This window comes from Arthrobacter sp. GAS37 (genome assembly GCF_044908325.1).
Taxonomy (GTDB): Bacteria; Actinomycetota; Actinomycetes; order Actinomycetales; family Micrococcaceae; genus Arthrobacter; species Arthrobacter ramosus.
The window spans coordinates 1-55,098 of record NZ_JBIYDB010000025.1 but is presented as its reverse complement, the minus strand read 5'-3'; the positions used below and the strand labels follow the sequence as shown (position 1 = coordinate 55,098).

The following is a 55,098-nucleotide window of genomic DNA, read 5'->3' as shown; positions in this document are numbered from 1 at the left end:
TTCCATTTGGAAGGGAGTCTGTCGCAATTTTTCCGCATCAGCGGCGGCGACTCGAACTACTTTACACACCCACAAGACCCCACGCAAATCACCCCTCAGGCGACCAAGAACCGCGGTAATCCGGGACAAAACAGCCGGTTGCGCGCAAAATGAAGCCACCGGCGTCGTAATTCGACACTGTGTGCTGCACCACTTAATCGCAAAGCCGAAGACCCTCCGCATCAAAACCCGGAAACGGGCGCCTTAAACGCAAGAAGGGCCGGCAACCAAACGGTTGCCGGCCCTCCTAGTGCTTCTGGATTACCAGGAAGACTTGGTGATGCCCGGGAGCTCACCACGGTGAGCCATGTCGCGGAAGCGAACACGGGAGATACCGAACTTCTGGAAGGTACCGCGCGGGCGGCCGTCGATGATGTCGCGGTTACGCAGACGGATCGGGGAGGCGTTGCGGGGCAGCTTCTGCAGGCCGAGGCGAGCTTCTTCGCGTGCTTCGTCAGTCGCGTTGATGTCAACCAGGGTCTTCTTCAGTTCGAGACGCTTGGCAGCGTAACGCTCAACGATGACCTTGCGCTGCTCGTTGCGAGCAATCTTGGACTTCTTAGCCATGTTTAGCGCTCCTCTCGGAATTCGACGTGCTGGCGGATCTTGGGGTCGTACTTCTTCAGGACCAGACGGTCCGGGTCGTTACGACGGTTCTTGCGGGTTACGTAGGTGTAACCGGTTCCCGCAGTCGACTTCAGCTTGATGATCGGACGTACGTCCTTGTCTTTTGCCACTAGAGCTTCACCCCACGAGCCAGAACTTCGGCGACGACTGCGTCGATGCCGCGAACGTCGATGGTCTTGATGCCCTTGGCCGACAGGGTCAGCGTGACATTACGGCGCAGGGACGGAACCCAGTAGCGCTTCTTCTGGATGTTGGGGTCGAACCGACGCTTGTTGCGACGGTGCGAGTGCGAAATGCTGTGTCCAAAGCCCGGCTCGGCTCCGGTCACCTGGCAGTTTGCTGCCATGACGACTCTCCTAAAAAATAAAATGAAACGGCCAGCAGAGTTCCTGCTTCCCGTGCAATAGGCGACGTCCGCAACCAGTCCACACCGTTTTCGGTAGCTCCCGCAGGCTGGATCCCTCGACTGAAACCAGCCAATGATCACTGCTGCGGCGAAGGTAGTGGGTCCGGACAACAGGCCGGAATACTGGGCGAATACTGGAATGCACGCAACTTGAGCCCCTAACTACCGGCCCGCGGATATCCCGTTGTTACCAACAGTCACCGCCAACCGGAGCAATTGCACACGCTCCGCGCCACCTAGCGCCTAATAAGTCTAGGGGTTGGGGGAAATTAAGACCAATCGGGTGTATAAGAACCAACTCGCCCAACTCATAAGAGGGGGCTAGGCCCTTCACAGGAGAACGAAAGGTTGAGAGTTCAATCTTGAGTCATGAAGTCACAACTCCTCGCCTCCCCAGGCCAACGTGTGGGTACGTCCCCGGGTCAGCCTCCAGTGCCCGCGCGGCGCAATCCCACCAGGGGAAGGTTCGCTGCACAGCACCGCCGACGCATGTTCCGGACGGACATGCTCACGGTTGCGCTGTGGGCTTCCCTCGCAGCGGCGCTGGCTTTGTGGCTCGCCGACGGCGGGATGTCGTCCGTCGGGAACCTCACCCAGGCGGTCACCGCCGTCGGGATCCTGGCCGGGCTTGCCGGCATGGATCTGGTCTTCCTGATGCTTCTCCTCGCGGCACGCCTGCCGTTCGTGGACGGAGCGGTCGGGCATGACAGGGCGTTGGAGTTCCACCGGAAGCTAGGCAAACCGGCGCTCTACCTGTTGCTGGCACACGGACTTCTCCTGGCAACCGGCTACGGCATGGCCGAAGGACTGAACCCCGTGAGCGAGGCCGTCGCGCTCTGGACCTTGGTACCCGATATGTGGCTGGCGTTCGTATCCATGGCTCTGTTCATTGCCGTGGTGGTCACCTCGCTTGTGGCTGTTCGGCGCCGCTTTCCCTACGAATTCTGGTACTTCGTCCACCTGCTCACGTATTTGGCCGTAGCAGTAGCCCTTCCGCACCAGTTCAGTGTGGGCGGCTTGTTCGCCGAAGGCACTTGGCAGCGCTGGTACTGGTTGTTGCTCTACATCGGAACAGGCTCGGCGCTGGCTTGGTTCCGTATTGCCCGGCCGGTGATAGCAACCTACCGCCATCAGCTGACCGTGCGGCGGGTGGTGCCCCTTGCGCCCGGCGTCTTCAGCATCGAAATGAGCGGCCTGCGATTGAACGAATTGTCGGGAAACGGCGGCCGGTTCTTCGTGTGGCGCTTCGTCGCTCCCGGCATGTGGTGGCAGGCACATCCGTTCAGCCTGTCCGCGGAACCACAGGTGGGGAAATCATCGCGGCAGCCCACCTTGCGGATCACCGTCCGGAATCTGGGGGCCGGATCGGCCCGCCTCGCCTCCCTCAAACCGGGAACGAAAGTAGCCATCGAAGGTCCGTACGGGGTCTTCAGCACAGCAGCCCGAAGCCGGGAACACGTCGTGATGATCGGGGCTGGAATCGGGATCACCCCCCTCCGGGCGCTCCTGGAATCGACGCCGTTCGCGCCCGGCCAGGCGACCGTGCTGTTGCGCGGCAGCAGCACGGAAGAGCTGTTCCTAGGCGACGAGATCCTGGAATTGTGCCGGAAGCGGGGCGCCACGCTCTTCCATCTGACCGGCCCACGCTCCGCGAATACTCAAAGCGCCTGGCTGCCCGCTTCTGCCGGCACCTCGCGGCTGCGGGACTTCGTACCGGACATCACCGACGCGGATGTCTACATTTGCGGCCCGTCAGCTTGGGCCCGCCAAGTGCTGGCTGAGGCAAAAGCGTCCGGCGTGCGGGAGGAACAACTCCACTACGAAAGGTTTGACTGGTGAGACTCAGGGCAGGAATTTCAGCAGCGCTAGCCTCGGCGGCCATCCTCCTGGTCGGTTGGCAGGCGGGCGCGCAGGTGACGGAATCGAACGCATCGGCGGTCACGACCTCCGCAGCCGGAAACACAGCCGGAACCGCCGGCGGGACGGCCTCAGGTACGGGCTCGACGGCGAATGGAACCACCGGGAGCAGCGCTTCCGGATCGTCCTCGGGAACCGGAGCCGGCTCGAGTTCCAGCACGGGCTCCAGTTCCAGTTCCACCCTGGGAGCTTCGGCCAAGGCGGGCGGCACCTACGCAGGAACCGCAGTGGAGACCCGCTTCGGAACAGTGCAGGTCCAGGTGACCATCAAGGCCGGAGTGATCACGGATGTCACAGCCCTGCATCTGACTGACCAAGAGCAACGATCCGTCCAGATCAGCGCCAGGGCAGCACCCCTTCTACGATCCGAGGTGCTGAGCGCCCAGTCGGCGAACGTGCAGACCATCGGCGGGGCCACCTTTACCAGCGAGGCCTATTTGACATCGCTCCAGGCGGCTCTCGATGCAGCCCATTTCTAAGCCCAACGGGCCCGGACAGGGCAGTGCGGAGCCCCGCCTTCGTTCCCGGACGTTCACCAGCATGGGCACTGTGGTGAGCCTCGCCATCCCAGCTGCTCCAGGGACCGCTCCCCAAGCTGCGGTGGAAGAACTCGAGGCGGCCACCGCCGTCGTCGAGCAGTTGTTCAACAGGCTGGACCGGACGTTTAGTCTCTACCGTCCCGACTCGGAGGCGATCGCGATGGCGCGGGGCGAGCTGACCCTGATGAATGCCTCGGCGGACATGCGCCGGCTGTATGTCGAGGCGGCAGAATGGCGCACCCTCACGGAAGGTGCGTTCACGGCGGAGCGGCCCGACGGTGTCGTGGACTTGGCGGGGATCGTCAAGGCACATGCCATACGGGAAGCCGGAACGTCACTGCTCGCGCTGGGCTTGAAGGATTGGTGCCTCAATGCGGGCGGGGACGTCCTCGTGGACGGTTCGCCGACGCCGGGCGGTACGCGGCCGTGGCTGGCGGGGATCGTTGATCCGAAGGACCGGACGACGCTCCTGACCGCGTTTCCGCTGGTCGGGCACAGCTTTGGCAACAGGGGAAAGCACGCGCTGGCGACCTCCGGGACCGGCGAACGCGGCCACCACATTTGGTCTGCGGGCCTCCCAGCCGCCCGGGATGAAGGGTTCCGCCAGGTTTCGGTGGCAGCGGCCGACATCATCACGGCTGATGTCCTGGCCACCGCCATCATGGCCGGCGGCGCCCGGACCCTCGAGCTGGCGACCTCCCACTGGGATGTGGACGTACTCGCTGTGAAGAACGACGGCGGACTGCTCGCCACGCAGGGCTTCCGGAACCTCGCTCCTCGGAACAGTTAGGGCCGGGTGAGCTGGGGGTACTTCGGGCTGACGTTGTCACCTGAAGACTTGCCCGTAACGCGGCGGACGACCCACGGGGCGGCGTGTTCACGGGCCCAACGCGCGTTGGCCCACAAAGCTTCCACCCGCGCAAGCTGCGGTTGTGTGACGGGCGGCGGGACCTCAAGGGAACCTTCGTGCTCCAGGACGGCCAGGACCCGGTTGGCCATGTTGATATGACCAGCAGTGGACATGTGCATCCGGTCCTGCGCCCACATGTGCCAGTCGTGGTATTCGCTGAAGCGCCAATAGTCCACCAGCAGCGCACCGTGGTTTTCGGCGATTTCCCGCAGCAATTCGTTGTAGATCGCGGTGCGTCCGCGCATGGTCCCGAAAACCTTGGAGCTGCGGGCGTCGAAACCCGTAAAGAGAAGCAACGTGGCTCCGGTGGCACTTAGTTTCTCAATGCCGGCTTCGTATTCCGCCATGAGCCTGTCGATATCGACTTTGGGGCGGAAGATGTCATTCGCTCCCGCGTACAGGGTTACCAGCGTCGGTTGAAGCGCGACGGCGGCATCGACCTGCTCTGCCATGACTTGACGGAGCTTCTTGCCGCGGATGGCCAGATTGGCGTAACCGAAGTTGTCGTTGCTTTGAGCCAGTTGATGGGCAACGAGATCCGCCCATCCCCTCACTCCGTTGGGGCGCGAGGGGTCGGCGTCGCCAAGTCCTTCGGTGAACGAGTCACCCAATGCCACATACCGGGCAGAAAAATCCATGGCGTCAGTCTTTCATCAGTGCGGGGCGGCCGTCACGCGCGGCGCCGACTACGCAGCGGCACGGCTGTCGCCGCGGCCGTGCTCGTAGCCGGCCGCGGCTTAGCGTTCGCGCAGGATCCAGTGATCGTCGTCCAACCGGGCCACGATCTTCTCGCCGATCCGCGCGAGGTCCGCAACGTCGTCGTCGGTCATGGCGTCCAACATCAAGGCTCGAACGGCATCCACATGCCCCGGGGCGAGGGACACGATGGTGTCCATGCCGGCCTCCGTCAGGTGCGCCACAGTGACACGGGCATCGCCCGGATGGGCCTCGCGCTCCACCCAGCCGCGTCTCTGCAGCTTGGTGACGACGTGCGACAGCCTCGACAAGGAAGCGCTGGTGCGGGCGGCAAGCTCACTCATCGGCAGGAACCGCCCCTCCGCTTCGGACAACATGGCGAGCACGTTGTAGTCGAACAGCGACAATTTGCCGGCCGCTTGCAGTTGGGTGTCCAGAGCTGCTGGCAGCAGTGTGTTGATACTGAGGAGGGCCAGCCAGGCACGGCGTTCGTCGGCGTTGAGCCAGCGCGGTTCGGTCATGGGTTCATCTTAGAAGGAAATCAATGCTTGACACTTCAACTTAAGGTCATTATTATTTTAGTTGAAGCTTCAAGTAAATGAATGTGAATCAAACATGAGCACTCAAGCAAAGGAAACAACAATGACTGACATCACCATCATCGGCACCGGCAACATGGCGTCCGGCATTGCGGCCCGCGCGGCCGTGGCAGGCAAGAGCATCCAGGTCCTCAGCCGCGACGCAGGCTCCGCAGCTGCGCTTGCGGCGACGGTCAACGGAACCTCAGGCATCACGGGATCCCCGGTGGAAGGCAGCGTCGTGGTGCTGGCCACTCCGTTCGAAGCCTCCAAAACAGTCCTTTCTTCCTATGGCTCAGCGCTCAACGCCAAGACGATCGTGGACATCTCCAACCCCGTGAACTTCGAGACCTTCGATTCCCTCACCGTCCCCGCCGGATCCTCGGCAGCCGAAGAACTCCAGGCCCTGGTCCCGGGCGCGTCGGTGGTCAAGGCGTTCAACACCGTCTTCGCTGCCACGCTCGGTGACGGCGAAGTGGACGGCCAGACCCTCGACGTGCTGGTGGCGGGCGACGATGCCGAGGCGACTGCCGCCGTCGTCGACTTCGTCAAAGGCGCCGGGCTGCGCCCGGTGAACGTCGGGCCGCTGCGCCGCTCGCGTGAGCTCGAAGCCTTCCAACTGCTCGTCATGACGCTGCAGATCAGCGAAGCCCACCCCGACTACAACTGGAACTCCGCAGTCAAGCTCCTGCCGTAACGCTTGCGGTTTCGGAGGGCGGCCCGTTTGGCCGCCCTCCGCGTTGTAGGCTGGGCGGCATGTTCGTCGTTTCGCTGACATACAAAGTTCCCGACGAGATCGTCGATTTCCACCGCCCTGCACACATGGATTGGGTCAAAGAAGCGTTCGACGCCGGCACTTTCGTTGCGTCCGGACGTCGCGTTCCAGCCATCGGGGGCGTGCTGTTGTCCAACGTCGATCGTGCAACACTGGACGCTTCCCTGGCCACGGATCCGTTCTACGTCAACGGAGTGGCCGACTTCGAGATCATCGAATTCACGGTCACCACGGCATCCACGGGTTTCGAAAACCTGCTGGACTAGCCTCATTGCGGGTCCTGGGCGTCACGCAGAGCACATTTTTGGCGCCTAGCCTCGGCGAGAACCCCGGAAATTCGGCTGCTTCGATGCCTGTCCATCCCAAAAAGTTGTCAGGCGTGACGCTGCCTCAGGTTCTCAAAGCCGGGCCGGTTCGGCGGACGTTCCGAGACGCTCCGGCAAGACCACCGGCATAAGGGCCGGCCAGCGTGCGCTCAAGTGATCGCCGCTCGAAACTCCCCTGAAACGACGCGAAAGCCAAGGTGCCACATCGCGCCTGAGCCACGCGGCGTCGTCGGCCATGATCTCGGCGCGGCTCCGCGGTTGCAGGGCTCCAAGCACCGGTGAGCCCAGCGAGTGCGCGGCGCCCAACACCTCCAAGACCTTCTTCGCCATGTATTCGTGTCCGATGCCGGACATGTGCAGCCGGTCCGGAGCCCACATCCGGCGGTCCTGGTACTTTTCGAAGCACCAATGGTCCACCAGAAGTGTTCCGTAGGCTGCGGAAATGCGGCGGATGTGCTTGTTGAAAACGGCCGTGCGCAGCTTGAGCGGCTCCAACACCGCCGAGAGCGGCACGTTGTACTCAGTGAACAGCAGGACTTGGGCACCAGTTTGCACGATCCGGGCAACGGCGTCCTCGAATCCACGGACCAGTGTGCGCATGTCCAGTCGTGCGCCGAGGAGATCGTTGCCTCCGGCGTGGAAACTGACCAGAGTGGGAGCCATCGCGAGCGCCGGCTCAAGTTGTCCAACCACGATCTGCCTGAGCCGACGGCCGCGGAGGGCCAGATTGGCGTACTGCGTCCGCGGCCGATGCCTGGCCCGTTCCTCGGCCACACGGTCGGCCCAGCCGCGGCAATCGTTGGGAAGGCGAAGGTCGGTGTCGCCGACGCCTTCGGTGAAGGAATCTCCGACCGCGACGAATCGCAGCGGTGTATGCATGCCCATGGTCATGTCCCCCCGTTTTTTTGAGCTTGTCCTTGTGCCTTGCTTCCAGTACCGGCGGCGCCCGACCCGGCGGCTTGGCGTTCCGCGACTTTTCGCAGCCCGGCCTTCCGCGGCACCTTCACGAGCTCCGGCCATCGGGGGCCAAGGCTGTCCCCGAGCGTGACGCCGCGAAGCTTCCGGCCGAACAAAGGCAGGACCCAGTCGTTCACCCAGCGGCGCTGGCGACGTTCCCAGTCGCGCAGCCTGAGCCGCTGCGGCGGTTCCCAGTCCTTGGGCGAGAACTTGTGCGGTACGCCGAGGTGATCCAGGACCTGCGACGCCATGTATTTGTGTCCGGCTTTGGACATATGGAGGCGGTCCGAGGCCCACATCCGGCGGTCGTGGTAGGCGTCTAGACACCAATAGTCCACGAGCACGGCCCCGTATTTGGCGGCCAGTTCGCGGACGCGTTCGTTGTAAAGGGCGTTCCGCTTCTTGAAGGGTTCCAGCACGGCCGAGACCTTGACGTCATACCCCGTGAACAAGACCAACGTGGCTCCCGTCGCTGCGAGGCGGGCCACGAGCCTTTCGTACTCGGCCATGAGGAGGTCCATGTCCGTGCCGAAATCCAGGATGTCGTTTCCGCCGGCGTAGAGGGTGATGAGCGTGGGTTCCATGGCCAGGGCCCGGTCCAATTGTTCCTCGACGATATGGCGGAGCCGTTTGCTCCGCACGGCAAGATTGGCATACTCCCAGCCAGGTTCGGCCTTGGCCAGTTTCTCGGCGACGCGGTCGGCCCAGCCCCGGACGCCGTTCGGTAGGGCCTCGTTCCGGTCCCCCACGCCCTCGGTGAAGGAATCGCCCAAGGCAACAAACCGCCGTCGTCCGTTCTGGTCAGCATGAAGCACGTTCCCAGCCACCACGCCAGCCTAGCCCCACCCGGTTGCCCGCCGGCAAAGCCCAGGTTAATTCGACGCCCGCTCACTTATGGGGCATTTTGGCCAAACGCCCGCTCACATATGGTGCCTTTCGGCCAAACGCCCGCTCAGATGATCTGAACGGGCGTTCCGACTTTTAGCGAGCTTCGGTGCTGCAGGGACTTCAACGCACGGGATTTTTGGACACCGAGGACGCCGTTTGCAAAGATGACAGAGCCGGTTGATTCACCGAACCGCGCCAGGGCCGCGAAAGCGGCGAAGATCGAGAGGATGAGCATGCGCACTGCACACGTTGGCGCTGCCATGGTCGGCGAGGTGGCCGTGTTGGCCTACTTTGCATCCCCCTCTGCGTCGGCCATCCCGCTCGGCGGCCAGGGGAACTAACCCCACCGCCCCGCACGAGAAGCACACGAAGGGTTCCTTTGCTGTGCCCCTGATCGCCGGACGCCAGCGTCCTTCCTCTTCGGAGCCCAAACGATCTGAAAGAACTTCGCCGTGCAGAAAATCACCGCTCAACAAATCCGTTCCTCATTCATCAATGCGAGCCGCTCGGAGGCCGTCAAACTCAACCTCCCGAAGGACTTCCATTCCCTCGACTGGGACAACCTCGAATTCCTAGGCTGGCGCGACGAAAAGATGCCGATGCGAGGCTACCTCGTCCTCCCGAACGATGGTTCGCTCACTGGCATCCTGCTGCGTGCGCCCGAGGGAGGCTCCGGCAAGAAGCGCTCGGTCCTTTGCGAGCTGTGCCGCGACGTGTTTTCCAAGGACGATGTCTATCTTTGGGTTGCCAAGCGCGCGGGCCAATCGGGTCGCGACGGCAACACCGTGGGGACGTTGATCTGCGCAGAATTCGGCTGCTGCGCCAACGTCCGCAAGGAGCCCCCGGCGAATGAGATCAATCCGGACCCGGCCGCCGTCGTCGTTCGCCAAATCGCCGGACTGCAATCCCGGACCGCCCAGTTCCTGGGGCGGGTCCAAGGAAAGTAGCCGCCCGCGGCGGCAAACGCTCGCTCACTTTTAGTGAGCGGGCGTCCGCCGAAAGTGCCACATAAGTGAGCTAGCGTCGGGGCTAGCGGAGCACGATGTCCACGGGGTTGGCTTCGGAACGCCATTCGCCAGGCACGCCCGGGGCGCCGATGACTGGAGCCGTGAGCACGCCGGAGCGGTTGGTCCGTTTGTCGCGCAGGATTTCCGTGACCGAACCAAGGTGCCTGGAGAGGTCGATGACGTTTTCGGGCGCGGCCAGCAACAACTGGAAGCCAAACTCGTGCAGGGCCTTGATGCCTGCACCGGCGAACTCCTCCGAGGCCAGGACGAACGCCTCGTCCATCATCACCGTTCCGTAGGTCGTGAACCCCTGCTCGGCGATACCCAACTGGTAGCTCAGGGCCGCTGCCATGATGAACGCGGTGAATCGCTGCCGCTCGCCACCGGACATCGAGCCGGTGTCAGCGTGCATGTACACCTCGGTCTTCTTGCCACCCCTCGGGCCTTGGACGGAGCGGTGCTCCTTGCACAGGATGAACAGATGTCCGCGGACATCCAGCACCTCGGCTCGCCACCGCCGGTCCTCGGGGGTCTGCGAACCGAGCCGCTTGACCAGGGTTTCGAGCGACTTGTAGCGGTTGGTGAGTTCGACGTCGTCGTCCGGCTCGGGCGAGGCCCCGGCACCCGAAGCTGCGCCAGCCGCGCGGGAAGGCCTCGAGTGACGCGTCTTCAACGCGTTGTGGATCGCGTCCTTGAACTGCTTCGCGGTGGCGGGCAGCGTCTGCTTGATGTCGAGTTCCAGGAAACTGCCCTCATGGAAATTGACCTCGGACAGGATGCCGTTGAGAGGCAGGATGCGGCTCGTGATGGCTCTGCGTTCCTCGTCGAGCAGGTGGAGCAGCGTGCTGAACGATTCGTGCGTGCGCTGGTTGAAGAACTGCCGGAATTCGGCTTCCTGGGCGGGCAACCCTTCGCTGACGATTTGGTGATAGCGGGACTCGAACTCCCCCGCGGCGCCGATGGAGGTGCCGTGGTCCGCGGAAATGGCGGTACCCCATTCGCGCACGAACCCTTCGAACAAGCGCGTCAGCCGCTCGGCCAGCGCCTGCCCGCGCGACTCGGTGGCGTGCAATTCCGCGAGGAGCGTGCTCCGGACTTCGGCAGCCAGGGTGTCGAGTTCGTGGAGCTCGCTCACCTCGCCGGATGCGCTGAAGTACGGTTCGAGGGCAGTGACAGTAGCGCCCGACGGCGGCGCCTGGTCAAGGCGGTTGCGCGCAGCATCCAGGAGGGCGTCAGCCGTGGTCATCTGGTGGTCGAGCGTCTTGTACTCGCTCTGTAACACCGCCGCCGACCCTGTGGAGGACTGGTGCTTTTCCCGCACGGCCTCGATGTTTGCGCGCAAAGGTTCCAAGTCGGCCTGCGCTGCCAAGGCATCCTTGAGCCGCTGTTCGATCTTCGCGAGCTCCTCGGCCGCCACCGCTGCAGAGACCTGTTCCCAGCCACGTTCGTCGTTGGCGATGCGGCGCAATGCTTCGAGCTGGCGCGTCATGCCTTGGTGCGAATCCTCGCGGCTTTGGGCGAGTTCGGCGGCCTTCAGAAGCTCGTTTTCGAGCTCGCCCACCTTCGCGGCCACGAGCTCCAGCTTGGAAGCATTGTCGAAACCGAGAACGTAGTCCTGCCGGCTCGTGAAGCGGTCGTCCTTCTCGACCGTGTGCCTGTTGCGCTTGACCACTCCGCCCAGGCTCAGGCCCTTGTCCAGCTGGGCGAGCTCGTCGAGGTCTTCCACGCACGGGTAGGCGAAATCGACGGCGATCCGCTCGCGGATCCACTCAGCTGCGTCGGCGTTCACCCCCAGCGTGAGGATGTTCAGCTTCGTCAGCAGGTCGCCGTCAGACACGTCCTCCACAGCCAAAGCCCCGCCCGCAAGCGGTTTGGAGACATCCACTGCCCGCAGCGCGCCGCGCACCGTGTTGTCGTTCAGGTAGCGCGTGACGGCGGCAAAGTGCTCGCCCGGAACCAACAGCGTCGTGGCGAGATTCCGCAGGGCACGCTCGGCCGCGGGCCGCCACTGTTCCTCCCCCTCGGCGAGGTCAATCAGCTCCCCTCCAAAGGGCATGCGGTCCTCGGGTACGCCCGTGGCTGCGGCGATCGCGGCGCGGTTTTCAATGCTCGACGGCGGCAGGAGCGACTTGCGCGTCTTCAGCGAGACCAGCTCCTGCTGGGCTGCGGCGAGCTCACGTTTCTTGGTGGCGTGGCCGTCGAACGCTTCGAACCGGAGTTCCCTCAGCGCTTCAGAATCGTCCTTGAGTGCGGCGGAGCGGCTCGCGGCCTGCTCGTGGGCCTGCTCCCAACCCTCAGCCGTCCACTCAAGGTCGAGTCCGGCGTCGGCCAATGCTTGGCGGGCCGCTTCCTCGACCTGCAGGCGGAGCTTGAGACCGACCCGGGCATTTTCGAGCGACTGCTCGATCGCCGAAATCGCATTGCCGCCCTGGTTGTTGTAATCAGATTCGAGCTGGCGAAGCTCCTTGGCGAGCCCATCCCGCACGCCTCGCTCAGCGCTGAGTTCCTTGGCTTTCGCCTGGGCAAGGTCCTTGAAACGGGCCAAGGTCTTGGCATGGACCGTAACCGAGAGCTGCTGCTTGTAGGCGTCGAATTCCTCGCCGCTAAGCTCCCGGAGCCGGTTGGCCTCCAGCAGCGACTGGGCATACTCCTTGTTCATCTCCGGAACGGGAGCGAGCTGATCGCGCTGCTGGCGGACGTCCTCCAGCCGCTGCCTGATGGACATGAGGTTGCTGAATTCCTCGACGACGTCGTCGGCGGCAATGAGCGTCGCGGGCGCGTCGAGCACCTGGTCGCGGAAGAACGTGTTGACGCTGCCGCCGAGTCCCTTACCGGCCTGGATAACACGCAAAAGCGGGAGTGCCTGGTCCGAGTTGATGCCGAGAAGCCGACGAAAACGCTCCGCAAAGGCCTTGTGGACATCGAAGATCTGGGCGTCCGGGAAGATGGTCTCCAGCGCGCCCTTGGTGAAGCGCTTCTCCGCGATGCCCTCGATCGCTCCGAGATCCAAGGGCTTGTTGTCAATCACGTAGAACCGGCCGACGCTGGACTCCGTGCCGTTCTTAGGCAGGTCAAAAAGGGCCGAGATAGTGATCTTGGTGCCGGCCGCGTTGTCGAACGTCAGCGCGACGGCGGACCATGTGGCACCGGGGCGCTGGAAGGCACTCGCCGACCCCTCGCCCACGGCCTTGTCGCCCACTTTTCCACGCATGTACGTGAACGTGGTCCTCTTGTCCTCCACAGCCCCGCCAGCCCGCTGTGCCGCAGCCTCGTTGGAGCGCGGACGGGCATCGAAGACGCGGAGCATGGCATCGAACAACGTCGACTTGCCGACACCCGAATTGCCTGTAAGCAGCGTGCCGTTGCGGTCCACGTGCATCGTGTGGGCGCCATGGAACGTGCCCCAATTGACCACCTGGACCAAGGCAAGGCGCATCTGGCCCGGGTTCGTGAGTTCGCCGATCGGAAGCATGGTTGCGATGGTCACTTGGCTGCCTCCATTGTTTCGCTCTCGGTTGAGTCAGCTGTGGTTGCCTTTGCCTCCGCGGTGGATGCCGGCCCCGCCCCTTCGCCGCGCGGCTGATCTTCGATCAGCTCAGCGCGCGGCTCCGACAGGCCCGATGCCACTCCCGGGCCGGCATCCACCGCTGCGGCGTGTTCGTCACCATTTGTGTCGTCCACATCGGAGTCAGCGTCGTCGTTGGAGTTGGGGTCGTCGTCCGTGTCTGTTAGTTCGATGAGGGGTTCCGTGCCTGATTCGTCGGCTGCTACTGCGATCAGTGCTTCGATTTGGGCTGGGATGTCGCCGATGTTTTCGAAGGGGAGGGCTAGGGGGAGCGCTCTGGAGATCGCGAAGGTGTCTTCGATGCCCGTGGCCAGGAGGAGCTGGCGGGCAAGGAGCTTCGTGACTGTGCGGTTCACGACGTCGGTGTCGCGGAGGGCGTCTTGTTGGCCGGATGGCTGGTAGTGCGCCACGAGTTCGGCGATTTCTTCGCGAGTGATCACCGGGTCGGTCTGGGCCGTGACGTGGCGGTCGAGGAGGAGCCTCAAGCGCAGAAGCACGATGGTTTCCACCCGGCTCAACGCACGTTGCTGGCGAAGGATGCTCGAGCGGGCGCTGCCTCCAACGGCTTCTGGATCAACGGGTCGGAGCACCGCGATCTTGCGTTCGTGGTCCAGTTGCAGGTTCAGGAAAAGCTCCGAAAGCCGGCTGCGGAGAATCACTTGGTTGTCCAGAAGGGTGGTCCAGAGCTTTTCGTCGCGGCCGCCGTCGACATATGGGCCCTTGAGCAGCCGCACGAGGGCCTGACGGACCTTCATGGGCAGGACGCCGGTGTCGCCCGGGAACAGCGCCGCGCCGTCGACGAACGTGTCGCGGGGCGTGACTCGGAACGGATCCTGATGGACATGTCCATCCTCCGCCGCCGATTCCGCCGTCGATTCCGCCGTCCAGGAATGCGCACGCCCATCCTGCGAAGCCTCGGACTGGACATGCTGCGTTATGTCCACTCCTTGCTCCGAAGAGGGGGCATGCTCGGTGGGGTGGGCGTCAGTCATCGGAATCCTTAGTCAGCGTCACGAGCGGCAGGTACGCGGTGCGTGTGCTGCCATCGATTTGTTCGAAGTCGATGTTTTCCCAGGCGGCCCGGTCGAACGCCGCGCCACCGTGCAGCGCTTCGGACAGGAAGGCCCGGACAGTGTTGATGTGCCGTTCTTCCTCCGGGAGGTTCGCCCAGGCCCCCGCCAGCGTGGAGGCGCCCGCCATTGCCGAGCGGACGACGTCGGGCCTTGCCTTCGCGGAGCGCAGCGAACGCACGCGGTCCGAATCGCTGAAGGCGATAGGGTCGGCGAGCTTTGGAGGAGCCGCGAACTCATCCGGATCGAAGAGCTTGACCATGGCGAGTGATTCGAATCCCGCATTGAACAACACCGGGCCGCGGACCAGGCCGGGACGGTCGCGTTCGTAGGGCATGGAGCGGATAGCCTGTTCGGCTTCGCGCAGGACCTGCCGGAGCCGGACGGACTGGCGGATGTCGTCGCTCTGGATGTAGTTGTTGAGACTTTCGGACAGCCGGCCGTAGATGCGCTGGATCTGGCTGTGCTGGGTACGCAATTCCGCCACGAGGTTCTTCAGGGTTTCCCGGTCCTCATGGCTGAGGTCGTCCGCGAATTGGCGGCTCAGCACATCACCGATCGCCGAACGGAAACGCAACTGTTGCTGCGGGTCCTCAAGGAACGCCGTGAAGGAACGGAACGTGCGGCCTTCTGGGCTCTGGCGCAGGCGTTTGTCCGCCTCCAGGACCTGCGCCATGGTGGCGCCCTTGCTGAGGGATTCCTCGATGATCTGGTTGCGGAGCTCGCCTACCAGTTCTTCGATGCGGTCGCGCATCTTCTTGTAGTCGGCAGGCAGGCTCGCCGCAAGGTCCAGGATATTCCCGGCTGCTTCCACGGCTTCCTCGTCGTCCAAGAGACCGTCGAAGTCGCCCGAGCTGATGTCCTCGATCAACTGCTGGCGCTCCTGGATCTCCTCTTCAAGGGATTCCAAACGGGCGCTTTGATCCGGGTTCGTCTCGTTGGCGAGCTTTTCGACATCGCCCAGCAACGTTCCGAGCCGGGAACCGTTGAGGGTGGAGCGTTCGCTGGAAAGGCTGTCCAGGAAAGCCAGGACGCGCGCGGCGGCCTCAGTGATTTCGTAGACGATCTGGCCGGACTGGCTGCGTCGGGTCAGGAACTGCTTACGGGTCCATTCGTCGGCAAATGCCTTGCCGCTCCCCTGGCCGCCCAGCCCGGGATCCTGCCTGCGGAGCTGCTCAAGGAAAGCGTCGACGTCGGCATGGAACTCTTCGAGCGGAAGCTGCGGCCTTGTCCGGGTGAAGGATGCCTGGAGCACCGCGATAACCCAGGGAGCCGAGCGCGTGAGGGCCCACGCGGGGCCTTTGGTCAGGAGTTCGAGGTCTCTGAGCCGTGCACTAATGGCGTCGGCTGAGGACATTGCTGAGCGGGACACTTACTCTCCTTCAGCTGTCGCGGAACGTTCTGGCAGCGGAAATCCCGAAAACTGCCCCGTACAAGGTTAACGCAGGGTGCGCCGCAACCCTTCCGTGATCTACCTGCCGGTATGGTTTCGATCGCGTATCAACAGGGGCGACGCCGGTGTTGTTGCTGGCTGAACCATTGATGCCGCCCCTAGTGTCGACACCAACGACGTCGACACACCGACGTCGGCTTTGGCAGCGTTGCGGAGGGGACCCAATGCAGTTCGACTTGACGACCTTAGACAGCAGCACTTATGTCTTCGCGGGAACACTAATCCTTGGCCTGGTTCTGGCAGCCTTCATCGCGGTGGCGGCCATGGCCGCCCTTGCGTTGCTCGGAGCCGGGAGCCTTGCCTGGTACACCGTGAAGAACGTGCTGGGCGGGCTGGTCCACGGCATCAATTTTGCGTGGGACCAGCTGGTCCACCAGGCCGGAAAAGTGGAGCTGCCGGTGGAATTCCCATCGCAAACCGCCCCTAGCACAGGTACCTACCCGCGGGTAGCATTGAGGGACAGCTGAAGGGTCCCCCACCCGAGGCGGATCCTGGGCTCGAACCGGCACAACCGGCAAGAGGAGTCCTCCCATGACCTCCGCCACTGATAACAAGAGCAGCGGCGTCACGGCCGCAGAAGCCCGCGCCGTCGCCGAGGCCGCCCGCGACACCGAATGGAACCGTCCGAGTTTCGCCAAGGGACTGTATTTGGGAGACTTCGATCTGGGGCTGATCCATCCCTGGCCCCAGGCGAAAGCCGAAGACGTCGAGCGCGGCGAAGAGTTCATGGCGAAGCTGACGGAGTTCTGCGGCACCATGTCCGGCCGAGCCATCGAACGCAATGCCAAGATCCCGGACGAATACCTCGCAGGCCTCACCGAATTAGGCGTTTTCGGTATGAAGATTCCGCGCGAGTACGGCGGTTTGGGCCTGTCGCTGGTCTATTACGGCAGGGCGTTGGCACTATTGGGGTCAGTCCACCCGAGCCTTGGCGCGCTGCTTTCGGCCCACCAGTCCATCGGCGTCCCCGAGCCGGTCAAAGTCTTCGGCACCCCCGAACAAAAGCAGGAGTACTTGCCGCGTTGCGCGGCCGGCGCCATCACGGCCTTCCTGCTGACAGAGCCCGACGTCGGCAGCGACCCCGCCCGGATGGGCTGCACCGCAGTGCCAAGCGACGACGGCGAGTCTTACCTTTTGGACGGCGTCAAACTTTGGACCACCAACGGCGTGATCGCCGAACTGGTAGTGGTCATGGCGGTTGTTCCTGCCCGCACCGCCCCCGACGGCAGGGCACTCAAGGGCGGAATCACGGCGTTCGTCGTGGAAATGGACTCCCCCGGCATCACCGTGGAGAACCGCAACGCCTTCATGGGTCTGCGCGGCATCGAGAACGGCGTGACGCGGTTCCACCAAGTCCGCGTACCGGCAGCCAACCGGCTGGGCCGCGAAGGCCAGGGACTCAAGATCGCGCTCACCACGCTCAACACGGGCCGGCTTTCCATCCCCGGGCTGTGCGTGGCGGCGGGCAAGTGGTCATTGAAGATCGCCCGCGAATGGTCCAACGCCCGCACCCAATGGGGCCGGCCGGTCGGAAAACATGAGGCTGTCGGCAAGAAGATCGCCTTCATCGCCGCCACCACTTTTGCCCTTGAAGCTGTTTTTGAACTGTCTGCCGAGATGGCCGATGCCGGCCAGAAAGATGTGCGGATCGAGGCTGCGCTGGCCAAGCTTTGGTCCACTGAACTCAGCTACACGGTGGCTGATGAGTTGGTGCAGATCCGAGGTGGCCGTGGCTTTGAGACGGCGGATTCCTTGGAGGCCCGCGGGGAGCGCGCAGTGGCCGCCGAGCAGTTGCTGAGGGACATGCGCATCAACCGGATCTTCGAAGGCTCGTCCGAGATCATGCGCCTGCTCATCGCCCGGGAAGCCGTCGATGCCCACCTTTCTGCCGCGGGCGAGCTCGCCTCCGCGGACGCAACCCTGCAGCAGAAGGCGCGTGCCGCCGTCGGCGCCTCAGGTTTCTACGCCAAATGGCTCCCTAAGCTTGTGGCCGGCGCCGGCATGGACCCCCGGTCCTACGGTGAGTTCGGGCGCCTCGCGAAGCAACTGAGGTATGTGGAGCGGGCTTCACGCCGGCTCGCCCGGCAGACGTTCTACGGGATGGGCCGCTGGCAGGCAAGGCTTGAATACAAACAAGCGTTCCTCGGCAGGATCGTGGATATCGGGGCCGAGTTGTTTGCCATGGCAGCGTGCTGCTCGCGGGCCGAGATGCTGCTTCAGACCGCACCGGAGCAAGGCGGTGCGGCGTACGAACTCGCCGAGGCCTACTGCGAGCAGGCCAGGATTCGCGTGGACGGATACTTCGATCAGTTGTGGCGGAACACCGACGACGTCGATCATGAGTTGTCATCGAACGTCCTCGCGGGGGACTACGCCTGGCTTGAGGCCGGAATCCTTGACCAATCCGAAGGAACGGGTCCGTGGATCGCCGACGCCACCCCGGGCGCGTCGTCAAAGGAGAACCTGCACCGGAAGTACCGCTGAGGCCCACTGCAGATCGAAACAGCGAGGACAGGGCTAGCCGACGTCACCGTCGAGGTAGTACCAGCGCCGGTCGACTCGCAGGAAGCGGCTGTTTTCGCGCTGGACTCCGCGTTCGCCCTCGGAACGGTAGTGTGCCGCGAACTCGACCGTCCCTTCGGCGTCCAAGGGGCCGCCTCGGTGCGTCGCCAGGATGTCCAGCCGGCGCCATTCAATGTCCGGGTCCAGGTCCAGCGCGGCAGGCCTGGTGTCAGGGTGCCACGTGCGCAGAAGATAATCGCCGTCAAGGACCACAAAGGCCGAGTAGCGCGAACGCATGAGCTGTTCCGCCGTGGGCGCGTCGGCGTCTCCGCGGTGGAAGCGCCCACAGCACTCGGTGTACTGCTCTCCGGACAAACAAGGGCAAGCGCCTATGCTGAGGCGGGCCGGATCGAGTGGCATTGAAGCCCTATCTGGAAGAGAAGGTGAGAGCTAGGCAACAAATTCTGTCACAGCAGATAACAGCTTCGAAACAACCTCGGCGAGCCGGAGTTTGGCGGATGATTCATTCACATTTCGCCCTTAGGCTAGATGACATGCCCGCAGACCTTCGGTTGCGGCGCCCACCTCACAACTCTGGCTCGGGGAGGCTACGTGGAGGATCCAACAACACTCGGCCTCAATCTGACCTTTTTTGGAACGCTCGGGCTGGCTTTGCTGATGTTCCTTGGTTTGGCCTTCCTGATGGTTGTCACCTTGGTGCTGGCCGGGGTCGCGAAGCTGGTTTGGATCATCCTGCTCGCGATGGTGGGGATCTTCCCGAAGCGCGATGCTGTACCGGTTGTGCACTTGCCCCCGAGGCCTCGACGTGCTCCCGCCCCGCCGTCGGATTCCAAGGAATCGACGACGGCGGAAGACGGCTTGCTGGGCACGGGGCCATTCGTGCCCGGGAACCAGCGTCCTGGAACCGTTGGGACCACAAGGTTGCTGTGGTCGGCGTCGTGGTCTGCCGTCCGGAACTTCCCGTGGAGGTCGCTCGTGAATCCTCGGGCCTGGCCTAAACCCGCCGAGGTCAAGGCCGGAATCGCAGCCACGGCCACCGCCGTAGCCACAACCCAGGCCAAGGAACATCCCTTTGTGGTTGCGGTAAAGCAGGATCCTCCGGTCCTGAACAGCCAGTGGGCTGCCGCCGTCGCCGAGGCTGACGCCCGGGCCGCAGCGCGCGAGGCTGAACGGGCGCAGAAAGCGTCAGGCGATGAAGAAGCGCCTGCTTCTGACAAGGAAACCACCGAAGGGAACGCCGCGGAGTCGCCCGGGACTGCCGCGCCGGTCCGCGAACACCGGGGAGACCCCCATGGCGGCAAGCCTGTATCGTCCGGCCGTGTGACGGCCTCTGTCGGGGCCCGCCCCCGGGCATAGGGTCCAAGTTCAGGCAACCAGTTGCCTGAACCCGGCACCGTGGTAGATGAGGGGCTCGGCGTCGTGGTTGATCTCCACGGACTTCACTTCGAGGACGACGATCGCGTGGTCGCCTGCGGGCGTTTCGGACACCACTTCGCATTCAAGCACGAGCGCCGCGCCGTCGATCGACACCGCACCTGCGTCGCTCGTTGAGGTCGCAAGGCCGGCGAATCGGTCCTGCGTCCGCGAGGAGAGCTGCAGGCACACGGCTTCCTGGCCTTGGGCCAAGATGGAAACACCCAGACGAGGGGCGCGCCGGAGCTTGGGCCACGTCGTGGACGAATTCTGCACCGCAAACATGACCAGCGGGGGTTCGAGCGAGACTCCCACCGTGAAGCTCGATGCCACCAAGGCCTCCGGCGCGAAGCCGACCATGGCACTGAAGGCCGCCACGCCTGAGGGAAATTGCGCGAACGCCTGCTTGACCGACGCGGCTCCATCCACCGTTACCTGGGTCATGGCCGGTTCCTTTCTCTGTAGTTTCGTGCCTGCCTTTCTACTAATTCACTGGACGCCGATAACGGCAATATTTGTGTATTCGCGTGTCGATTCAAGTCAATTCTTAATTCGTCATGCGCTGTTTTCATTACCCCGCAATACGAAAAGCGAAGAATTTGTACGCTTTTCGAGTACCTCGGCCACGACATGTGTAGCGTCGTGTCAATCCATTGCACAGCCTTGATTCTTCACGGAGGAAGCCGGAGATGAGCCTCAGCGAGCTTCGAACCCTGGGACGCACAGGCGCCCTGATCAGCCCCCTTACCCTGGGAACCCTTAACCTGGGGACGGGCTCGGCGCCCACCGGCGCCGAAGAAAGCATCCGCATTGTCCATGCGGCCCTCGACGCCGGCATCACGAGCGTCGATACCGCAGACATCTATTCGCAGGGCGAGGCAGAGGCTATTGTGGGCCGGGCCCTCCATGGCAGGCGGGATGACGTTTTCCTTTCCACCAAGTTCCACGGACAAATGGGGCCGAATCCCGCGCATGCGGGGAATTCGCGGCGCTGGATCATGAAAGCCGTGGAAGGGAGCCTGCACCGCTTGCAGACGGACAGGATCGACCTTTACCAAGCGCACCGTCCGGACTACAACACGGACGTCCTGGAAACCATCACGGCCCTCAACGACCTCATCCGGCAGGGCAAGATCCTCTACTACGGAACGTCGGTGTTCACGCCGTCCCAGCTTGTGGAGGCACAGTGGATCGCCACCACGAACCACCTCATACCGCCAGTGGTGGATCAGGTGCCCTATTCCTTGCTGGTCCGCGCGAATGAGCGCGACGTCTTCGCGATCACGCAGCAGTACAACCTTGGCGTGCTCAGTTATGGACCGCTCGACGGCGGCTGGCTCTCCGGGAGCTACCGCTTAGGAGTTCCTCAGCCGGCAAGCTCCCGCGCGTCGGCCGTTCCCGGGCGCTTCGACGTCTCGGCACCTTTCAACAGGAACAAACTCCTGGCAGCCGATGCCTTGGCCCGCGTCGCCGAACGGCACGGGCTCGCCCTCATCCAGCTTGCTGTCGGTTTCGCCCTGAATCATCCGGCCGTCAGCAGTGTGGTTATCGGTCCACGCACGGAGGACCATCTGGTCGATTACCTCAAGGCCGCGGATGTTGTCCTCAACGAAGCCGTCCTGAATGCCATTGACGACATCGTGGCGCCCGGCACCAACTTCCTGGAGCGGGACGCAGGGACCGTCGTCCCGCACCTTGAATACGCGGAACTTCGACGCCGGTAATCGGCTTTGCGGGGAACGGCCCAGGCCGCGCGCCGACTATACTCGTTCGCAATCATGACTAGCCTTCCGACTTCCGCCCAAACATCGAAAAGCGGCAATGTGCGCATTGACGCCTGGCTCTGGGCCATCCGTGCTTACAAGACCCGTTCCGCAGCCACAACCGCTTGCAGGGCGGGACATGTGCGAATCAACGGGAACCCGGTCAAGGCCTCGCAGTCCGTGATTATCGGCGACACCATCCGTGTACGGCAGCCCGGCTTCGAGCGCATCCTTGAGGTCCGGAGGCTCATTGCAAAAAGGGTAGGGGCTGAAGCAGCATCCCACTGCTTTACCGACCATACTCCGGAGCGCCCCGCCGCGCCCGCCCTCGGGCTGCCGCAGCGCGATCGCGGTGCAGGACGGCCTACCAAAAAGGACCGGCGCGATATGCAGAAGCTGAAGGGACAGTAGCCCACGGACAGTCGGGTCGGGAAGCCCGCCGCAAGGCCCGGCGTCGGGCAGTTTTGCCTCTCGGCTCTGCAGGAGCGTGAGCGACGCGTAAAGTGACAAGAGACGCCGATTCTGGACGCCGCGCTGCCGAAGGAGAGAACGTGACCATTGACTGGGACGAAAAAAGGGCTTTGCTACAGGAGCCCAACATTGCTGCGGTGACGCAGCTGTGCGACGAACTGATGGCCAAAAGGCCCGGTTCTACCGTGCCTTACATCGATCCGGTGCATGACGAAGATGAGTGCCGGATCGTCACCCTCCAGACCAGCCCGGGGCGGGCTCCCACCTCGGGTTTCGTATCGCACCTCAACGACGACGACGCCGCCCGACGTGCGCAGCTGATCTATGACTCAGCCGACTTGGACGTCCGCTACGTGATGCCGTGGAACTGCTACCCGTGGGTCCGCGACCCGGAACTGCCGCCGGCACTGAGTGCACAGGAGAAGACCGACGGTCTCCGCCCGTTCCGCCAGTTCCTCAAGATCAACAAGCGGGTTTCCGCCGTCGTTGCTCACGGCGCGGAGGCCGCAGCTTTCCTGGCACTCTTTGAGAAGACCTACCACTCGCCGCTCCGGCAGCACGGGATCAAGGTCTACAAGGCCAGCGCGCTCGGTGGACGGGCATTTGCCCTGTCCGAGGCGAAGCAACAGGAACTCCTGGCCAAAAACATCGAAACCTACCGGGACGCGATGCAGCGGGCAGGCATCCAGCACCTATAACTAAGCTCTTACGCCGCCGTGACGGCGCGAAGGACCGCCCGTGCGGTGTCTTCCCATCGCGGCAACACCCTGCTGGCTGCCTCGGCTGCTGCCCGCCATCCCTCCCGCAGGGCAGGGTCGCCAAGCCATCTCCGCAGGAGATTCTCCAGCGATCCGATTCCTGCGGTGAGATCGATCGCTTCACCGGCACCGTGGGCGCCGAGCGCTTCGACGGCGCCGGTTCCCTTGCGGACGACTACCGGTATGCCGTGAGCCAGGGACTCCTGGACCACCATGCCGAAGGACTCCGAGTGTGAGATCAACAGACTGAGATCAGCACGGAGCCACTGCTCCTCCAAGGCCGGGCCGGAAAGCTCAGCTGTTGTTTCCGCCCGCTTTTCAAGTCCATTCCGGAGGATGCGCTCCCGCACGGCGGCGGCGTAGGAGGGGTTTGCTTTTGTGGAGCCCACAAGCGCCGCGGTCCACGCCAAGTCCTTGATCCTGGCCAGCGCGTCGACAAAGAAGATCTGGTCCTTATTGGGGAGTAGGGCGCCCACCATAATGAAATGCGGTGCCGCCGCAGCCCCTCGTGGACTTGGGCGGGCTCTCGACGGGAGATCTACACCGGGGGTCCCCAGATGCACGTTGCTCAGGCCCAATCTTCTGGCCGCTTCAGCAGTACGGGAACCAGTGCAGAGAAGACCTGTTGCTGCGCGGAGCGCGCTCGTTTCCACTGGATCCTCACCGGAAGGGGGCACGTGGAGCAGCACCCAGACGCGGTGCCCGGCACCGGTTGCTGTCTCGATTTCCGTGGGCGCGCCCGAGGCAATCAGGCCGTCGACAATATAGATGGGCGGGTCGCCTCCGGCAAGTGCATCGGCAAAGCGACTCCGGTCTCCGGCAGTTCCGGAAGGCCAGTCGCCGTCGAGCTTACAGATCGAGACCTCTGCGCCCTGCGCGCGGAGGGCTTCCGCCAGCCTCGCGTTGTAGATATTTCCCCCGGAACGATGGCGCACATTTGCGGGCAAAATCATGCGGATCTCGACCAAGTGCTACTCCTCCATCACGCCGGTCGTTTGGCCTCACGGTACTCAGACCATGGTGTTGACCATATAACCCGTCCAGCTGGCGTGGAAGGCAGCCGCTCGACGAGGCGCACCGCAAGCCCCTGTTGAAGCGGTGGTACAGGATCCACGTCCCCAGGCTCACAGCCAGCGCGGTTGCCCTGACCTCCGGAGACCCCTTAAAAGCTTGTCCGCGCGTTCGCTTTGCGCCACATATCTTTGATTTTTGTTCATTGTGTGTCAAGTGCTGGTTCATTGGCTGCCAGATGGGCGCTGACAAGATTCAGGGGGCAAACATCCACAGCTAGGGAAGGTACGAACATGGTTACGGTGAACCGGAGGCAATTGCTCGGGGGCGTTGCGGCTGCCGCCGCATCAATGGCGCTGCCAGCATCGATCGGAAGAGCCCTGGCGGCTGAACCGGCAGTACGAAGCGGCACGATCGACGACGTCGAACATGTGGTCATCCTCATGCAGGAGAACCGGTCCTTCGATCACTACTTTGGCACCATGAGGGGGGTGCGTGGTTTCGGCGATCCACGCCCGTGGCGCCTTCCCAACGGCAACGACGTTTGGCATCAACCCCCTGCAACCGTTCAAACCGCTCGCTACCACGCACGCGGGTTACCTGCGGACGCAAAATACGTCCTGCCGTTCTACATCGACTCAGCCAGGACGTCCGAAAACATTGCCGGCACCGACCATGGCTGGAGCAGCGGCCACTTGGCTTGGAACGAGGGCCGCTGGGACCAGTGGGTAAACCAAAAACAAGACGTACTGACGATGGGCTATCTGTCCGAGAAAGAAAACAGCTTCCATCGCGCCCTCGCGGATTCATTCACCGTTTGCGATGCGTATTTTGCTTCCGTCCACGCCGATACCGCGCCGAACCGCATCGTACTGTGGACGGGCACAATCGACCCGCAAAACCGGCTCGGCTCGGCCAAGAACGGGCCCGGCATCGAGGAACGCAACGTCACCAACGGCTATACCTGGACCACGTACGCGGAGCGGCTTCAGCAGAAGGGCATCAGCTGGCGCGTCTACCAGGGCGGAACGGGTGTACCGGGACAACCAACGGACAACTACACCGACAATTCCCTTGAATTCTTCGCCAACTTCCAGAAAGCCCAGGGGGCCAGCGGGCCGCTCGTAGACAACGGCGCATCGACACACACCCTTGCCGAACTGAAACAACACGTGCTCAACGGCACACTGCCCTCCGTATCGTGGATAGTTTCGCCCTATAAGTACAGCGAGCATCCCTCGGCTTCGCCCACGGACGGCGCGTACTACATCGACACGGTCCTGGACGCGCTTACCGCCGACCCTAAAGTCTGGGCAAAGACGGCGCTGATCCTGAATTATGACGAGAACGATGGCTTCTTCGACCACGTAGTGCCTCCCATGCCACCATTGAAGAACCGCCCGGGCACCGACGGCCTCGTATCGGCGTCGCTGTCGGCTAGCTTGGCCGATGAATTCCTCGATCTGGACCTGCACCCGGGCGAAGCCCACCCCTTGGTGCCCGGCGCCGACCCCCACGGAAAACAACCCATTGGCCTCGGGCCCAGGGTTCCACTTGTGGTCATCTCACCTTGGAGCAAGGGCGGATGGGTGTGCTCGGAAGTATTCGACCACACCTCAGTCATCCGATTCCTGGAAAAGCGATTCCGCGTGCCAGAGCCGAACATCAGCGACTGGCGCCGTTCCGTCTGCGGAGACCTCACATCGGCGTTTGACTTCTCCAGGGCGCAGGCCGACTTCACGGCAATGAATCCGCCTGCTCCCATCCAAGGGCAGGGCCTGCCATTCTCGGTCCAGAATCCGCAGTCAATGCCGCAGCAAGCACCTGGAGTCCGGCCGGCGCGCCCGCTTCCGTATCTGTTCGGCGTCGAGTTCGTACGCTCCGGTAGCTCGGAACTCAGCCTGGAATTCGCAAATCAGGGAGAAGCCGGCGCCCACTTCTTGGTCCGGAACGGACGCACTCCGCAGGATGCGCCGCGCCGTTACCAGATTGCTGCGAAAGACACTGTCCGCGATTCATGGTCCGGCGACTCTGCCTACGACCTGGGGGTGTGGGGCGCTAACGGGTACCTTGCCGAATTCAAGGGCACTCTCACGGACCCGGACGAGCTCCAAGTCAAGGTGCAAGAGGACGTCGCTGGCACCCCGGTGCAGCTCGTGCTCAGCAATTCCGGAACGCGTCCCCGGAAAATCCGCATTTCCAATGCCTACGACCAAGGCAAAGCGCTCAAAGTGACGGTCCCGCCCAGGAAGACCGTTACCAGGGACATCGAACTGGAGTCCAGCCACGGCTGGTACGACGTAAGCGTTGCCGATGAAGACGCCCCGCAGTACCTGCGACGGTTCGCGGGCCACCATGAAAACGGGAAACCCAGCTACAGCGACCCCGCCGCAGCCGGCGCACTCAACCACCAGTAAAGACCCGTTGGCATCAGCCCTTCGGGTCCGCGGATGTAAGCGAGCCGGTGGACGTCCTGGTAGTCCAGGACGTCCACCGACCGTGCCGTACCCATTTAAAGCCCACCACGGCGCATCACGGACGAACATCGCCTGGTGTGCAAGTTCGTCGAAACTGACGATGGCATCGAGGTGCTTATCGCCGCTTGCAGGTACCACTACGGCAATTGAGGGAAATGCTGGCGGTTCCGGATCCGCGATTCGCCGAACTCAACTCCGACCCGGCCAATCTCCCACGGTCCGCGACCCCTGTTCTTTGGCCTGCCCACAGCCACATGGGGTACCCAGCGAGGGGAGCGGAATCCAAGGGCAGGGGAGCTGAGGATGAAGTCGTCGATGTTGTCGACAAGCAGTTGATCCAGTAGTTCGTGAAGGGCGTGCACGAGGAAGACCTGATAGTCACGCACCGAGGCGGGTACATCCACTTCCAGTCCGCAGACTCCGCCGCTGCCTAGGACGATCAGCCGTTCGGCGCTGCCGGAGAAAGCCTCCAGCACGGGCAGAGCCTCGAGCCACGCGACGATCCTGAGCAGGGCCGACTCGGCGCTGGTATTGCCTTTGGTCCAATCGGCCACGTCCCGGCAAAAGTCATCCAGGACGCCTAGGTGCAACAGGGTCATGTGCAGTCCCCGCGGCCTGCGCAGCGCCACCGCGTAGCGCGCCAACTCCTCATAGTCCGACGGCCCTGCACCGATGCCGAGGACCGGCACCTCGACCGTGATGGGCGGTGCTGTCTGTGTCGTTGAATCCCATCCCCCGCGCGGACGGTTGGCCATGGATGCAATTATGCTCCGGCAGGAGTTCGTTGGCCTCACAAATGCCGGTTCGACCGGCTGCCTATTCAGCATTTAAGTCGAGGGCTCACCCAGCAAGCCGGAGAATCTTGACACCACCCTGTGACCCGTGCCATATTCATAGCGTGAACCTGTCAGACAGCCGGACAGCCGGACAGGCCGCCACTGGACAGCCAGCCGTCAGCCAGAAAGCTGCGGCTGACCAGCGCACCGCCACAAGCGGCGCCGTCCCCCGGCCGGCCCAAGTGCCCGGGCCATCGAGCCCTCGGCCCCTCGCCCGCTTCAGTGCCGCGGAAGCCGTGTTCAGCTCGATCCGCCAGGACATCGAAGACGGAACCGTGGAAGTCGGGGCCAAACTCAGCTCTGAAGCCACCTTGGCCACGCAGTACGGGGTGAGCCGCTCGGTTATCCGTGAGGCTCTCCGCTCCTGCACTGCGCTCGGGCTGACGGTCACCAAGACCGGAAAAGGCACGTTCGTCGTCGCGGACCGGGTGGCCAATGACCTCACACTCGGTCAGTACTCGGCACGGGACCTCAATGAGGCACGCCCGCATATCGAAGTCCCGGCAGCCGGCCTGGCGGCAAAACGCCGCAGCCCGGAAGAACTCGAACACCTCAAGGAAATCGTGAGTTCAATGGCAGCCGAGACCGACCCTGAGACCTGGGTCAGCCTCGACGCCAGTTTCCATTCTGCCATTGCCCGCGCAAGCGGCAACAAGGTCTTCGAAAGCGTTGTCGCAGACATCCGCGAAGCCCTGGCCCATCAATCAGAAACCTTGAACATGGTGGCCGACCGTCAGCATGTTTCAGACGATGAACACCTCCGCATCGTCGAAGCCATCGAAGCCGGTGACGCTCCCGCCGCCGAAGCCGCCATGGCCGACCATCTCAGCGCCGTCAGCGTTGCGTTGGACACCATCCTCAGCAAATGATCCACCAACTGAAGGAAGTCATGCCCACCCCGCATGCAACGCGCCCCGCTATGCCGCTAACCCCCCCGGCAGCAACCATTCCAACGACCCCGCGCCACGTCCCCCTCGCGGAACAGACCCGCGACGGCTTGGTCGAGAGCATCCACTACGGCTCCCTCATCGCCGTCGGGCCGGACGGCGAAACACTCCTCGAAGCGGGGGAGCCCGACGCCGCGTTCTACCCACGGTCCTCCCTCAAACCGCTGCAGGCGGTCGCCATGGTCCGGGCGGGGCTCAAGCTTCCGGAGAACCTCCTCGCCCTCACCGCGGCAAGCCACTCCGGCGCCGCGATGCACCTCGACGGCGCCGCACGGATCCTCGAAATGCATGGCCTGGACAAAAGCGCGTTGGAAAACAGCACCGACCTCCCCTACGGCACCGCCGAGCGCGAAGCATGGCTCCGCGCCGGCGGCCAGCCCACCCAGCTCGCCCAGAACTGTTCCGGCAAGCACGCGTCCATGGCCGCCACGTGCGTAATCAACGGCTGGCCCGTCCAGGGCTACCTGCATCCCGAGCATCCCCTCCAGGTGCTCGTGAAGGACACCATCACCGAACTCACGGGCGAAGAAGCAGCGGCCATCAGCACGGACGGTTGCGGCACCCCGCTCTTTGCCCACAGCCTGCACGGCATGGCCCGGGCCTATGGCCGTATGGCCGCGGCGGACAACACGGAAGCAGAAGGCCAGGTAGCCCACGCCATGCGCGCCTTCCCCGAGATGGTGGCCGGCGAGGGTCGCGACGTCGCAGCCATCATGCGTACGGTTCCCGGGCTGCTGGCCAAGGACGGCTTCGAAGGCCTCCAGCTCATCGGCCTGCGCAATGGCACCGGCATCGCCATCAAGATCTCCGACGGCGGCGACCGCGCACGCATGCCCGTCACCGTCCGCGTCCTTGAGGAACTAGGGCTCGACGGCGGCCAGCTCGCCACGCTCGCCAGTGCGCCCGTGTTGGGCGGCGGCCACCCAGTTGGCGTGCTGCGTGCCGCGAACTTCCTCGCATCCAACTGACGAAGTCAAACAAGCACAAAGACCAAAGGACAGCAATGACATCTGCCGTGCACTCCACGACAATTCCAGGGTTCCGCTCGGAACACGATCTCCTCGGCGACCGCGACGTCCCTGCTGATGCCTACTGGGGCGTGCACACGCTGCGTGCCATCGAGAACTTCCCCATCACGGGCCACCCGCTGGCCAGCAACGCCAACCTCGTCAAGGGCCTCGCCGCAGTCAAGCTCGCCGCCGCCCGCACCAACCGCGAGCTCGGCCTCCTGGACGACGAACGGGCGGACGCGATCGAGCAGGCCTGCCAGGACATCTTGGACGGTAAGCTCCACGAGGAGTTCATGGTGGATGTCATCCAGGGCGGTGCCGGCACCAGCTCCAACATGAACGCCAACGAGGTCATTGCCAACCGTGCCCTTGAAATCCTTGGCCACCCCAAGGGCGACTACGCCAGGCTGCACCCGAACGACCACGTCAACTTGAGCCAGTCCACGAACGACGTGTACCCCACCGCCGTCAACCTGGCCACCATTTTCTCGGTCCAGGGCCTTCTTTCGGCTCTTCAGGAACTTCAGGTCGAGTTCGCGGAAAAGGGCGAAGAATTCCGCACCGTGGTCAAGATGGGCCGCACGCAGTTGCAGGACGCCGTCCCCATGACCCTCGGTCAGGAATTCGGCGGTTACGCCGTGACTGTGGGCGAGGACCGGGCTCGACTGGCCGAGTCCCAGCTACTCATCCACGAGATCAACCTTGGCGCCACTGCCATCGGAACCGGCCTGAACGCCCCCGTTGGATACGCCGCAGCAGCCTGCAGGCACCTGGCTGAGATCACCGGCCTGCCCCTGGTCACGTCGGTCGACCTCATCGAGGCCACCCAGGATGTGGGCGCGTTCGTCCACCTCTCGGGCGTGCTCAAGCGCGTCGCCGTCAAGCTTTCCAAGATTTGCAACGATCTCCGCTTGCTGTCCTCCGGACCGCGTGCGGGACTGGGCGAGATCAACCTCCCGGCTGTGCAGTCGGGATCGTCCATCATGCCAGGCAAGATCAATCCGGTGATCCCGGAAGTGGTCAGCCAAGTGGCCTATGAAGTCATCGGCAACGATGTCACTGTCACCATGGCAGCCGAAGCGGGACAGCTCCAGCTGAACGCCTTCGAGCCGATTATCGTCCACAGCCTCCACAAGAGCATCTCCCACCTGGAAGCCGCGTGCCGCACACTCACGTCGCGCTGCATCCGGGGCATTACCGCGAACACCGAACGCCTGCGCCTCACGGTAGAGCAGTCGATCGGACTCGTCACGGCACTCAATCCGCACATCGGCTACGCCTCCGCCACTGCCATCGCCCAAGAGGCCCTGGCAAGCGGCAAAGGTGTCGCTGAGCTCGTTCTCGAACACGGCTTGCTGACCTCGGAGCAGCTCGATGAGCTCCTCCGTCCCGAACGCCTGGCCAACCTCAGCAACTAGGCTGAGCCGCGCAAAACGTCCGACGACGGCGGCGCTCACTCGCCGCCGTCGGGCCTGAAACGCGCGAAAAGACAGGCCGGACGGCGAGATCCGGACCCCCAAACAGGACACCCCTTAAGGATTCCCATGACCAATGCACCCATCACGGACCACACGGTCCCGCCACAGGCGCACGCCACTGAAAAGCTCCTCCACGCCGAGGACAAGGGCTATCACAAAAGCCTGAAGCCGCGTCAGATCCAGATGATCGCGATCGGCGGTGCCATCGGCACCGGCCTGTTCCTGGGTGCCGGCGGCCGCCTCAACGCTGCGGGCCCCTCCCTCGTTATCGCATACGCGGTCTGCGGCTTCTTTGCCTTCCTGATCCTGCGCGCCCTCGGCGAACTCGTGCTGCACCGCCCGTCGTCGGGCTCCTTCGTCTCCTACGCCCGCGAGTTCTTCGGCGAGAAGGCTGCGTTTGTCTCCGGCTGGTTCTACTGGATCAACTGGGCCACCACCACCATCGTGGACATCACCGCCGCGGCCCTTTACATGAACTTCTTCGGCAAATACGTCCCCTGGATGGGCGTTGTTCCGCAGTGGGCATGGGCCTTGATCGCCCTGGTGGTAGTCCTGAGCCTGAACCTGGTTTCCGTCAAGGTGTTCGGCGAAATGGAGTTCTACTTCGCGCTCATCAAGGTGGCCGCGCTGGCGGCCTTCCTCGTGGTCGGCACCTTCTTCGTCATCTTCGGCACGCCGGTACCGGGCCAGGAGGTCGGATTCAGCCTCCTCACGGACCACGGCGGCATCTTCCCCAACGGCCTGCTGCCGATGATCATCCTCATGCAGGGTGTGCTGTTCGCCTACGCCTCGATCGAGCTCGTGGGCACGGCGGCCGGTGAGACCGAAAACCCCGAGAAGATCATGCCCAAGGCCATCAACTCCGTGGTCTTCCGCATCGCTGTCTTCTATGTCGGCTCCGTCATCCTGCTGGCCCTGCTGCTGCCGTACACCTCGTACGAGAAGGGCGTCAGCCCGTTCGTGACGTTCTTCGGCCACATCGGCATCCAGGGCGTGGACGTGATCATGAACCTCGTGGTCCTCACGGCGGCGTTGTCGTCCCTGAACGCCGGGCTGTACTCCACGGGCCGAATCCTGCGCTCCATGTCCGTGGCCGGTTCGGCTCCGAAGTTCGCCCAGCGCATGAACAAGGCCGGTGTCCCTTACGGCGGCATCGCGATCACCGCCGGCGTCTCCTTGCTCGGTGTTCCGCTGAACTACCTCGTCCCGGCGCAGGCGTTCGAAATCGTGCTCAACGTCGCTTCCGTGGGCATCGTCGTAACCTGGGCAACCATTGTCCTGTGCCAGATGCAGCTCAAGCGCTGGGCGGACAAGGGTTGGCTGAAGCGTCCGTCCTTCCGGATGTTCGGCGCCCCTTACACCGGTTACCTTTCGCTGCTGTTCCTGGCGGGCGTGCTGGTGATGGTGTTCATCGATTCCCCGCTGACCATGTTGGTCACGGCAATTGCCTGCGCCCTCATGGTGGTCGGCTGGTACCTGTGCCGCAAGCAGATCCACGAACTCGCCGCGGCGCGCGACGGCTTCACAGGCAGCTCTCCCGTGATCGCGAACCTGCCGGTTGCCGGTTCAGAGAGCAAGATCTAGCCCTTTCAGCGCTCGCCCAAAAACTAAGTGCCCGACGGCGGCACCTGAGGTTCCGTTCGCGCGGAACCCGGGTGCCGCCGTCGTGCGTTGGGCCCCCCAACTGACTCGCATTTGTTGTCGTTTTGAGGCTCCTAAACGACAACAAATGCGAGTTAGTTGGGTGCCAGACATCGGATCATTCGCCGCTAGGATGTAGCCATGGCTGTCACAGATGAAGCGATCAGCAAGATCAAGGACATGCTGATCCGCGGCGAACTCAAGGCCGGGGACCGCCTCCCGCCGGAGAAGGAACTGAGCGAGCGGCTCGGCCTCTCGCGAAGCTCCCTGCGCGAGGCTGTCAAAGCCCTCGAACTCATCCGGGTTCTGGACGTCCGGCGTGGGGACGGCACTTACGTCACCAGCCTTGACGCCAAGTTGCTCAACGAGGCCGTGGCGTTCGTCGTTGATCTTCATCAGGACCGTTCCATCCTGGAACTCTTTGAGGTCCGACGAATCCTTGAGCCCGCCACCGCGTTCATCGCCACGGGCAAGATCACTCCCAGGGCACTCACGGCCCTGCGCGCCACGATGGACGGAATCGACGAGAACACCGACGTCGAAGAACTCGTGGCGCACGACCTCGAATTCCACGGCATCATCACCCAGGCCGCCGGAAACGACTACCTCGCCGGCCTGCTCGAGGCGCTCTCCAGCAGCACCGTCCGGGCCCGCATTTGGCGGGGGCTGACACAGGAAAAAGCCGTGGCGCATACCCTCGCCGAGCATAAGGCCATCGCGGACGCCTTGGAACGCGGCGACGCCGAGCTGGTCCGGGCGCTCGTGACGGTCCATATCAGCGGCGTCGAAAGCTGGTTGCGCCAGGCGCTCTAGCTCGCGCCGAAGAGCTCGGCGGGGATCCCGGCATGGGCATCCGCATAGTCCTGCTCGGCACCCGGTTTGAGCCGGGTGTGCAGGGCAATGGTTTCCGGCACGCTACACCCCGGGCTTCAGGAAGAGTTCGACGACGGGCACCGCCACGTCCGGTCGCTGGACAGGCACCTTCAGTGTCAGGGTACCTGCCGGTTGTCCTCCAGGGGTGGTGTTGATTGCCTCCCGGTCCGGTGAGATCTCAAGCATGGCGACTTCGGAGGCATCGTTGAGCAGCTGGGCGTATTCCACCTTGCCGGCTAGTTCGGGGAGGTGGACGTATTCGAACGGCCAAGCAAACAAATGCACGTAAAGGCGGTCACCGCGGCGCGTGTACCGGGCATCGGCTGGCGGGGTCCAGGCCGCAGGGCCTGCTCCGTAGATGGCCCGCGAATGCAGCTTCATCCAGTCGCCGATGCCGCGGAGGGACTCCACCGCCCGGGGATCGAAATTTCCGCGGCCAGTGGGGCCGACGTTGAGGAGCAGGTTTCCGTCCTTGGACACTCCATCCACAAGCATGCGCACCAGCAGATCCACAGACTTGTAGTCCAGGTTGTCCCGGTCATAGCCCCAGCTGCCGTTCAGGGTCTGGCATGCCTCCCAACGCACCTCGACGCCGTCCACCACCATGGGCCCGGAAGGCTGGTACTGCTCGGGCGTGGCAAAGTCGCCCGGAATGTCCAGGCGGTCGTTGACGATGATGCCCGGCTGGAGTTCCCGGACCATCTTCAAGAGTTCCACCGAACCCCACGCCTCTCGGCCTTTGCCGCCCCAGATGTCCTTGTGGTCCTCGCTGGTGTAGGAGAAATCGAAGAAGAGGTAGTCGATCTGGCCGTAGTTGCTGAGCAGCTCGCGCACCTGGCCATGGAGGTATTCGCGATAGCGGGCCATGTCGCGGCCCTCGTTGAGCTTTCCGGCGTCGGGGTTGTCCCGTTCGGGGTGGAACCCGTCGATGATGAAATCCGGATGGTGCCAGTCAATGAGTGAATGGTAGAAACCCACCTTCAGTCCGAATTCCCGCAGTGCCTCGACGTATTGGGTCACGAGGTCCTGGCCGGACGGCGTCTTGGTGGATTTGTAGTCGGTGAGTGCGGAATCCCAAAGGCAGAAGCCCTCGTGGTGCTTGGTGGTCAGCACCACGTACTTCATGCCGGCATCCTTCGCAGCACGGGCCCATTCCCGCGGATCGTAGAGATCCGGGTTGAAGTGCTGGAAGTACTTCTCATATTCCTCAGCAGGAATGCGTTCGCGGTTCATGACCCACTCATGCCGGGCCGGCAGGGCGTACAGGCCCCAGTGGACGAACATGCCGAACCGGGACTCCGTAAACCAAGGTGCTTGCATTATCAACGGGATTCCTTCCTTGTATCCGCGGCCCACATCGGGCCGTCGGGAAAGCTGTAGTCGATCAGCGAGCCGCCGACCATTTCACCGCCGGCCCCGGGTGCGGACGGAGGCCAGTAGCAGCCGTCGTGGACATCCACCTTGCTTGGCAGCAGGTCGTTTGCCTGGACGAGCGTAAACATCCGATGTCTGCATTGTCAATGGGTCACATTTCCGTATTATGGAGAGCAACAGCAGACTAGAGCTCGGATGTTAGAGCCAGAGCACGGAGGAATACATGAACATGAAATTCGCCCGGCTGGGCACTGCCGGAAATGAAAAGCCGGTAGTCATCGCCCAAGACGCCAACGGCACCGAAAAATACTTCAGCCTTGACCCGCTGACGAAGGACATCAACGGAGAGTTCCTCGCCACGGACGGCATCGCACGCACCCGGGAAGCCCTTGCGGCCGGGAATCTGCCCGAGATTTCGGCCGAGGGACTCCGGATCGGTTCGCCCATCGCCCGGCCTGGCAACGTCGTCTGCATCGGCCTCAACTACACGGCCCACGCGGCCGAATCCGGCGCCACGCCACCGGAATCACCCGTAGTGTTCCTGAAGCCAAGCAACACCGTCAGTGGCCCTTTCGACGCCGCGCCCATCCCGCCGTCGTCGGAAAAGTACGACTGGGAGGTGGAACTCGGAATCGTCATCGGTCGCGAAGCGTCATACCTTTCCAGCACGGAGGAGGCCGCGGACTGCATCGCGGGCTACGTCGTCGCCAACGACCTCTCCGAACGCGACTACCAACTGCCCGGAGCCGCGGGCCAGTGGACCAAGGGCAAGTCCCTTCCGCAGTCCACTCCCCTGGGCCCGTGGCTGGTTCCGGCAGACCAGCTCGACGCCGGTCACCTCGGTTTGCGTACCTGGGTTAACGGCGAGATCCGCCAATCGTCGGACACCTCCGACATGATCTTCGACGTCCGCACTGTGGTCCACCACCTCAGCCAGTACATGGTCCTGGAGCCCGGCGATGTCATTCTCACCGGCACCCCGGAAGGCGTGGCGCTCTCCGGCCGCTTCCCGTACATCCAGCCCGGCGACGTGGTGGAGCTTGAGGTAGGAGGGCTCGGCCGCCAGAGGCAAGAGTTCTACCGGGCCCGTTCAGGTTCGCTTGCGGCAGTAGGCACTGACAAGGCCACGCGGTGAGCGCCGAGTTCGAAAGGAAGGGCTCGTAGCTCTGGTCACCGGTTCGACGTCGCGCACGCCCCTGGCGATCGACGGCGGCACGCAGGGCTTGCGGTTGCGCCCGGTGGGGTAGCCGCGTAACGCAACGCCCGCGCAACCCCTCTCCACCACCAGTTCGCCTATGCTCAACACCAGGCAATCGATGGCGATCCACCAAGGAGCAGGGCATGAGCAATTGGCGTATCAGGGATTTCCATTCCTCGGACATGGACGGCATCCTGCACCTGTGGGAGTCGCTGAAGGCCGACAACGTGGAGCCGGTCTATGCGCTCTCCGAGGTCCTGGCCTCGTGCGAGAAGGACCACGCCGTGGTGGCGGTGCAGGGCGAGCAGGTCGTGGGCGCCGCCGTCGGACGCGCGGCCCATGACCAGGGCTGGATCGTCTTCCTGGCCACGCTGCCCGAGTTCCGTGGCCGCGGGATCGGCACCTCGCTGCTGGCCGCCGTCGAGAACCGGATGACCCCGCACGGGCTCAACAAGCTCTCGGCCCTCATGCCGGAGTCCGAAACCCGGGTTGAGGCGTTCCTGGGCCGCGGCTTCCTGCTCAAGCAGAACCTGCACTACTTCGAGCGGACCATCCCGGTCCAGCGCCAGGAACTCGAGCCGCTCAGCCAGCTCGGCGGCCGCATCCTGGCCCGGGACCTGTGGGAAAACGTCGCCGGCATGCGCCGCGAAAAGGAACTGCTGGAACGCCGCCTGGTCCTGCCCCTGGCCGAGGCCGACCTCGCCGACCAGTTCGGGGTGGTGCCGCCGCGCGCCGTCGTGCTCTTCGGCCCGCCCGGGACCGGCAAGACAACGTTCGCGAAGGCGATCGCGTCCCGGCTCGAGTGGCCGTTCGTGGAGGTCTTCCCCTCCCGGCTTGCTTCCGACCCCAAGGGCCTGGCCGGCGCCCTGCGCGAGACGTTCCTGGAAATCGCCGAACTGGAGCACGCCGTCGTCTTCATCGACGAGGTCGAAGAGATCGCGTCCCAGCGCTCCGGCGAGCCGCCGTCCCCGCTCCAGGGCGTCACCAACGAGCTCCTCAAGATCATCCCGGCCTTCCGCGAACAGCCCGGCCGCCTCCTGGTGTGCGCCACGAACTTCATCCGCGCCCTGGACACCGCCTTCCTGCGCCACGGCCGCTTCGACTACGTCATCCCCATCGGCCTGCCCGACATCCACGCCCGCGAGGCCATGTGGCAGCGCTTCATCCCCGCCAGCGTGGTGGACTCCGTGGACGTGCCGCTGCTCGTGTCGCGGACAGAGGGCTTCTCCCCGGCGGACATCGAGTACGCGGCGCGCAGCGCCTCCCAGCGCGCTTTGGAAAAAGCCGTGTACGACGACGGTGCCGGCGCCTCCGCCGGGGGCTCCGCACCGGCGTCGAACGATCGCAAGGGACCGGTCACCCAGGACTACCTCGACGCCATCGCCGACACCCGCACCACCGTCAGCGACGAAGTCCACCAGGACTTCCTCGAGGACATCGACGCACTCGGCCGGGTTTAGTCAATGCAACGCGGGGTCACTTACGGCCCATGTTCGCGCCCCGGATGGGCGCTAAGTGACCCCGCGTTGCCGAAGGAGGAACCGTGAACCTGTTTCTGACCATCCTGAGCGGCGTTGCCTGGACGACGGTTTACATTTGCGCGATCCGGATCGGGTTTCGCGACAAGACGTACGCGATCCCCGCAGCGGCGCTTGGTCTGAACTTCGCGTGGGAGGTCATCTACTCGGTGCATTCGCTCAGCACGGGGCTCTCCGTGCAGGGCGTCATCAACATTGCCTGGGCGTTGGCCGACGTCGCGATTGTGTACACGTTCTTCGCGTTCGGCAGGCGCGAGCTTCCCGGGTTTCTCACCCGGCCGCTGTTCATCGGATGGTCGGTCCTGCTGGGCCTTGCATCCTTCGCCGTGCAGTGGCTGTTCATCGCCGAGTTCGACTGGGATCCCGCATCCCGGTACGCGGCGTTCCTGCAGAATCTCCTGATGTCCGGCTTGTTCATTGCCATGTTCGCGGCCCGCCGCAGCCTGCGGGGCCAATCCCTGGTGATCGCTGTGGCGAAGTGGATCGGGACCCTCGCGCCCACCATCACCTTTGGGGTCCTCGAGAGTTCACTGTTCATTCTGGGCATCGGCGTCCTGTGCAGCATCTTCGACCTGACGTACATCGGGCTGCTGTTGTGGGCCAAAAAGAACCCGGGCGCCCTCTCCAGGGATCGGGACTCGGGGGGCCTCCCGGCGGTACCCTGAACCATGTCCATGTATCCATTGCGCCATGCACTGTCGCGCATGGGCGGGCGCGATCCCCAGGAGCTGAATCGCACGGCCACGCCCTTGGAACTGTTCTTCGACTTGACGTTCGTTATCGCCTTCGGGGTTGCCGGTAGCCAGTTCGCGCACGAACTGGCCGAAGCCCGTTTCGGCTCCGGTTTGATCGGCTTCACCTTCGCGATGTTCGCCGTCATGTGGGCCTGGATCAATTTCTCGTGGTTTGCCAGCGCCTACGACACTGACGACTGGGTCTTCCGGGTTGTCACCATGGTGCAGATGGTGGGTGTGCTCATCCTTGCCATGGGCATCGAACCGATGTTCCAATCGCTCGACGAAGGCCACCGTGTGGACAACTCCACCATGGTGCTGGGTTACATCATCATGCGGTTGGCGTTGGTGTTCCAGTGGCTGCGCGCGGCGAAGCAGGATCCGGAGCGCCGAAGCGCTTGCCTGACCTACGCGAAATTCCTGGTGGTGGCGCAAATTGGCTGGGTGGGGGTGCTGATCGTCCACGCCGACATCCTGACGAATTTCCTCATGGCTGCCCCGCTTTTCCTGCTGGAAATGGCGACGCCGACCATCGCCGAGCGCAAAGCCAAGACGCCGTGGCACGCGCACCACATCGCGGAACGCTACGGCCTCCTGGCCATCATCGCCCTGGGCGAGTGCCTGATCGGAGCCATCGAATCCCTTCGGGCTATTGTGGCCCTTCACGGCTGGTCCGTTGACGCCGCCCTCGTGGGTCTCGGCGGTACCGGGCTGGCCTTTGGAATGTGGTGGATCTACTTCATCCTCCCGTCCGGCCACGCCCTGCATCATCAACGGCACCGGGCATTCGCCTTCGGATACGGTCACATGTTCATCTTTGGGTCAATCGCCGCCACTGGTGGCGGACTTCACGTGGCCGCCCTCTTCATCGATCATGCCGCCCACATCAGCGCCACCGTTGTAGTAGCCACCATCGCCGTCCCGGTGGCCTTGTTCAAGGTAGCCCTGAGTTCGCTGTACGGCTACATGCTGGGCTTCGACCGCGGGCTCGTCGGAGTCACGGCTCTCGTGGTCGTGTTGCTCTGCGGCAGTGTGGGCTTGGCCGCGCTGGATGTCTCTGTTCCTGTCTGCATGATGGTGATTGTGGCTGCGTTGGCGATCTCGATCGTGATCGACGAACGGCGCGGGTCCGCCCGCCGGGAAGCAGCGCTGGTAAGACTGAGGGCACGCCCGGCCACTTAGGCGGCTTCGTGGGTGCGGGCTCGGGACCGCTGTACCGGAACGCAGCGAACGGCCCGCACCCACGATGTCGACGCGGACACACCGGCACGAACGTACCGATTCTTCGCCGCCAACCCTTGATTCGCCTCCCAGAGAGGCGGAAAATGGTGAAACCGGCACGAACGTACCGGACGCGCGCATGCGCATGCCCACAAAAGACTCAGAAGGGTGGACATGTCCCCCAGGGAATTCACCGAGTCCCTCGGCGCCAAGGTCCGTGCCCGCCGCAGCTCCCTCAGCCTGAGCCAGTCCGACCTCGCGGATCTCGCGGGAGTCTCGGAACGATTCGTCCGTTTCGTGGAGCAGGGGAAGACCACGGTCCAATTGGAACCACTCCTCGCGGTCCTCGGCACACTCGGCCTTGAGCTCATGGTGCAACCTGCGGGCACCCGGACTGCAAACAGCCGGCCATGACATTCCACCGCATCGCCGACGTCTACAAGCAGGGAGTCCTGGCTGCGCGTATCGAGCGGCATGAAAGCGGCACCAAGTTCAGCTACTTGCCCCGGTATCTCGAATCCGGCGGTCCGGCCGTCGCCACGACGCTCCCGCTGACAAACGAAGCAGTGTTCACCCCTAGCGGCGCGGTTCCGCCCTACTTCACGGGCCTCCTCCCGGAAGGCCGCCGCCTGAATTCACTACGTCGGGCGGTCAAGGCCAGCGCCGACGACGAGCTCGCGCTCCTCATGGGGGCGGGCGGGGACGCCGTGGGCGATGTCCAGACGGTCCCCCACGGTGAGCCGCCCACGGAGGGAGGCTCCGCCGTCGTGCTCGATTCGAAACTGCCGCTCGACTTCGACGCGCTGCTCGGCGATTCAGACCTCATCGATCCTGTGGCATTGGCGGGTGTGCAGGACAAGTTGTCGGCCGGGATGATTTCGCTCCCGGTGGCGCAAGCGGGCAAGCGCTTCATCCTCAAACTGAATGCCCCGGAGTTCCCGTTCGTGGTGGAGAACGAGTTCCTGATGTTCCGTTATGCGCGCAAGCTCCGGATCCCGGTGAGCAGCGTGCGGTTGGTGCACGACGTCGGCGGGCGGGCCGGGCTGCTCGTGGAGCGTTTCGATCGCCTCACCCGAGCCGACGGCACCCCGCTGCGCCTCGCCGTCGAAGACGGAGCCCAAGTGCTGGGACTCTACCCTGCCGACAAGTACAGCGTGCCGTTCGGAGAGGTTTGTGCGGCTTTGGCGGCGCACTGTTCCGCGCCCCTCCCGGCCTTGCGTAACCTGGCGATTCAGCTGGCTTTCGCTTGGCTCAGCGGCAACGGCGACCTCCATGCCAAGAACGTGTCCATGGTTCAGTCGGCGCAGGGCGAGTACACCATCGCCCCGGTCTACGACATCCCCTCCACAGTGGTCTACGGGGACAAGACGCTCGCGCTGGGCATCGGCGGCAAGAAGAGCGGAATCTCCCGGAAGCACTTCCTCGCCTGGGCCGGCAAGCTCGGGCTGACGGAGCGAACAGCGGAGGGAGTCATAGGACTCGCGCTCAAGGCCTCGGGCCCGCTCATCGCAGAGCTCGACGCCGGCGCCTCACCTTTCGGGCCGCTGCAGACGAGGGACTGGGTCAAGGAGCTCAATCATCGGCGAAGGTTGATGAGCGGGTAGCTTTCCCAGCATTAAGCCACCAAATCGGAACCCGACTATCGATTATTGCTTGGCCGTTAACAGGAACCTGATACTGACATAAGGTGAGGGCACCACACGGTATCTGCGCGGGTCGCAGAGCGGCGGGGCGCAAATCAGCATTTCCATTTGTACACAAAAGGGAGACTCTTATGTTGCTTTGGATAGCCATCATTATCGCGGTTCTCTGGCTTCTCGGCTTTATCGGCAACATCGGTGGCGGGTTCATTCACCTGCTTTTGGTTGTTGCTGTGATCGTCCTGATCTTCCACTTCCTCCGAGGAAGATCCCGCGCCTAAATACAAACCGTCCTTCCGACCGGCGGGCGCCGGGACAGGGCAAGGCCCTTGCCCCGGCACTGCCCGGCACTGCCCGGCCCCGCCCTACCCTGCCCTGCCCCGCCCCGCCCCGCCGGTTCTTGCACGAGCGTTCAATCCCAGATCCACGCGCATGGCGACGCTAGGCTCGCAATCAGAGGCGAGATGGGCTCGCCGCGAGCCAAGGGATTGAACGTATGACGCAAGAGGCCGGACACCAATCGACGTCCACGACGGGCACTTCTCCGCATTCACGCTCTTATTTGAGACCCACACGGTTGCTCTCTCAAAGCGAGCGGTCAATGCTCCACCCATCGGTCCTGGCAGAGGCGGAGCGCCGGGCCGCAAGCATTCAGCTTCGAGTCGCCGATGCAATTACGGCCTTCGCCGGATCGATGAACTTCGTCTACCTGCACATATTGCTTTTCGCCGTGTGGATGCTCGTATTCGAGCAGAGCCCGTGGCCGACGTTGACCTTGATCGTCTCGCTCGAAGCGATCTTCCTCTCGACCTTCGTCATGATCGGACAGAACCGTCAGGCGGCTTTCCAGCAGGTGAAGGCAGACCATGACTACAACGCCCAGGAGCATCTGCTCGAGGAGAACACCGACCTGACGCGTGCGATTCACGAGCTCACCGCCCAGATCCACCAACGGATTCTCGCGGACGTCACCGCATCCGCTACCCGGGAGGCGGCGGCCGCTGCCAACCCGAGCCGGGATGACCCGACGAAACCGTAGACAGGCGAGAACTGCCGCGTCGAACTACTAGTCCGCCAGCCGGTCCATCTCGGACAGCAGATCAGGGTTGATGCGTTGCAGGACCAAGTGGATTTCGCCCCGTGGCACCGCCTTGTAGAGCACTTCCCGGGCGTCTGCGTAGCGCGTGCTGGGTGCCTTGTCCGGCCACTTTTCGGCGAGCGCCCGCACGCGCTCCGGGACGGAGTTGTGGGCGTTGCAGGCGATCTTGACCAGGGTGGCGTCATGGTCCTGTGCGATATGCAGAACGACGGCTTCATCGTTGTCCGAGTCATCCTGGAATCGGCGCGTCACGCGTTCGATGATGCCCACGGCACGCTCGGAAACACCCATGTCGAGCAGCGCCTGCTTGGTAATCGGCGTGTCCTTGGCGATGTCGTGCAGGTAACCTGCGATCCGGATGTCGTCGTCGAAGTCGGCGAGCGCATCTCCTACTGCCAGAACGTGCTCGCGGTACGGCCGCTTCAGCTTGTCCTTCTGGCGATTGTGCGCCACTTCGGCAAGGACCATGGCTGTTTCAACGGTGAATCTCGGTTCGGTCATGCTTCATCCTACTGAGCCAGTTCGGTGACTGCCTTCCGCACGGCGGCGCTCAGCTCAAGGTTGCGGCATCCCGCTCCGCCCGGCTCGGCCTGTTGCGGCACGTACCCGAAGGCGAGTTCATACACAGGGTCAGCGAACCCCAAAGATGCGCTGGCGCCGTCGTGCCCGAACGCCCGGTAGCTGCCATAAGGCGAGCGTGCATGCGATTTCATGAACACTGTCCCAAAGCAGCTCGTCTCGCCGAACACCCGGTCGATGCCGAAGACCTGCTCGGCCGTGACGGTTTGGATGGTCTCTTCGCTGAGGAGGGGCGCGACGGCGGCTCGGTCGCCGTCGGCGGCAAGTCCGGTGAGTGCCGCAGCGTAGACGCGGGCCATGCCTTCGGCGCTGGCGACTCCGGCGGCTGAACTCAGGCCGGCTGCGCGGACCTCGCGGAGGTTGGGCAGGTCAAGGATGTCCCCCACGGCCGAGTTTGCGGAAAGGCCGAAATGGCTGGCGGGATCAATCCACGGCTGGGAGGGGTCTGCAGCCCAACGGAGGGTGGCATAGCGGGGTTCCTCGGACTCAGGCAGTCCCAGGAAGAAGTGGGCGCCCGTGACCGAGCGGATCCGCTGTTCGTAGATTTCCTGGAGCGTGGACCCGGTGATCCGGCGGCAAAGCTCCTCCATGAAGACGCCGATGGTCAGGGCGTGGTACCCGAAGGCCGCCCCGGGCTTCCACAGCGGCCGCATCTGCGCGAGCTTGGCGGCGGCCAACTCGGAGTTGTTGTATTCCGCCAGGGTGAGTCCGCCTTCGACTCCCGGAAGCCCGGCCTGGTGGGAGAGCAGCTGGGCCACGGTAATCGTGGCCTTTCCTTCGGCGCCGAATTCCGGCCAGTACTTGACCACTTCGGCGTCGAGGTCGAGGAAGCCGTCCTGGACCAAAAGTGCGATGACCAGCCCGGACACTCCCTTGGAGCAGGAGAAAACACCGGTCACGGAATCCGGGCGGCGGTGCGGCCCACCGCTGATGTCCAATACCTTGACTCCGCGGTGGTAGGCCGCAAGCTGGGCTGAATATTCCCGGTCCTCGCTCAGGAAACGGCCGAAGAGTTCGGCGACTGATTCGAATCCAGGGGCAATCGTCTGTGCATCCACCCGGACAGCCTACTCCCCGCCGCCCCCTAACCTCGCTACGCTCGGCCAGGGAACCCAGCAGCGTGGGCCCAGCCGCCCGTGTCCATGGTCACCACGATCTTGCCCTTGGCGCGTCCCTGCTCCAGCGCGGCGAAAGCGTCGCCGATCTTTTCGAGCGGATAGCTGCTGTCCACCACGGGTTGCAGTTTCCCCTCGGAAACCAGGCGTGACAGGAATTTCAGGTCCTCACCGCTGGGGTGCATGAAAAGGTAGCGGTACCGGACGTTGGCTTCACGGGCGCGGCTCCGGATTCCGAGGCTGATCGCCCAGAACAGCGCGGTCATCCAGGCCGGGGCCCCAAGGTCTTTCAAGGCCGTCTGCGGTTCGGGCATCCCGGCGATGCTGACCACTTTCGCGCCCGGCTTGAGGATCTTGAACGTCTGGTCCAGCGTCTCCCCGCCCACGAGATCCAGCGCGGCGTCGAAGCCACTGAGCACTTCGGCCAGGTTTTCCTTCGTGTAGTCGACGACGGCGTCCGCCCCGAGCCGCCGCACCAACTCTTCTCCACGGGGAGACGCAGTGGTGGTCACCTCGGCGCCAAAGTATTTGGCCAGCTGGATGGCGAGGGTTCCCACTCCGCCCGCACCTCCGGAGATGAAAAGCTTGGTCCCGGGTTTGACCTTGAGCTCGTCGCGCAGTGCCTGCAAGGCTGTGAGGCCCGCCAAGGGAAGGCTCGCGGCCTCGGTGTAGCTGAGCGACCTTGGCATGAGCGCGACGAGATCCTCGTGGACGGCGGCGTGCTCGGCAAAGGCTCCCAGCAGGGTCTTGTCCACGCGGGCAAACACCCGGTCTCCCGTTGAAAAGCGGGTGACACCCGGCCCCACGGCTTCCACGATCCCGGCCAGTTCGCTTCCGGCCACCAAGGGCAACCTTGGCCTGGTGATCACCCGGACTGCGCCTTCGCGTTGCTTGTAGTCCACCGGATTGAGCCCCGCGGCAAACACCCTGACCAGAACCTCGCCCGGACCGGCAATCGGCCTGGGGACGTCCTGCAGCTCCATTGCGTCGGCACCGCCGTAGCGGGTCAGCACATAGGCGAGCACTTAGGCCCCTTTCCGGAGGGTTGATTGCTGAATGCCATTCCATATCCATGGCCCGCGTGGCAATCGGGCCGGATCAAATCTATCCAAGGCCTCACCAAGCAGCCCTCCCGGCAAGCCGAGCGATTCCAGGATCACGTCCCGCACCTCCCCGGCAGACAGCCCGACGGCGGCAAGGTCGCCGAGCGTCACTGCACCGTCGCGCTTGGCCAGGCGGGCGCCGTCGCGATTCAGTACCAAGGGGACATGGGCATATTCCGGAACGGCTAAGCCCAACAAGGAAGCCAAATAGGCCTGGCGGGGTGTGGAGGACAGGAGGTCGTCTCCACGGACCACTTGGTCCACGCCCTGTTCTGCGTCATCCACCACCACGGCCAAATTGTAGGCAGTGACGCCGTCGTTCCGTCGGAGCACAAAGTCGTCCACGACGCCCGTGTATGGCCCGTGCAGCCCGTCCTCCACAGTCCATCCATGAGTCTCGGCGCGAAGCCGGATGGCGGCAGGGCGGGAAGCCCGTCGGATCTCAAGCTCCGCCGTCGAAAAGTTTCTGCACGTCCCCGGGTAGGCGCCTTGCGGCGCGTGCGGGGCCGACGGCGCGTCCTGGATCTCGCGTCGCGTGCAAAAGCATTCATACGTCAGTCCGGCGTCGGTGAGCTCCTTGATCGCGTCGTTGTACAGTCCGGCACGGTCCGTCTGGCGAACGACGGCGCCGTCCCACGTCACGCCGACAGCTTCCAAGTCGCGGAGCTGGACTTCCTCGGCACCGGCCCGCGCACGGTCGAGGTCCTCCACACGCAGCAGGAACGCGCGGCCCGTGGAACGCGCGAAGAGCCACGCGAGCATGGCCGTGCGCAGATTGCCCACGTGGAGCTCGCCGGAGGGGCTCGGAGCGAAGCGGCCAGCGGAAGTCATGGCACAAGACTATGCGGCGCCGGGCGCGCCTGCAGGATTCCGGCGAGGGTGCGGGACACGGGGAGAATTGCGTAAGTTCACTTTCCAAAGAGAGGACCCACATTGAGCTCACCTCGAATGAAGGCGACGGTTTCCTTTTGGAAGGCCGAAGAAGGCTGGGGGGAACTTATTCTTCCCGACGGGAAGAAATGCTTCGGACATTTCTCGGTCATCCAGCAATCAGGCGGATACAGGTCCCTCAAGGCGGGTGATCTGGTGGACGTCGAGTGGACCGCCGCCTCCCAAGATGAATACGACTATGTCGCGGTGTTGATCCAACCTCTCTGAGAGCACAACCCGGGCAGCACAAGAGCCCCTCAGCTACCGCAACGCGTTCGGTGGCTCAGGGGCTCTTATGGTGGTGCCGGCCGCTGTCATGACAGTGCCGGACGGCTTGCGGAAAGACGATGCGTGAACAAGAGTCAATCAGCGGCTGCGTCTTTGCGGGACGGTGTTTCGGGTGGCCGGGTGGTGTACCGGGGGTTCCGTAGCCTGCGGGGTCCGGCGGTAGCCTTTCCCTTTGTTGCCACTATTTCAACAGGAACACTACAGCTGGCGCAACGGACTCAAACGTCATTGGTCAATCTGACTAATTTGCCGGCAGAAGATGAACAGTGGATGATCACTTTGCCGGGGTTGGCTCGGCGGCCGCCCAAGCAGCCATCGCACCGCGGAGCGCCGCACAAAGCTTGGTGGACACTTGGTCCTTGTCCAGGCCGACGGTGTTGAGCAGATCGAAAATTTCCCGGGGGTCGAAGAGGATGTTCCACAGGAACATTGCTTCGTCCCCGAGGGGCGGGAGGCCGAGTTCCTCACAGGCCTCGCGGAGTGGCCGCTCCAAAGCCTCGGCCTGGATGGTCAAGTAGTACGCGCCGGAGCGAAGACGGGCCAAGTACCCCTCGCCGGAACGGGTGTGGACCATGGAACCGCCATGCTTGATGACGAGGCCCACCCAATGCCGGCTGACGCTCTCCAGCAGTTCCACCCCGGACGTGGTCTGGGCAACGCTGAAATCGCGCAGCTTCTCGCCAACACCAAAACGGAACGCGGCCAGCACGTCATCCACCGAGGCGAAATGTCGATACGCGGTTGCAGGAGAGATCTCGGCTTCACGGGCGATGTCCGTCATGCTCACCGGGCCCTTGGCCTTGGCGAAGAGCTTCCCTGCGGCCCGCACCAGCTGGCGGCGGTTGCGTTGGGTGTCGCTGCGCATGGGCGCCCCCTTCCGTGTCAGATTCCAGCGTAGCGCCTGAACGGTTGGCGCCACGCTGGCCACGTCCGCGGCACTCACCGGAGCTCGGCCAGCCCGGCCGCCAAGCGCTCCACACCGGCGGTAATTGCCTCGGAGCTGGCCGCGTAGGACAGGCGCAAGTGGAACTCTCCGTTCCGGCCGAACTCACTGCCGGGACGAACGGCCACGCCGTGGTTGCGAAGGTGAGCCACCATCGCGGCCGCCGGCAGCTCGACGTCGTACTTGGGGAAAAGGTAGAACGCGCCTTCCGGCGAGCTGACCGTGAGACCTGGAATCCGCTGGAGACCATTGGCCATGAGCTCCCTGCGCAACGCATAGGAGGCGTGCATGCGTTCGATGTCCGGTCCGCATGTCTTCAGGGCGGTCAACGCCGCGTATTGCACGGCCTGGTTCATGGAGCCGTTGAAGGTGTTGTGGACCCGGGCAGCTGAGGCGATGACGTCGGACGGGCCCCAGAGGTAACCCACCCGCCAGCCGGTCATGGCATAGCTCTTGGAGAAGGTCTGGCAGTAAATGGTCCGGCCGGCAAGGGCTTCGATTTCCAGCGCCGAGGTGAAGGGTTCGGGCGTGTAGACCAGATCGCTGTAAGCCTCGTCGGAAAGGATCAGGGTGTCGGTTCCGGCCACCATGTCTGCGAGGGCTTCGAGTTCGCGGCGGGAGTGCACGATGCCGGTCGGGTTGGAGGGGTTGCAGAAGACGAACATCCTGGCCCCTTCAAGCGCGGTGGCCAATGCCTCGAGGTCCCAGTGCAGGTCATCGGCCAGCGGCACCGGCACCGTGATACCCCCGGCCATGCTCACGAGGTCGGCGTACAGGGAATAAGTGGGGTCCGGGATGACCACTTTGTCGCCCGGGTTGACGATGCCAAGGATCGCCGCGGACAGTCCGGCCGTTCCGCCCTGCGTGATGAGCACGTCGCCGGGGCTGGCCACTCCGCCGAGGAGCTGGCCGATACGGGCAGCCAGCTCCTCGCGAAGCACCAGCTCGCCAAGCAACGGCGAGTAGTGGGTGAAGCCGTCCTCGAGGGCGCGGGCGGCTGCTGCTCGAACCTGGGCCGGGGTGTCGAAGTCCGGCTCACCCATGGCCAAGGAGACAAGGTCCCCTTGGCCATGGGGCTGCTGCACCCGCAGCGATGTGCGCTGGATGCGCTGCACAGCTTCGGAGGGCTGGAAATCGGCGACGGCGGTGGCTGGCTCGAGTGTCATGAGGGTCCTGATCTGGGTGGTTGCTGAGGTTGTTTTGGGGGCGGCCGACTTGGTAGCTGCCCGCGAGGACTGAGCGTAGAGTCTGCGGGGTTTCATCGCTGCGGTGCCTGGTCTGCGGGTGCCTCGTCGGCAGGTGATTGCTCGGCGGGGGCTCCGGCCCAGCGGCTGATCTCGATGTCTCCGGAGGTGTCCCGCTGGATGGTGGGGGCGATGATGAGTTCCTGCACGACGGTGCGCTGGGGCAGCGTGGCCACGAGGTGGATGGCCCGGGCCACGTCTTCGGGCTGCACCATGGCATCGCGTTCCTCTGCGCGGGGCGGGCGTGCGCGGTTGTCCAGGATCGGCGTGGCGGTTTCACCGGGCAGGATGGTCACTGCGCGGAGTCCATCGTTGCGGAAGGTGTTGTGGAGATAGGTCATGAAATTCCGGACCGCGGCCTTGGCCGCACCGTACGCGGCGCCGCCGAGCAAGTTGGGGTTCACGGCGGCGAGCGAGGAGACCGTAATGATGGTTCCGGTCTTCCGGGCCAGCATGTCCGGAAGGACTGCCTGACTGAGCAGGTAGACGGCGTTGAGGTTGACGTCCAGGACGTCATTCCATTCCTGCTGGCTGATCCAGCGGACGTTGAGGACCTTGCTGGAGCTGCCCGCATTGTTGACGAGGATGTCCACTTGGCCAAGATTCCCGTGGACCCAATCCAGCAGCGCGTCGACGTCGTCTTTGGAAGTGATGTCCGCGGCCCGGGCAACTGCGCGACCGCCCTCGGCAATGATTTCCGCGGCGAGTTCCTGCAGCACGTCTTCACGCCGTCCCACCAGCACCACCGCGGCACCCTCGGCTGCCAACAAGGCCGCCGTCGAGCGTCCCATGCCGGTACCGGCACCGGTGATGATCGCGAGCTTGCCGTCCAGAAGTCCCATGGTTTCAGTTCCTTGCGTTTTTAGTGTGAATCATTTGAGATGCTCATCACATATGAGAAGAGTTTCTCATTTCAGAAGATGATGGTCAAGTGTTTTCTTCGGGTGGGTGCGTCACGCCGCAGCGGGACTCGGCGAGGAGGCCGCTGCGGAGCTCGCGGAGACGGGGAGCCCGACGGCGGCAAACAGGGCGTGCACGCGCTCTTCCAGATGCGCCAAATGGCGTTGCTGTTCCCGGTACTGCTCCACTGCTTGGCCGTTGCCGATCCAGCGGAAGGTCATCTTTCGGCCGGGGCTGGCCTGGCCCAGCATGGAGAGGGAAGCTTTGGCTGCGACCGCCACAATCGGGTAGCCGGCGGTCAGCGTCCTTGAGCGGCCCAGGATGATGAGCTCATCGCCATGCGGGATTTCGAATGCACCGATCGGCACACCATGGGACACGATTTCCCCGAGTCCTTCGGGATGCACCACGGGCCCGTCCAATCGCAGGCCCACGTGGTTGGATTTGGCACCGACGGTGTAATGGCTGGAGCTGAGCAGTTTCCGGATGCCGGGCGTCCGGTCCGTTTCAGGTCCGTCGACGACGTCGATAGTCCACACCTCGGGGCTGAAGTCCGGCACGGGAACAGGCAGCCGGAACAGGGGCTGGGTCAGGAACGGGTGCGTGAATCCGCGGTACCGGCTGTGGAGGGTGATCGTCTGCCCGGGAGCGAGCTGTTGCGGGAAGCCCATCCGGGATTCCGGTGCGGCGCTGCCCATGAAGCGGGCGGTTTCCAGTTCGCCGCTGAAGGCCAGGTAGTTCCGCATGCCGCCACTGGCCTTGGAAAGTACAACCCGGGCACCGGCCGGGAGACATAACGGCTCCCACATGCTCACCCGATCCCCGTTGACCGTGACTTCCGCCGGGACTCCGGTCACGGCGCACATCACGTCGTGCGTGGCTGTGAACGCGAAACGTCCGCCCATGATTTCCAGGCACGTGGCCTTGCGGCTGTTGCCGACCAGGATGTTGGCCGCGGCCGCGGAGTGCTGGTCCGCCGCCCCTCCGCAAGGGACGCCCATGAACTCGGAATTCTCGCGGCCCAGGTCCTGGAAGGTGGACAGCCAGCCCGCTTCGCTTACTTTGATGCTGATCGCGCGTTCAGGGAAGGTCACGGTTGCCCCCTTCAGGGCCGTCCGAGCTGGCGCCGGCGCTCGAGGCAGCCCTGAGGAACTGGCCCTCAAGCCGCGACCAATCGTGCTCCGGCACCACCTCGAAGCGCACCAAGTCCCCCGGCTTGTAGGAGGTGGCGGGATCTTCGCGGATGTTGCAGATAGTGAGCGGCGTCCGGCCGATCACTTTCCAGCCGCTCGGCCCTGGGAACGGCTGGATGATCGCGTTGGTGCCGGCCACCATGACAGACCCGGGTTCCACGTTGGTCCGCGGCTCGGCGCAGCGGCTGACCTGGCCCGGGAATCGGACGCCGCCCATCATGGGGGCCATGGCCGCGGCCAACAGGTTGATGGTCAGCACCGAGGACTGGAACTGCTGCAGCACGGCCTCAGGGCTCATGCCCAACTCCTCGGCAACACCCTGGAGGTCCGGGGAGAATTCCTCGCTCACGACCATCGGGATGACAAAAAGTGATTGCGAGGAGCCAGGGGCTCCCGGTTCCAGGGCGTTGCCGGCAACCGCCAAGCGAATGGTCTGGGCCAGTTGTTCGTGGGTCACGGCCAGGCAATCGAACTCGACCAATAGGGACTCAACGCCGGCCACGATGTCCAACACCCCGTACGGCCGCACGTCCAGCAGCACGTCGCGGAGCCGGCCGCCCGCCGCCCGGCGGAAGTCGGCGTCGTCGTTCTTCACCCGAAGCATGAGGGCTGAGTCGCCGAACGGCTCGGCTTCCAATTCGGGCGGGTGGTGCAGCCGCTCCGCGGGTGCTGTGTGCGTGGTCATGAGTCCTGCTCGGTGGTACGGGTGATGGATCCTGGGGTAGCTCAGCTTCAGACCGTGGCGAGCCGGGCCTTTTCGGCGAGGACTTCCTGGAGTCCGGTGGCATTGATCCCTGCCTTGTCCAGGGCCGCACGGAGAGCCATACCGTTCTGAAGGACTTGCGGGTGGTCGCCGTGGAGGAGTACGACGTCGGCATCGTGGCCGAGCGGGACCACCTTGCCGGTGACGGCGCGGACAGTCCCCTCGGTCACTACCTGGACCACGCGGCGGCCGATCTCCTCGGGGTCGTGCAGGAGTGCGCCTTCGCTGTTGCGGGAGACGGGCATGCCGTCTTCGCCGTAGCCGCGGTCCGCCAGGAAGACGTAGCCAACCTGAAGGCCGCGCTTGCGGGATTCATCGGCCAGGAGGCCGTTCTGGCAGATCACAATGTAGGAGGGGTCGTAGGCCTTGATGGCATCCGTGATGGCCCGGGCGTGCTTGGCGTCGGTCTGGGCGATGCTGCCCATGCGGCCGTGCGGGGCCACGTGGCTGATCTTGCCGCCGTTGATGCGGGCGAACGCGTCCAGGGCGCCGATCTGGTAGAGCACATCGGTGCGGATTTCTTCTTCGCTGGCTTCGATGAGGCGGCGGCCGAAGCCAACCAGGTCCGGGTATCCGGGGTGTGCGCCGAGTTCGATGCCGCGCTCCACGCAGGCCTTGACGGTGGCATCCATGACCCGCGGATCACCGGCGTGAAAACCGCAGGCGATGTTGGAAGCGGTGACGAGACTCAGGAGGGCGTCGTCGTCGCCGATCGTGTAGTTGCCGTAGCTTTCGCCGAGGTCTGCGACGACGGCGACTGAATTGATGCTCAAGGTGACTCCCGCTTCTGTTCCTGGTTAGGAGGTTCTGTTCGTTGCTTAGGGTTCGACGGCGGCGGCTGCCGTTTCGCTGGCTGGCGGCCGCCGCCGTCGGGGTTCTGGTGGTCCGCTACTAGTGCGTCTGCAGGGGCTGGCCCTTGGTTTCTTTCAGGAAGTAGACCGAGACAAGCGTGATGATGGCCGTGCCGATCGAGGCGTAGGCGGGAACCATGCTGTTGCCGGTGGCCTTGATGAGTTCGGTCATGACCAGCGGTGCGCTGCCGCCGAAGATGATGGTGCTGATGCTGAAGCCGATGCTGTACGCGCTGTAGCGGACCGTGGTGGGGAACATTTCGGTCAGCACGGTGTGGACGACGGCGGCGTGGCCGGAGAACGCGATGGCCATCACGACGGTGGCAACACAGGCCAGCGGCATGTTGCCGGTGGTGATCATGGCAAACATCGGGTAGGAAACCACGGCCATGAGCACGGAGGAGAGCGCCAACACGGGCTTGCGGCCGATACGGTCGGACAAGCGGGCCATGAGCGGGATCGCGATGATGATGGCCACCAGGCTGACGGCGGTCACGAGGAGTGCCTGGAGCATGGTGAAGTTGTTGCCTGCACCCAGCTGGGTCTTCAGGTACGTGGGCATGTATGCGAACAGGAGGTAGTAGCCGGGGCCGTTCAGTGCGGGGAGGAAGATGGTCAGCGCGATGGCCTTCAGGTGTCGCTTGGACGTGAAGACGGTGCGCAGGGGGTTGCGTTCCACCTCGTTGCGCTCACGGAGTGCCGCGAAGTGCGGGGTGTCTTCCATCTTGGAGCGGATGTAGAAGCCGACGTAGCCCAAGGGCAGGGCGAAGAGGAACGGGATGCGCCAAGCCCAGGATTGCATGGTCGAGTCGCCGAGGGTGGTGATGAGGCCGGCGGAGAGGGCGCTACCGAAAAGCAGGGCGCAGAAGGAACCGACCGCGATGAAGCTCATGGAGTAGTTGCGGTGCTTGTTGTGGGCGTATTCGCCCACGAAGGCCATGGCGCCTGCCACTTCGCCGCCGGCGGAGAAGCCCTGAAGGATGCGGAACAGGATCAGCAAGGCCGGAGCGGCCCAGAAGATGACCGAGTACGACGGGATGAGGCCGATGCAGGCGGTGGCCCCGGAGATGAGGAGCAGGAGGACGGCGAGCAGGTTCTTGCGGCCGAGCCGGTCACCCAGGAAACCACAGATGACGCTGCCGAAGGGGCGGGCCAGGAAGCTCACCAGGAAGCCGACGTTGGTCAGGAGCAAGGAGCCGACGTCCTTGGAACCCATGATGTTCATGGCCAGGTACGTGGTCAGCAGGCCGTAAATGCCGTAGTCGTACCATTCCACGAAGGAACCCATGGTGCCGGCAAAGGTTGCCTTGCGCACCATCCTGCCGTCCGCGGTTACGACTTTGATTTGAGCGGTGTTCAGTTCCACTGAGTCCGTCGATTGCTTTGTCATGGTGGGTGCTTTCAGTCTATGAGGGGGCTGGGGTGGAAGAAAGCATGGGCCCCCGTCGGCAGGGTTCCCTGGCCGAAGCGGAGCGAGGTTAGGGGGCCGATGGGGACTAGCTGTATTCGCGGGTGATTTCCGCGGTCATCTCGGCCTCGTGCGCGGCCACAGCGATGACTCGTTCCAGGATTTCCGCTGCACGGGCCTGGGGGATGATGACGACTCCGTCGTCATCGGCGGCGACGATGTCGCCTGCCGAGCAGACGATGCCGCCGATTGCCACGGGCTCACCGATGACTCCCGGGCCGTTCTTGAACGGACCGGCAGGGGTGACACCGCGGGCAAAAACGGGGAACTTGATTTCCGTGATCGTGGCGCGGTCCCGGATGTAGCCGTCAATGACGGCTCCGGTGGCGCCGGCGGCTTCGAAGCGCTGGGACAGCTGCTCGCCCACCAAGGCGCGGTGTTCGTGGCCAAAGCCGTTGATCACCACCACGTCACCGGGCTGGATGTAATTCAGCGCCTCGATGACGGCGGCGTTGTCTCCAGCGGCGCCCAGGACGGGGAGGGCGGAGCCGACGCAGCGGGCGCCTTCCCAGACCGGGCTGATTCCGCCGTCGACGATTCCGAGCCGCTCCATGGCGTCACCGATGTTTGCCACGGGGAACGCTTCGAACGCGCGGACCAGCTCGCGGGGCGGCCGGGTCCAGGATGCGGTGCGGACGGTCAGTTCGAGTGTTGTTGCCATTTTCTTCGCCTTTGGTTTCTTCCCAAGAGCCGGCGCTGTGGGCGTCGATCGTCTTGAGACGTCAATCACATATGAGAAGAGTTTCGCGTTTTAAATTCATGCCGTCAAGGGTTTCCCGTTACGGGCATGTAAATCATTCGCAACCATGGCTCGAGGGCGACCTGGTCCCGATGGCAGGCCGCTCGGCAGGGATTGTGCGGGAGAATAGCTTCGGTTGGACATTCTGACCAGTTAGATCTTCGGCGACTAGGCAGAAAGCGGCAGCGATGCAGGAATTGGATTCAACAGACAAGCGCATCCTGGCCGCGCTCGACGACGACCCCCGGGTGCCGATCATGGTCCTCGCCCAGCGCTTGGGCTTGGCGCGCGGGACCGTGCAGTCGCGCCTGGAGCGCATGTCGGCGTCGGGCGCTTTGCGTCCCAACAGCAGCCGGGTACTACCCTCAGCGCTGGGCCGCGGCGTTGCGGCGGCCGTGAGTGCGGAGCTGGATCAGAGCCGGCTGAACGAGGCGATCGCTGCCCTGCGCGACATCCCCGAGGTACTCGAATGCCATGCGCCAGCCGGAGACACCGACCTCATCATCCGCGTGGTCGCCACGAGCCCGGACGATCTATACCGGGTCTCGGAAGAGATCAGGCTGTGCCCGGGAATCGTGCGCACGTCCACGAGCATGTTCCTGCGCGAGGTGATTCCGTACCGAACGACAGGGCTGCTGGGGGCGTGAGCTCATATCTGGAAGTAGTGGTTTCTTCGGGGTGTCCGGTGCGGGTCGGTGTGGGGCGGCGGGATGAACCAAGGCACGCCTGCTTGGACTTGGATGTGCCAGTCTTCCTTGTGGATCAGGTGGTGGTGGTGGCTGCAGAGGAGCGTGCCGTTGGCGGTGCTGGTGGGCCCGCCGCGGGACCAGTACTCGATGTGGTGGGCCTCGCACCATGGTGCCGGCATGGTGCATCCGGGGAAGGCGCAGCCTTTGTCCCGCGCGGTGATGGCCTTGCGGATCTGCGGCGGGAAGATCCTGGAGGCCCGTCCGATGTCCAGGACCTGGCCCTCGCCGCCCAGGACCACGGGGATGATGTCCGCGTCGCAGGCGAGTTTGCGCAACGTCGCCGCCGGGACGGGCCCGGTGAACGTGAAGGACCCGGTGCCCGCGCCCTGCCGGGGGCGGTTGAACAAGGCGGGCTGCCCGGACGGCGAGGCTTGACCGGACTGCGGGTCCTGGCTGTCGTGGGGGAAGAGTTCGCGGTGGTCGATGGTGGCCAGGATCTGCGGGCGGTGGCCGCCCGTGGCGGGCAGGGACCCTG

Annotated in this window: 57 protein-coding genes and 1 pseudogene; 28 read left to right on the top strand and 30 right to left on the bottom strand. The window is 64.0% G+C overall.

The window, feature by feature from the left end:
• Positions 1 to 300: 300 nt before the first annotated feature.
• The 3 genes from rpsN to rpmB are packed head-to-tail and all read right to left on the bottom strand — an operon-like array spanning position 301 to position 1,012.
• The gene (gene rpsN / locus ABH924_RS17705; RefSeq protein WP_234754509.1) at positions 301 to 606 is read right to left on the bottom strand and encodes a 30S ribosomal protein S14; all 306 of its coding nucleotides are present in this window, start codon (positions 604 to 606) and stop codon (positions 301 to 303) included.
• Positions 607 to 608: 2 nt separating this feature from the next.
• A complete protein-coding gene (gene rpmG, locus ABH924_RS17700) occupies positions 609 to 776 on the bottom strand; it encodes a 50S ribosomal protein L33 (RefSeq protein ID WP_003798558.1) in 168 nt (55 codons plus the stop codon).
• Positions 776 to 1,012, bottom strand: a complete 237-nt coding sequence (gene rpmB, locus ABH924_RS17695; protein WP_078107326.1) for a 50S ribosomal protein L28 — start codon at positions 1,010 to 1,012, stop codon at positions 776 to 778. Before rpmB ends, rpmG begins: the two co-directional genes overlap by 1 nt.
• A gap of 429 nt (positions 1,013 to 1,441) precedes the next feature.
• On the opposite strand from rpmB, the gene ABH924_RS17690 reads away from it, so the two are divergent.
• Genes ABH924_RS17690 through ABH924_RS17680 form a run of 3 tightly spaced genes read left to right on the top strand, consistent with a single transcriptional unit; the run spans position 1,442 to position 4,318 of the window.
• The gene (locus ABH924_RS17690; RefSeq protein WP_404500877.1) at positions 1,442 to 2,911 is read left to right on the top strand and encodes a ferric reductase-like transmembrane domain-containing protein; all 1,470 of its coding nucleotides are present in this window, start codon (positions 1,442 to 1,444) and stop codon (positions 2,909 to 2,911) included.
• Positions 2,908 to 3,468 carry an FMN-binding protein gene (locus ABH924_RS17685; RefSeq protein WP_404500875.1) on the top strand — a complete coding sequence of 187 codons (561 nt, stop codon included), beginning with the start codon at positions 2,908 to 2,910 and terminating at the stop codon, positions 3,466 to 3,468. The genes ABH924_RS17690 and ABH924_RS17685 overlap by 4 nt, the downstream gene beginning before the upstream one ends.
• Entirely contained in the window at positions 3,452 to 4,318 is an 867-nt protein-coding gene (locus ABH924_RS17680) for an FAD:protein FMN transferase (RefSeq protein ID WP_404500873.1), read from the top strand. Before ABH924_RS17685 ends, ABH924_RS17680 begins: the two co-directional genes overlap by 17 nt.
• On the opposite strand, the gene ABH924_RS17675 is transcribed toward ABH924_RS17680, so the two are convergent.
• Both ABH924_RS17675 and ABH924_RS17670 read right to left on the bottom strand, forming a co-directional pair.
• Positions 4,315 to 5,076 carry an SGNH/GDSL hydrolase family protein gene (locus ABH924_RS17675; RefSeq protein WP_404500871.1) on the bottom strand — a complete coding sequence of 254 codons (762 nt, stop codon included), beginning with the start codon at positions 5,074 to 5,076 and terminating at the stop codon, positions 4,315 to 4,317. The genes ABH924_RS17680 and ABH924_RS17675 overlap by 4 nt on opposite strands.
• A gap of 99 nt (positions 5,077 to 5,175) precedes the next feature.
• Positions 5,176 to 5,655 (bottom strand): MarR family winged helix-turn-helix transcriptional regulator, encoded by a 480-nt coding sequence (locus ABH924_RS17670; protein ID WP_234754501.1) that lies wholly within the window; start codon positions 5,653 to 5,655, stop codon positions 5,176 to 5,178.
• Between the two features lie 121 nt (positions 5,656 to 5,776).
• On the opposite strand from ABH924_RS17670, the gene ABH924_RS17665 reads away from it, so the two are divergent.
• Together ABH924_RS17665 and ABH924_RS17660 are read left to right on the top strand one after the other, a co-directional pair.
• A complete protein-coding gene (locus ABH924_RS17665) occupies positions 5,777 to 6,409 on the top strand; it encodes an NADPH-dependent F420 reductase (protein WP_404500869.1) in 633 nt (210 codons plus the stop codon).
• Between the two features lie 59 nt (positions 6,410 to 6,468).
• Complete coding sequence (locus ABH924_RS17660; RefSeq protein ID WP_234754497.1) at positions 6,469 to 6,753, top strand: YciI family protein; 285 nt, start codon at positions 6,469 to 6,471, stop codon at positions 6,751 to 6,753.
• A gap of 132 nt (positions 6,754 to 6,885) precedes the next feature.
• Here ABH924_RS17660 and ABH924_RS17655 read toward each other — a convergent pair whose 3' ends face one another.
• From ABH924_RS17655 to ABH924_RS17645, 3 genes are all read right to left on the bottom strand, one after another.
• A complete protein-coding gene (locus tag ABH924_RS17655; RefSeq protein ID WP_404500867.1) occupies positions 6,886 to 7,698 on the bottom strand; it encodes an SGNH/GDSL hydrolase family protein in 813 nt (270 codons plus the stop codon).
• 2 nt (positions 7,699 to 7,700) lie between these two features.
• Entirely contained in the window at positions 7,701 to 8,597 is an 897-nt protein-coding gene (locus ABH924_RS17650; protein WP_404500865.1) for an SGNH/GDSL hydrolase family protein, read from the bottom strand.
• Positions 8,598 to 8,722: 125 nt separating this feature from the next.
• Positions 8,723 to 8,893, bottom strand: a complete 171-nt coding sequence (locus ABH924_RS17645) for a hypothetical protein (RefSeq protein ID WP_404500863.1) — start codon at positions 8,891 to 8,893, stop codon at positions 8,723 to 8,725.
• A 217-nt stretch (positions 8,894 to 9,110) separates the two neighbouring features.
• Here ABH924_RS17645 and ABH924_RS17640 point away from each other — a divergent pair, with 217 nt between their 5' ends.
• The gene (locus tag ABH924_RS17640; RefSeq protein ID WP_404500861.1) at positions 9,111 to 9,605 is read left to right on the top strand and encodes an FBP domain-containing protein; all 495 of its coding nucleotides are present in this window, start codon (positions 9,111 to 9,113) and stop codon (positions 9,603 to 9,605) included.
• Positions 9,606 to 9,687: 82 nt separating this feature from the next.
• Here the strand turns inward: ABH924_RS17640 and ABH924_RS17635 are convergent, their stop codons facing one another.
• From ABH924_RS17635 to ABH924_RS17625, 3 genes and pseudogenes are all read right to left on the bottom strand, one after another.
• A complete protein-coding gene (locus ABH924_RS17635; protein WP_404500859.1) occupies positions 9,688 to 13,152 on the bottom strand; it encodes an ATP-binding protein in 3,465 nt (1,154 codons plus the stop codon).
• A 170-nt stretch (positions 13,153 to 13,322) separates the two neighbouring features.
• Positions 13,323 to 14,168, bottom strand: a pseudogene (locus ABH924_RS17630) (DUF4194 domain-containing protein); the annotation flags it as partial.
• A gap of 46 nt (positions 14,169 to 14,214) precedes the next feature.
• Positions 14,215 to 15,672, bottom strand: a complete 1,458-nt coding sequence (locus ABH924_RS17625) for a DUF3375 family protein (RefSeq protein WP_404500857.1) — start codon at positions 15,670 to 15,672, stop codon at positions 14,215 to 14,217.
• Positions 15,673 to 15,917: 245 nt separating this feature from the next.
• Here ABH924_RS17625 and ABH924_RS17620 point away from each other — a divergent pair, with 245 nt between their 5' ends.
• Both ABH924_RS17620 and ABH924_RS17615 read left to right on the top strand, forming a co-directional pair.
• Positions 15,918 to 16,220, top strand: coding sequence for a hypothetical protein (locus ABH924_RS17620; RefSeq protein WP_234754482.1), 303 nt, complete (start codon positions 15,918 to 15,920; stop codon positions 16,218 to 16,220).
• Positions 16,221 to 16,284: 64 nt separating this feature from the next.
• Positions 16,285 to 18,237 (top strand): acyl-CoA dehydrogenase family protein, encoded by a 1,953-nt coding sequence (locus tag ABH924_RS17615; RefSeq protein WP_404500855.1) that lies wholly within the window; start codon positions 16,285 to 16,287, stop codon positions 18,235 to 18,237.
• Positions 18,238 to 18,270: 33 nt separating this feature from the next.
• On the opposite strand, the gene ABH924_RS17610 is transcribed toward ABH924_RS17615, so the two are convergent.
• Positions 18,271 to 18,675, bottom strand: coding sequence for a YchJ family protein (locus ABH924_RS17610; RefSeq protein ID WP_404500853.1), 405 nt, complete (start codon positions 18,673 to 18,675; stop codon positions 18,271 to 18,273).
• A gap of 192 nt (positions 18,676 to 18,867) precedes the next feature.
• Here ABH924_RS17610 and ABH924_RS17605 point away from each other — a divergent pair, with 192 nt between their 5' ends.
• Positions 18,868 to 19,632: a hypothetical protein gene (locus ABH924_RS17605; protein ID WP_404500851.1), complete on the top strand. Its 765-nt coding sequence runs from the start codon at positions 18,868 to 18,870 to the stop codon at positions 19,630 to 19,632.
• A gap of 9 nt (positions 19,633 to 19,641) precedes the next feature.
• On the opposite strand, the gene ABH924_RS17600 is transcribed toward ABH924_RS17605, so the two are convergent.
• Positions 19,642 to 20,133, bottom strand: a complete 492-nt coding sequence (locus ABH924_RS17600) for a flavin reductase family protein (RefSeq protein WP_234754477.1) — start codon at positions 20,131 to 20,133, stop codon at positions 19,642 to 19,644.
• A 245-nt stretch (positions 20,134 to 20,378) separates the two neighbouring features.
• Between ABH924_RS17600 and ABH924_RS17595 the strand changes: the two genes are divergently transcribed.
• From ABH924_RS17595 to ABH924_RS17585, 3 genes are all read left to right on the top strand, one after another.
• On the top strand, positions 20,379 to 21,413 hold the full coding sequence (locus ABH924_RS17595) for an aldo/keto reductase (RefSeq protein WP_404500849.1): 1,035 nt from the start codon (positions 20,379 to 20,381) through the stop codon (positions 21,411 to 21,413).
• Positions 21,414 to 21,467: 54 nt separating this feature from the next.
• Positions 21,468 to 21,863 (top strand): RNA-binding S4 domain-containing protein, encoded by a 396-nt coding sequence (locus ABH924_RS17590; protein WP_234754473.1) that lies wholly within the window; start codon positions 21,468 to 21,470, stop codon positions 21,861 to 21,863.
• Positions 21,864 to 22,003: 140 nt separating this feature from the next.
• Positions 22,004 to 22,621: a uracil-DNA glycosylase gene (locus ABH924_RS17585; RefSeq protein WP_059388685.1), complete on the top strand. Its 618-nt coding sequence runs from the start codon at positions 22,004 to 22,006 to the stop codon at positions 22,619 to 22,621.
• An 8-nt stretch (positions 22,622 to 22,629) separates the two neighbouring features.
• Here ABH924_RS17585 and ABH924_RS17580 read toward each other — a convergent pair whose 3' ends face one another.
• On the bottom strand, positions 22,630 to 23,649 hold the full coding sequence (locus ABH924_RS17580; protein ID WP_404500846.1) for a glycosyltransferase family 4 protein: 1,020 nt from the start codon (positions 23,647 to 23,649) through the stop codon (positions 22,630 to 22,632).
• A gap of 336 nt (positions 23,650 to 23,985) precedes the next feature.
• Here ABH924_RS17580 and ABH924_RS17575 point away from each other — a divergent pair, with 336 nt between their 5' ends.
• Positions 23,986 to 26,109 carry a phosphocholine-specific phospholipase C gene (locus ABH924_RS17575; protein WP_404500844.1) on the top strand — a complete coding sequence of 708 codons (2,124 nt, stop codon included), beginning with the start codon at positions 23,986 to 23,988 and terminating at the stop codon, positions 26,107 to 26,109.
• Positions 26,110 to 26,306: 197 nt separating this feature from the next.
• On the opposite strand, the gene ABH924_RS17570 is transcribed toward ABH924_RS17575, so the two are convergent.
• Positions 26,307 to 26,924, bottom strand: coding sequence for a hypothetical protein (locus ABH924_RS17570; protein WP_404500842.1), 618 nt, complete (start codon positions 26,922 to 26,924; stop codon positions 26,307 to 26,309).
• A gap of 263 nt (positions 26,925 to 27,187) precedes the next feature.
• Here ABH924_RS17570 and ABH924_RS17565 point away from each other — a divergent pair, with 263 nt between their 5' ends.
• The 5 genes from ABH924_RS17565 (at position 27,188) to ABH924_RS17545 (ending at position 32,894) form a co-directional block, all read left to right on the top strand.
• Positions 27,188 to 27,874, top strand: coding sequence for a FadR/GntR family transcriptional regulator (locus ABH924_RS17565; RefSeq protein WP_404500882.1), 687 nt, complete (start codon positions 27,188 to 27,190; stop codon positions 27,872 to 27,874).
• A gap of 20 nt (positions 27,875 to 27,894) precedes the next feature.
• Positions 27,895 to 28,920, top strand: a complete 1,026-nt coding sequence (locus ABH924_RS17560; protein ID WP_404500880.1) for an asparaginase — start codon at positions 27,895 to 27,897, stop codon at positions 28,918 to 28,920.
• Between the two features lie 35 nt (positions 28,921 to 28,955).
• Entirely contained in the window at positions 28,956 to 30,380 is a 1,425-nt protein-coding gene (locus tag ABH924_RS17555; RefSeq protein WP_404500840.1) for an aspartate ammonia-lyase, read from the top strand.
• 126 nt (positions 30,381 to 30,506) lie between these two features.
• The gene (locus ABH924_RS17550; protein ID WP_404500838.1) at positions 30,507 to 32,024 is read left to right on the top strand and encodes an amino acid permease; all 1,518 of its coding nucleotides are present in this window, start codon (positions 30,507 to 30,509) and stop codon (positions 32,022 to 32,024) included.
• Positions 32,025 to 32,222: 198 nt separating this feature from the next.
• The gene (locus ABH924_RS17545; protein WP_404500836.1) at positions 32,223 to 32,894 is read left to right on the top strand and encodes a FadR/GntR family transcriptional regulator; all 672 of its coding nucleotides are present in this window, start codon (positions 32,223 to 32,225) and stop codon (positions 32,892 to 32,894) included.
• 102 nt (positions 32,895 to 32,996) lie between these two features.
• On the opposite strand, the gene ABH924_RS17540 is transcribed toward ABH924_RS17545, so the two are convergent.
• Complete coding sequence (locus ABH924_RS17540) at positions 32,997 to 34,280, bottom strand: alpha-L-fucosidase (protein WP_404500834.1); 1,284 nt, start codon at positions 34,278 to 34,280, stop codon at positions 32,997 to 32,999.
• The gene (locus ABH924_RS17535) at positions 34,277 to 34,456 is read right to left on the bottom strand and encodes a hypothetical protein (RefSeq protein ID WP_404500832.1); all 180 of its coding nucleotides are present in this window, start codon (positions 34,454 to 34,456) and stop codon (positions 34,277 to 34,279) included. The genes ABH924_RS17540 and ABH924_RS17535 overlap by 4 nt, the downstream gene beginning before the upstream one ends.
• 95 nt (positions 34,457 to 34,551) lie before the next feature.
• Here ABH924_RS17535 and ABH924_RS17530 point away from each other — a divergent pair, with 95 nt between their 5' ends.
• The 8 genes from ABH924_RS17530 to ABH924_RS17495 all read left to right on the top strand — a co-directional run bounded on the left by ABH924_RS17530 (position 34,552) and on the right by ABH924_RS17495 (position 41,698).
• Positions 34,552 to 35,463: a fumarylacetoacetate hydrolase family protein gene (locus tag ABH924_RS17530; protein WP_404500830.1), complete on the top strand. Its 912-nt coding sequence runs from the start codon at positions 34,552 to 34,554 to the stop codon at positions 35,461 to 35,463.
• A 206-nt stretch (positions 35,464 to 35,669) separates the two neighbouring features.
• A complete protein-coding gene (locus ABH924_RS17525; RefSeq protein ID WP_404500828.1) occupies positions 35,670 to 36,986 on the top strand; it encodes an ATP-binding protein in 1,317 nt (438 codons plus the stop codon).
• Between the two features lie 83 nt (positions 36,987 to 37,069).
• The gene (locus ABH924_RS17520; RefSeq protein WP_404500826.1) at positions 37,070 to 37,729 is read left to right on the top strand and encodes a hypothetical protein; all 660 of its coding nucleotides are present in this window, start codon (positions 37,070 to 37,072) and stop codon (positions 37,727 to 37,729) included.
• A 3-nt stretch (positions 37,730 to 37,732) separates the two neighbouring features.
• On the top strand, positions 37,733 to 38,980 hold the full coding sequence (locus ABH924_RS17515; protein WP_404500824.1) for a low temperature requirement protein A: 1,248 nt from the start codon (positions 37,733 to 37,735) through the stop codon (positions 38,978 to 38,980).
• Between the two features lie 213 nt (positions 38,981 to 39,193).
• Positions 39,194 to 39,433, top strand: coding sequence for a type II toxin-antitoxin system Y4mF family antitoxin (locus ABH924_RS17510; RefSeq protein WP_404500822.1), 240 nt, complete (start codon positions 39,194 to 39,196; stop codon positions 39,431 to 39,433).
• Positions 39,430 to 40,623: a type II toxin-antitoxin system HipA family toxin gene (locus tag ABH924_RS17505; protein ID WP_404500820.1), complete on the top strand. Its 1,194-nt coding sequence runs from the start codon at positions 39,430 to 39,432 to the stop codon at positions 40,621 to 40,623. Before ABH924_RS17510 ends, ABH924_RS17505 begins: the two co-directional genes overlap by 4 nt.
• A 170-nt stretch (positions 40,624 to 40,793) precedes the next feature.
• Positions 40,794 to 40,940, top strand: a complete 147-nt coding sequence (locus ABH924_RS17500) for a lmo0937 family membrane protein (RefSeq protein ID WP_234754433.1) — start codon at positions 40,794 to 40,796, stop codon at positions 40,938 to 40,940.
• Positions 40,941 to 41,260: 320 nt separating this feature from the next.
• Positions 41,261 to 41,698, top strand: coding sequence for a DUF1003 domain-containing protein (locus tag ABH924_RS17495; RefSeq protein WP_404500817.1), 438 nt, complete (start codon positions 41,261 to 41,263; stop codon positions 41,696 to 41,698).
• A 27-nt stretch (positions 41,699 to 41,725) separates the two neighbouring features.
• On the opposite strand, the gene ABH924_RS17490 is transcribed toward ABH924_RS17495, so the two are convergent.
• From ABH924_RS17490 to gluQRS, 4 genes are read right to left on the bottom strand one after another with little or no spacing between them, the layout of a single operon-like run.
• Positions 41,726 to 42,259, bottom strand: coding sequence for a phosphohydrolase (locus ABH924_RS17490; protein ID WP_234754429.1), 534 nt, complete (start codon positions 42,257 to 42,259; stop codon positions 41,726 to 41,728).
• An 8-nt stretch (positions 42,260 to 42,267) separates the two neighbouring features.
• Positions 42,268 to 43,395 (bottom strand): serine hydrolase domain-containing protein, encoded by a 1,128-nt coding sequence (locus tag ABH924_RS17485; RefSeq protein WP_404500815.1) that lies wholly within the window; start codon positions 43,393 to 43,395, stop codon positions 42,268 to 42,270.
• A gap of 35 nt (positions 43,396 to 43,430) precedes the next feature.
• Positions 43,431 to 44,477, bottom strand: a complete 1,047-nt coding sequence (locus ABH924_RS17480) for an NADP-dependent oxidoreductase (RefSeq protein WP_404500813.1) — start codon at positions 44,475 to 44,477, stop codon at positions 43,431 to 43,433.
• The gene (gluQRS, locus tag ABH924_RS17475) at positions 44,478 to 45,386 is read right to left on the bottom strand and encodes a tRNA glutamyl-Q(34) synthetase GluQRS (protein ID WP_404500811.1); all 909 of its coding nucleotides are present in this window, start codon (positions 45,384 to 45,386) and stop codon (positions 44,478 to 44,480) included.
• A gap of 117 nt (positions 45,387 to 45,503) precedes the next feature.
• On the opposite strand from gluQRS, the gene ABH924_RS17470 reads away from it, so the two are divergent.
• Positions 45,504 to 45,713, top strand: a complete 210-nt coding sequence (locus ABH924_RS17470; protein ID WP_404500809.1) for a hypothetical protein — start codon at positions 45,504 to 45,506, stop codon at positions 45,711 to 45,713.
• A 334-nt stretch (positions 45,714 to 46,047) separates the two neighbouring features.
• Here ABH924_RS17470 and ABH924_RS17465 read toward each other — a convergent pair whose 3' ends face one another.
• The 8 genes from ABH924_RS17465 to ABH924_RS17430 all read right to left on the bottom strand — a co-directional run bounded on the left by ABH924_RS17465 (position 46,048) and on the right by ABH924_RS17430 (position 53,796).
• Positions 46,048 to 46,638, bottom strand: a complete 591-nt coding sequence (locus tag ABH924_RS17465) for a TetR/AcrR family transcriptional regulator (protein WP_404500807.1) — start codon at positions 46,636 to 46,638, stop codon at positions 46,048 to 46,050.
• Positions 46,639 to 46,712: 74 nt separating this feature from the next.
• Entirely contained in the window at positions 46,713 to 47,882 is a 1,170-nt protein-coding gene (locus tag ABH924_RS17460) for a pyridoxal phosphate-dependent aminotransferase (protein ID WP_404500805.1), read from the bottom strand.
• A 92-nt stretch (positions 47,883 to 47,974) separates the two neighbouring features.
• Positions 47,975 to 48,802 carry an SDR family oxidoreductase gene (locus ABH924_RS17455; RefSeq protein ID WP_404500804.1) on the bottom strand — a complete coding sequence of 276 codons (828 nt, stop codon included), beginning with the start codon at positions 48,800 to 48,802 and terminating at the stop codon, positions 47,975 to 47,977.
• A gap of 111 nt (positions 48,803 to 48,913) precedes the next feature.
• On the bottom strand, positions 48,914 to 49,954 hold the full coding sequence (locus tag ABH924_RS17450) for a biotin-dependent carboxyltransferase family protein (RefSeq protein WP_404500802.1): 1,041 nt from the start codon (positions 49,952 to 49,954) through the stop codon (positions 48,914 to 48,916).
• Positions 49,941 to 50,738 (bottom strand): carboxyltransferase domain-containing protein, encoded by a 798-nt coding sequence (locus tag ABH924_RS17445; protein ID WP_404500800.1) that lies wholly within the window; start codon positions 50,736 to 50,738, stop codon positions 49,941 to 49,943. The genes ABH924_RS17450 and ABH924_RS17445 overlap by 14 nt, the downstream gene beginning before the upstream one ends.
• Before the next feature lie 47 nt (positions 50,739 to 50,785).
• Positions 50,786 to 51,589, bottom strand: a complete 804-nt coding sequence (locus ABH924_RS17440; RefSeq protein ID WP_404500798.1) for a LamB/YcsF family protein — start codon at positions 51,587 to 51,589, stop codon at positions 50,786 to 50,788.
• 118 nt (positions 51,590 to 51,707) lie between these two features.
• Positions 51,708 to 53,057, bottom strand: coding sequence for an MFS transporter (locus tag ABH924_RS17435; RefSeq protein WP_234754405.1), 1,350 nt, complete (start codon positions 53,055 to 53,057; stop codon positions 51,708 to 51,710).
• 106 nt (positions 53,058 to 53,163) lie between these two features.
• Positions 53,164 to 53,796 (bottom strand): RraA family protein, encoded by a 633-nt coding sequence (locus ABH924_RS17430; RefSeq protein WP_184741514.1) that lies wholly within the window; start codon positions 53,794 to 53,796, stop codon positions 53,164 to 53,166.
• A gap of 266 nt (positions 53,797 to 54,062) precedes the next feature.
• Here ABH924_RS17430 and ABH924_RS17425 point away from each other — a divergent pair, with 266 nt between their 5' ends.
• Positions 54,063 to 54,521: an Lrp/AsnC family transcriptional regulator gene (locus ABH924_RS17425; protein ID WP_078107285.1), complete on the top strand. Its 459-nt coding sequence runs from the start codon at positions 54,063 to 54,065 to the stop codon at positions 54,519 to 54,521.
• A gap of 2 nt (positions 54,522 to 54,523) precedes the next feature.
• Here the strand turns inward: ABH924_RS17425 and ABH924_RS17420 are convergent.
• Positions 54,524 to 55,098: HNH endonuclease signature motif containing protein (locus ABH924_RS17420; RefSeq protein WP_404500795.1), on the bottom strand; the 575-nt coding region annotated here is incomplete at its 5' end.

Bases quoted from the DNA above. Each gene is read 5' to 3' on its own strand.
- ABH924_RS17550 (WP_404500838.1), top strand. From the start codon at position 30,507: ATGACCAATGCACCCATCACGGACCACACGGTCCCGCCACAGGCGCAC.
- ABH924_RS17460 (WP_404500805.1), bottom strand. From the start codon at position 47,882: ATGACACTCGAGCCAGCCACCGCCGTCGCCGATTTCCAGCCCTCCGAA.
- ABH924_RS17425 (WP_078107285.1), top strand. From the start codon at position 54,063: ATGCAGGAATTGGATTCAACAGACAAGCGCATCCTGGCCGCGCTCGAC.
- ABH924_RS17515 (WP_404500824.1), top strand. From the start codon at position 37,733: ATGTCCATGTATCCATTGCGCCATGCACTGTCGCGCATGGGCGGGCGC.
- ABH924_RS17445 (WP_404500800.1), bottom strand. From the start codon at position 50,738: ATGACCACGCACACAGCACCCGCGGAGCGGCTGCACCACCCGCCCGAA.
- ABH924_RS17595 (WP_404500849.1), top strand. From the start codon at position 20,379: ATGAGCCTCAGCGAGCTTCGAACCCTGGGACGCACAGGCGCCCTGATC.
- rpmB (WP_078107326.1), bottom strand. From the start codon at position 1,012: ATGGCAGCAAACTGCCAGGTGACCGGAGCCGAGCCGGGCTTTGGACAC.
- ABH924_RS17555 (WP_404500840.1), top strand. From the start codon at position 28,956: ATGACATCTGCCGTGCACTCCACGACAATTCCAGGGTTCCGCTCGGAA.
- ABH924_RS17655 (WP_404500867.1), bottom strand. From the start codon at position 7,698: ATGGGCATGCATACACCGCTGCGATTCGTCGCGGTCGGAGATTCCTTC.
- ABH924_RS17435 (WP_234754405.1), bottom strand. From the start codon at position 53,057: ATGACAAAGCAATCGACGGACTCAGTGGAACTGAACACCGCTCAAATC.
- rpsN (WP_234754509.1), bottom strand. From the start codon at position 606: ATGGCTAAGAAGTCCAAGATTGCTCGCAACGAGCAGCGCAAGGTCATC.
- ABH924_RS17510 (WP_404500822.1), top strand. From the start codon at position 39,194: ATGTCCCCCAGGGAATTCACCGAGTCCCTCGGCGCCAAGGTCCGTGCC.
- ABH924_RS17530 (WP_404500830.1), top strand. From the start codon at position 34,552: ATGAACATGAAATTCGCCCGGCTGGGCACTGCCGGAAATGAAAAGCCG.
- ABH924_RS17525 (WP_404500828.1), top strand. From the start codon at position 35,670: ATGAGCAATTGGCGTATCAGGGATTTCCATTCCTCGGACATGGACGGC.
- ABH924_RS17645 (WP_404500863.1), bottom strand. From the start codon at position 8,893: ATGCTCATCCTCTCGATCTTCGCCGCTTTCGCGGCCCTGGCGCGGTTC.
- ABH924_RS17660 (WP_234754497.1), top strand. From the start codon at position 6,469: ATGTTCGTCGTTTCGCTGACATACAAAGTTCCCGACGAGATCGTCGAT.
- gluQRS (WP_404500811.1), bottom strand. From the start codon at position 45,386: ATGACTTCCGCTGGCCGCTTCGCTCCGAGCCCCTCCGGCGAGCTCCAC.
- ABH924_RS17620 (WP_234754482.1), top strand. From the start codon at position 15,918: ATGCAGTTCGACTTGACGACCTTAGACAGCAGCACTTATGTCTTCGCG.
- ABH924_RS17600 (WP_234754477.1), bottom strand. From the start codon at position 20,133: ATGACCCAGGTAACGGTGGATGGAGCCGCGTCGGTCAAGCAGGCGTTC.
- ABH924_RS17560 (WP_404500880.1), top strand. From the start codon at position 27,895: ATGCCCACCCCGCATGCAACGCGCCCCGCTATGCCGCTAACCCCCCCG.
- ABH924_RS17505 (WP_404500820.1), top strand. From the start codon at position 39,430: ATGACATTCCACCGCATCGCCGACGTCTACAAGCAGGGAGTCCTGGCT.
- ABH924_RS17470 (WP_404500809.1), top strand. From the start codon at position 45,504: ATGAAGGCGACGGTTTCCTTTTGGAAGGCCGAAGAAGGCTGGGGGGAA.
- ABH924_RS17665 (WP_404500869.1), top strand. From the start codon at position 5,777: ATGACTGACATCACCATCATCGGCACCGGCAACATGGCGTCCGGCATT.
- ABH924_RS17495 (WP_404500817.1), top strand. From the start codon at position 41,261: ATGCTCCACCCATCGGTCCTGGCAGAGGCGGAGCGCCGGGCCGCAAGC.
- ABH924_RS17610 (WP_404500853.1), bottom strand. From the start codon at position 18,675: ATGCCACTCGATCCGGCCCGCCTCAGCATAGGCGCTTGCCCTTGTTTG.
- ABH924_RS17545 (WP_404500836.1), top strand. From the start codon at position 32,223: ATGGCTGTCACAGATGAAGCGATCAGCAAGATCAAGGACATGCTGATC.
- ABH924_RS17535 (WP_404500832.1), bottom strand. From the start codon at position 34,456: ATGTTTACGCTCGTCCAGGCAAACGACCTGCTGCCAAGCAAGGTGGAT.
- ABH924_RS17675 (WP_404500871.1), bottom strand. From the start codon at position 5,076: ATGGATTTTTCTGCCCGGTATGTGGCATTGGGTGACTCGTTCACCGAA.
- ABH924_RS17690 (WP_404500877.1), top strand. From the start codon at position 1,442: ATGAAGTCACAACTCCTCGCCTCCCCAGGCCAACGTGTGGGTACGTCC.
- ABH924_RS17465 (WP_404500807.1), bottom strand. From the start codon at position 46,638: ATGCGCAGCGACACCCAACGCAACCGCCGCCAGCTGGTGCGGGCCGCA.
- ABH924_RS17575 (WP_404500844.1), top strand. From the start codon at position 23,986: ATGGTTACGGTGAACCGGAGGCAATTGCTCGGGGGCGTTGCGGCTGCC.
- ABH924_RS17590 (WP_234754473.1), top strand. From the start codon at position 21,468: ATGACTAGCCTTCCGACTTCCGCCCAAACATCGAAAAGCGGCAATGTG.
- ABH924_RS17570 (WP_404500842.1), bottom strand. From the start codon at position 26,924: ATGGCCAACCGTCCGCGCGGGGGATGGGATTCAACGACACAGACAGCA.
- ABH924_RS17430 (WP_184741514.1), bottom strand. From the start codon at position 53,796: ATGGCAACAACACTCGAACTGACCGTCCGCACCGCATCCTGGACCCGG.
- ABH924_RS17680 (WP_404500873.1), top strand. From the start codon at position 3,452: ATGCAGCCCATTTCTAAGCCCAACGGGCCCGGACAGGGCAGTGCGGAG.
- ABH924_RS17670 (WP_234754501.1), bottom strand. From the start codon at position 5,655: ATGACCGAACCGCGCTGGCTCAACGCCGACGAACGCCGTGCCTGGCTG.
- ABH924_RS17455 (WP_404500804.1), bottom strand. From the start codon at position 48,802: ATGGGACTTCTGGACGGCAAGCTCGCGATCATCACCGGTGCCGGTACC.
- ABH924_RS17490 (WP_234754429.1), bottom strand. From the start codon at position 42,259: ATGACCGAACCGAGATTCACCGTTGAAACAGCCATGGTCCTTGCCGAA.
- ABH924_RS17615 (WP_404500855.1), top strand. From the start codon at position 16,285: ATGACCTCCGCCACTGATAACAAGAGCAGCGGCGTCACGGCCGCAGAA.
- ABH924_RS17500 (WP_234754433.1), top strand. From the start codon at position 40,794: ATGTTGCTTTGGATAGCCATCATTATCGCGGTTCTCTGGCTTCTCGGC.